Genomic DNA, 57,671 nt, shown 5'->3' on the forward strand with positions numbered 1-57,671 from the left:
CCTGGTCGACGGCCGGCAAATCGCTCCAGGTGACCATCGCCGGGCACGAGGACGGTGACGGCGGCACCGCCACCGGGGTGCCGGACACCGTCGCGGGCGGCGACGCCTCGGCTGCCTTCAGCTGGGTCCTCGCCGGCCGCGAGAAGTACCCCGACGACATCCGGGCGAACTACCGTGCCAAGACCGGCACCCTCGTCCTGGAGGTCGGCGTCGGCCCCCGCCCGCAGCACCCGCAGACCATCACCCTGACCCGCGCCTGAACCCCGCGCCCGAACCCCTCCGCCGTGCGCCGTACCGGGCGGCGGGTGCTAGAAATCCCTGGTGGACGAGCACCCCCCGCCGGACGGACCCCCCGCGCCCCCGACCCTGCGCGCCTTCGTCGCGCTGGCCCCGCCCGACGAGGCCAAGGACGAACTCGCCCGCGCCCTGCGGCCCGCGTACGCCGCCCACCCCCGGCTGCGCTGGAACCGGATCGAGGACTGGCACATCACGCTGGCCTTCCTCGGCGAAGTGCCCGCCACCGCCGTCCCGCCGCTGCACGCGGCGCTGGCCGACCGGGCCGCCGGACAGCCCGCCCTGCGGCTGGGCCTGCAGGGCGGCGGGCACTTCGACGGGCGGCTGCTGTGGAGCGGCGTCGGCGGCGACCTGGACGGCCTGCACCGGCTCGCCGCCGAGGTCCGCGCCCTGGTCCGGGCCCTGGGCCTCGACTACCGCGACCGCCCGCTGCACCCCCACCTCACCCTGGCCCGGGCCCGCCGCGACGACCCCACCGGCGTCCCCGCCGGCGCCGCCGCCCTGACCGCCTTCACCGGCCGCCCCTGGTGGACCCCCCGCCTCCACCTGGTCGGCAGCAGCGCCCTCCGGGGCCCCGAACCACTGCGCTACCGCGACCTCGCCTCCTGGCCGCTGGCCGTCCCGCCGATTTCCGGATGACGGGCGGTCCCGCCCCGCGCCGGATCGTCCGTACCGCCGGTCAGGGGATCTGGCGGTAGATCTCGCCGCGGTGGCCCACCGCCAGGACCCAGACGATCAGCCGGCCGTTCTCGACGGTGTAGACCACCCGGTGGTCGCCGATCCTGAGGCGCCATCGGGCCGCGTGCCCCTGGAGCGCCTTGATGTCGAACGCCGCCGTGTCGCCGGTGTCCAACGCCCGCTGCAGTTCGGCGAGTCGGCGCAGGATGCGCAGGGCGTCGGAGCGCTCGATCTTCAGCAGGTCCCGCTGTGCGCGCGGAGTGAAGCGCGTGACGTGGCCCATCGCGGTCAGCCGTCCCGGCCCTGGAGGAGGGCCGCCATCTCCTCCAGGGAGACGGACCCGTGCAGGCCCTCCGCCTCCGACTCGTCGGCCAGCGCGTTCAGCCACTCCTCCTCGGCGGCCTCCGCTATCCGGCGGAGCCGCTGGTACTCCTCGATGTCGATCACCACGGCCTCCTGCCTGCCGCGTCGGGTGATGATCGTCGGGGTCTCCTCGCGGCGCGCCCGGTCGATGACGTCGGCGAGGTGGCTGCGGACCTCGGCCATGGACTCGATCACCGGCTCACTCATGCAACGAATGTAACAGATGTACATCTCACTGTCGGCCCCGCCCGGCGGGTCGCGGGCGCGAACGTTTCAGCGGGCCGGGGGCCCGGAGCTGGGCGGATCGGGGCGGGGTGGGGTCCGGCGGGGCGGAGGATTGACATGATCGGGGCCCGTTTCCACCATGGGAGCGCTCCCATACCTCCACCCGCACCCCCATCCGGGAGGAACCACCCCATGCTGTTCCGCAGCAGACCAGCCGGCCCCCGACGTCGCCGCCCGCTCGCCGCGACGGCCTCGGCCGCCCTCGCCCTGGCGGCAGCCGCACTGCCGCTCGCCGCCCCCACCGCCTCCGCCGCGGACCCGGCGCCCGCCGGCGACACCACGGTGACGGTCAACCCGGCCGCGGGCCTGGGCACCGTCGGCGCCGCCGCACTCGGCGCCAACACCGCCATCTGGGACTCGCACATGAACGACCCCGAGGTGGTGTCGCTGTACCAGCAGGCCGGGATCGGCGCGCTGCGCTACCCCGGCGGCTCGTACTCGGACATCTACCACTGGGTCGACAACACCGCGCCGGGCGGCTACGTCGCCCCGGGCACCGACTTCGACGCCTTCATGGGCACCGCGAAGGCGTCCGGCGCGCAGCCGATCCTGATCGCCAACTACGGCTCCGGCACCGCCCAGGAGGCCGCCGACTGGGTCCGGTACGCCAACGTCACCAAGGGCTACGGGGCGAAGTACTGGGAGATCGGCAACGAGATCTACGGCAACGGCGTCTACGGCAGCGGCTGGGAGAACGACACCCACGCCGACAAGTCGCCCGACCAGTACGCCCGGGAGGTCAAGGCGTACGCGGCGGCGATGAAGGCGGTCGACCCGACCGTCAAGATCGGCGCGGTGCTCACCATGCCCGGCAACTGGCCGGACGGCATCGTGGCCGCCGGGGACAGCGGCGACTGGAACCACACCGTGCTGGCCGCCGTCGCCCACGACGTGGACTTCGTCAGCGTCCACTGGTACCCGAACGCGGGCGGCGGCGCCCAGGCGCTGTCCGCCGTGCGCCAACTGCCGGGCGAGCTGCGCGAGGTGCGCAACCTGCTGGACCGGTACGCGGGCGCCGACTCGGCGAACATCGGCATCGCGATGACCGAGGTCAACTCCGAGTCCGGCAACGGCGCGCTGACCAGCCGCCCGAACGGCCTGTTCGCGGCCGAGGCGATGATCACCGCGCTGGAGAACGGCGTCTTCAACGTCGACTGGTGGGACACCCACAACGGCGTCGGCCCGATCACCACCGTGGGCGGCGAGACCGACTACGGCGACATGGGCATGCTGTCCAGCGGCGCCTGCAACGGCGACGTCTGCGAGCCGGCCGTGAACACCCCGTTCGCGCCGTACTACGGCATCAAGGCGCTGGGCGCGCTCAGCGACCCGGGCGACACCATGCTGGCCTCCGGCTCCTCCTCCGCCGAGGTCACCTCGCACGCGGTGCTGCGCGCCAACGGCGACCTCAGCGTCCTGCTGCTGAACGGGAGTTCCAGCACGGCGCACACCGTGTCGCTGAGCTACCCCGGCTTCACCGCCGCCGCCTCGGCCCCCGCCGTCCAGCGCTGGGCGCCCGGCGACACCGGGCTGGTCGACGCGGCCGGCACCGCCACCGCCACCTCGGCGACCCTGGCCCCGTCCTCGATCACCGTGCTGACCCTGCACCCGAAGGCCGGCACCGGCCAGGCCGCCGCCACCGTCGGCGCCCCCGGCACGCCGCGCACCACCTCGGTGGGCGCGAACACCGTCACGCTGAACTGGCCCGCCGCGACCGGCACGGTGGACCGCTACGAGGTGTACGAGCAGCTCGGCACCACCGTGCAGCTGCTCGGCTCCTCCACCGGCACCTCCGCCACCCTCTACAACCTGCCGGCCGGCTCCCGGCACACCGTCAACGTGCTGGCCCGCGACCAGGCCGGGCACCTCTCCCGCCCGTCCGTCCCGCTGACCTTCACCACCGGCACCCCCGGCGACAGCACCTGCACCGTCTCGTACCAGGTGACGGCGGGCTGGGGCAACGGCTTCGTGGCCGGCGTGGTGGTGAACAACCTCGGCCCGGCCGACCTCGACGGCTGGACCCTGGACTTCGACTGGCCCTCCGCCGGGCAGTCCGTCGGCTCGTGGTGGAACGCGAACATCGACTCCACCGGCCAGCACGTCCGGGTCACCAACGGCCAGTACAACGGCCACTTGGCGCCCAACGGCGGCACCTCGGCGGACTTCGGCTTCGTCGGCAACAACAACGGCGCCAACCCGTCCCCCACGGTCTTCCGGCTGAACGGGACGGTCTGCCGCACCGTGAGCTGACCGCGAGCCGACCGGCACCGACCGGCACCGACCGGGCGCGGGGTCCGGCGAGGAGGACGTCCCCCTCCTCGCCGGGCCCCGCGCCCGCACGTCCGGGAGCTCCCGGGTCGGCGGGACCGGGCCCGGACGGGCTGCTCCGGATCGGCGACCGGATCGGCAACGGCGGGGCGGGCGACGGCCCCGGCGGGCGCGGGGCTCAGAGCTCCGGGCTCAGGGCTCCGGGCTCCGGGGTCCAGGCGGCGACGAGGGCGAGCAGGCCGGGGAAGCGCGCGTTCAGGTCCTCGACCCGGACCTGGCTGCGGCGTTCGAGGCCGTACTGCCGCTGACGGGTGACGCCGGCCTCGCGCAGCGCCTTGAAGTGGTGGGTGAGCGAGGACTTGGGCCGGTCCAGGCCGAACCACTGGCAGGAGTGGTCGAACTCCTCCGACTCCAGCAGGAGCCTGCGGACGATGGTCAGCCGCAGCGGGGAGCTGAGCGCGCCCAGCACCTCCTCCAGCCGCAACTCCCCGACGGGCGGCTCGGGGAGCGGCTCGGGCAGGCCGGGCGGCTCCGGGAGGACCTTGAAGGCTGCGGACACGGGCGGCTCCTCGTCTTCTCGCGTTCCGGCGTCCCGTTCAGTACGACTCCAATCGTACTGCATGCTAAGTTCGACTTGACTCGTACTGACGGGAACCGACAGGCAGATCAGGGGGAACTCCCATGTCCGGAACCGGAATCAGCCCCGCGAGCAGCACCGCGGGCAGGGCTGCGAACAGGACCGTGAGCAGGCCCGCGAGCAGCAGCGCGGACGGGGGCGGGGGCGGGGGCGGGGGCGACGCCCCGTTGCGGTGGGTGTGGCTGGCCGCCTGGCCGATCACCGCCGTCTTCGTGCTGTCCAACGCGGCGACGCCGCTGTACGTGCTGTGGCAGCGCGACATCGGCTTCTCCAGGGGCACCCTGACCGTGGTGTTCGCCTGCTACATCGTCGGACTGGTCGGCTCGCTGCTGGTCTCCGGCGTGCTCTCCGACCGGATCGGCCGCAAGCCGGTGCTGCTCCCGGCGCTGGGGCTGGCGCTCGCCGCCTGCCTGGTGTTCGGGACGGCCGGCAGCGTGGCCGCGCTGATCGCGGCGCGGCTGTTCACCGGCGTCGCGGTCGGCGCGGTGGTCTCGGCCGGGATGGCGGCGGTCACCGACGTGGCCGGGCCGGGACGCCGGCGGACGGCCGCCCTGCTGGCCTCCTGCGCGATGGTCTTCGGCGCCGGGCTCGGCCCGCTGCTGGCCGGGGTGCTCTCCGAACTGGCCCCGGGCCCGACGTCCACCGTGTTCGCCGTCGAGGCCGTGCTGCTGGCCCTGGCCGTGCTGGCGGTGCTGCGGATGCCGCTGCCGCGCCCCGGGAGCGGCCGGACCGACCGGAACGACCGGAACGACCGGACGGGCCACGGCGGCGAGCGCGGCGAGCGCGGCGGCTGGATCCGGGTGCCGGGCGTCCCGCGCGGTCGCGGGCGTCAACTCGCCCTGGGCGTCGCGGTGTTCGCCCCCGGCATCACCGCCACCTCGTTCGTGCTCTCGCTCGGCCCGTCCCTGCTGTCCGGCCTGCTCGGCACCACCAGCCGGATCGTGGCGGGCTCGATGGCCTTCGCGATGTTCCTCACCGCCACCGGCGTGCAGTTCGCCGTCCAGCGGCTGCGCCGCCGCACCGTCCTGGCGGTCGGCGCGGCGGGCACCGCGCTGGGCATGCTCGCCCTGGCGGCGGCCGTGCACGCGGGTTCGGCCGGCGCGCTGCTCGCCGCCGCGCTGCTGGCCGGTGCGGGCCAGGGCCTCGGCCAGCTCGGCGGCCTGTCCCTGCTCAACTCCACCGTCCCGCCCCGCCGCCTGGCCGAGGCCAACGCCGCCCTCAACGTGGGCGGTTACCTCCCGGCCGGCCTGCTCCCGGTCTCGGCCGGCTACCTCAGCGACGCGGCCGGCCTGACCGCGGGCACCACGGCCTTCGCCGCCGCCCTCGCCGCCCTCGCCGTCCTCGGCGGCCTCCTGGTGCTGACCGCTCCGCGCCGCACCACCGACCCCGATTCATCGGATGCCTGATGGGAGATCTCCGCACAAATCCCAAGGATTCCGTTACCCGATCCCGCAAGTCGGAAAATACATCGGATGACTCCTTGTCTGGGGTGGCGGCGGCGGCCTAGTCTCGTCCCGCGCCCGACCGTGGTCCCGGGCACCGCTCCGGTCGCAGTCACGGTCACGGTCGCAGTCACGGCCGCAGCCACGGCCACGGTCACCGCCACCATCACAGTCACGGCCCCAGGAGGAACCCATGAAGCTGCTGCGCGTCGGTGCGCCCGGCGAGGAAACGCCCGCGGTGCTTGCCGAGGACGGGAGCGTGCGCTCGCTGACCGGGCTGACCGGGGACGTCGACGGGGCGTTCCTGGCCGGCGGCGGGGTCGAGCGGGTGCGGGCGGCGCTGGCGGCGGGGGAACTGCCGGTGCTGGACGCCGAGGGGGTGCGGGTCGGGGCGCCGGTGGCGCGGCCGGGGAAGGTGGTCTGCGTCGGCCTCAACTACCGCGACCACGCGGCGGAGACCGGCGCGGCGATCCCGACCCGTCCGGTGGTGTTCATGAAGGACCCGGCCACCGTGGTGGGCCCGTACGACGAGGTGCTGATCCCGCGCGGTTCGGTGAAGACCGACTGGGAGGTGGAGCTGGCCGTGGTGATCGGGCGGCGGGCCCGCTACCTGGAGTCGCCCGAGCAGGCGGCGGCCTGCGTGGCCGGGTACGCGGTCAGCAACGACGTCTCGGAGCGGGAGTTCCAGCTGGAGTTCTCCGCGCAGTGGGACCTCGGCAAGTCCTGCGAGACCTTCAACCCGCTGGGCCCCTGGCTGGTGACGCCGGACGAGGTCGGCGACCCGCAGGCGCTCGGCATGCGGCTGTCGGTCAACGGGGAGGCGCGGCAGGACGGCGACACCAAGGAGATGGTCTTCGACGTCGCGTACCTGGTCTGGTACCTGAGCCAGTACATGGTGCTCAACCCGGGCGACGTGATCAACACCGGCACCCCGGCCGGGGTCGCGCTCGGCCGGAGCGACCAGCCGTACCTGCGGGCGGGCGACGTGGTCGAGCTGTCCGTGGACGGCCTGGGCACCCAGCGCCAGACCTTCGTCGACGCGTGAGCGGCCGCGTGGACGAGCGCGCGAGCGGCCGCGTGGACGAGCACGTGGACGAGCGCGTGAGCGCCGCCGGGGCGCGGATCACCGCGCTCGACACCCACGACGTGCGCTTCCCGACCTCGCGCGAGCTGGACGGCTCGGACGCGATGAACCCGGACCCGGACTACTCGGCCGCGTACCTGGTGCTGCGCACCGACGCCGGGGACGGGCTGGAGGGGCACGGGTTCGTCTTCACCATCGGCCGCGGCAACGAGGTGCAGGTGGCGGCGCTCGACGCGCTGCGCGAGCACGTGGTCGGCCGGCCGGTCGCCGAGCTGTGCGCCGACCCGGGCGCGCTCTCCCGGGCGCTGGTCGGTGACAGCCAACTGCGCTGGTTGGGGCCGGAGAAGGGCGTGATGCACATGGCGATCGGCGCCGTGCTGAACGCGGTCTGGGACTTGGCGGCCAAGCGCGCGGGCCTGCCGCTGTGGCGGCTGCTGGCCGAGGCCGAGCCCGAGTGGCTGGTCGCCCAGGTCGACTTCCGCTACCTGACCGACGCGCTCACCCCCGAGCGGGCGCTGGAGCTGCTGCGCCGGGGCCGCGCGGGCGCCGCCGAGCGCACCGCCGCGCTGCTGCGCAGCGGGTACCCGGCGTACACCACTTCGCCGGGCTGGCTCGGCTACGACGACGCGAAGCTGACCCGGCTGGCGCGGCAGGCCGTCGCGGACGGCTTCACCCAGATCAAGCTGAAGGTCGGCGCCGACCTCGCCGACGACGTCCGCCGGCTGCGCACGGCCCGGGCGGCCGTCGGCCCGGACGTGCGGATCGCGATCGACGCCAACCAGCGCTGGGACGTGGCCGAGGCCGTCGAGTGGACCAACGCGCTGGCCGGGTTCGACCCGTACTGGATCGAGGAGCCCACCAGCCCGGACGACGTGCTCGGCCACGCCGCGGTGCGCCGGGCGGTCGCGCCGGTGAAGGTCGCCACCGGCGAGCACGTGCAGAACCGGATCGTGTTCAAGCAGCTGCTCCAGGCCGGGGCGGTCGACGTGCTGCAGCTGGACGCGGTCCGGGTCGGCGGCGTCAACGAGAACCTGGCGATCCTGCTGCTGGCCGCCGAGTTCGGCGTCCCGGTCTGCCCGCACGCGGGCGGCGTCGGCCTGTGCGAACTCGTCCGGCACCTCTCGATGTTCGACTACGTCGCGCTGTCGGGAACGGTCGAGGACCGCTCGATCGAGTACGTCGACCACCTGCACCAGCACTTCACCGACCCGGTGGTGATCACGGACGGCCGCTACGCGGCGCCCACCGCGCCCGGCTTCTCCGCCGCGATGCACCGGTCCTCGATCGACACCTACCGCTACCCCCACGGCACCTACTGGGCGAAGGAGTTGGGCACGTGAACGACCTCCAGGGCCTGCGCGCGGTCGTCACCGGCGGCGCCTCCGGCATCGGACTGGCCACCGCCCGGCTGCTCGCCGAACGCGGCGCCGAGGTCGCCGTCCTCGACCTCGACCCCGGCGAACTCCCGCCCCCGCTCAGGGGGTTCACCGCCGACGTGGCCGACGACGACTCGGTGCGGACGGCCGTCGCGGCGGCCGCCGAGGCGCTCGGCGGGATCGACCTGCTGGTCAACAACGCCGGGATCGGCGCGGCCGGCACGGTCGCCGACAACGACGACGCGCAGTGGCACCGGGTGCTGGACGTCAACGTGCTCGGCGTGGTCCGCACCACCCGCGCCGCCCTCCCCCACCTGCGCCGCTCCGCGCTGTCCCGTCCGGGAGCGACCGCGGCGATCGTCAACACCTGCTCGATCGCCGCCACCGCCGGGCTGCCGCAGCGCGCCCTGTACTCGGCCAGCAAGGGCGCGGTGCTCTCCCTCACCCTCGCCATGGCCGCCGACCACGTCCGCGAGGGCATCCGGGTCAACTGCGTCAACCCCGGCACGGTGGACACCCCCTGGGTCGGCCGCCTGCTGGACGCCGCCGACGACCCGGCCGCCGAGCGCGCCGCGCTCAGCGCCCGCCAGCCCACCGGGCGCCTGGTCTCCGCCGAGGAGGTGGCCGCCGCCATCGCCCACCTGGCCTCCCCGGCCGCCGCCTCCACCACCGGCACCGCGCTCGCCGTCGACGGCGGCATGCACGGCCTGCGGCTGCGCCCGGTGCCCGCGCCGTGACCCGCCTGCTCGGCCGCTCCCGGGTCCCGGTCAGCGCGCTGTCGTTCGGCGCGGCGGGCATCGGCAACCTGTACACCGCCGTGCCCGACGCGCAGGCCGAGGCGACCGTCCACGCCGCCTTCGCCGACGGCTACCGCCACTTCGACACCGCGCCGCACTACGGCCTCGGCCTGTCCGAACGCCGCCTCGGCGCCGCGCTGCGCCGGTACCCGCGCGACGCCTACACCCTCGCCACCAAGGTCGGCCGCCTGCTCGTCCCGGACGAACGCCCGGGCGGCGACGGCGAGTTCGCCGTTCCCGCAACTCACCGCCGGGTCTGGGACTTCACCGCCGACGGGGTCCGCCGCTCGCTCGAAGCCAGCCTGGAGCGGCTGGGCACCGACCGGATCGACCTCGTCCACCTGCACGACCCCGACGACCACGCCGACCAGGCCCTCGACCAGGCGTACCCGGCGCTGGAACGGCTGCGCGCCGAGGGCGTGATCGGCGCCATCGGCATCGGCATGAACCAGACCGCCGTGCCCGCCCGGTTCGTCCGCGACACCGACCTCGACGCCGTCCTGCTGGCCGGGCGCCACACCCTGCTCGACCAGAGCGGGCTGGACGAACTGCTGCCGCTGGCCCGCGCGCGCGGCGTCTCGGTGATCAACGCGGGCGTCTTCAACTCCGGCCTGCTGGCCGACCCGAAGCCCGGCGCCCCCTACGACTACGCCGCCGCCCCGCCCGCACTCCTCGCCCGCGCCCTCGCCCTCCAGGAGGTCTGCGCCCGCCACGGCGTGCCGCTGCGCGCCGCCGCCCTGCGGTTCGCGGCCGCGCACCCGGCCGTGGCCACCGTGCTGGTCGGCGTGCGCAGCCCCGAACAGGCCCGCGACGCCGCGGAGATGCTGCGCCGCCCCGTCCCCGCCGCGCTGTGGGCGGAGCTCACCGAGCGCGGACTGCTGCCCGCGACCGCGCCGCCCCTGGGCGATCCGGACCCGGGCGCGCCGCCCCCCGGCGCTCCGGCCCCGGGCGCGTCGGCCCCCGCGCCGCCTGCGGGCGCCTGACTATCCTGAGAGATCCGATCACCCCGAGGAGCTGCGGACCCGTGCCAGTCACCGACGAGGCCATCGTGCGGATCAAGGAGATGATCCTCGGCGGCGAACTCGCCCCCGGTGCCAAGCTGCCCAAGGAGGCCGACCTGGCCGAGCGCCTGGGCCTGTCCCGCAACTCGCTGCGCGAGGCGGTCAAGGCGCTGTCGCTGATCCGGGTGCTGGACGTCCGCCAGGGCGACGGCACCTACGTCACCAGCCTGGAGCCCGAACTCCTGCTGGACACCCTCGCGTTCGTGGTCGACTTCCACCGCGACGACACCGTCCTGCACTTCCTCCAGGTGCGCCGGATCCTCGAACCCGAGGCCACCGCACTGGCCGCCCGGGCGATGACCGAGCAGCAGGTGGGCGCGCTCGGCGAGCTGCTCGCCGCGCTGCCCGACGACGCCTCGCTGGACGAACTCCTGGCCAACGACCTGGAGTTCCACCGGCTGATCGCCGCCGGCTCCGGCAATCCCGTGCTGGTCTCGCTGCTGGACGGGATCTCCGCGCCCACCACCCGGGCCCGGATCTGGCGCGGCCTGACCGAGGAGGGCGCCGCCGCCCGCACCCGCGAGCAGCACCGGGCGATCCACTCCGCGCTCGCCCACCGGGACGCCGACCTGGCCCGGGCGCTGGCCCTGGCGCACGTCTGCGGGGTCGAGCAGTGGCTGCGCGACACCCTGGGCGACGCGGGCGCCGCGCTCGCCCCGCCGTCCTCCGGCGCCCGACAGCACTGACCGGCACGGCAGTTGACGCCCACCCCGACCGGGAGTCCACCATGAGCCCCGCACTCCCCTCCCCCGGCGGCCCGCCCCGGATCGACGCCCACCACCACCTGTGGGACCCGGCCGCCCGCGCCCACGACTGGCTGGAGGAACCCGGACTCGCCCCGCTGCGAAGGGCGTTCACCCTCGACGAGCTGGGCCCGCAGGCCCGGGCGGCCGGGATGGCCGGGACGGTGCTGGTGCAGACCGTCACCGAGGCCGGCGAGACGCCCGAACTGCTGGCCGCCGCCGCGGCCGACCCGCTGGTGCGGGGCGTGGTCGGCTGGGTGGACCTGACCTCCCCGGGCGTGGCCGACGCGCTCGCCGCCCTGCGCGAACTCCCGGGCGGCGAAAGGCTGGTGGGCGTCCGCCACCAGGTGCAGCTGGAGCCCGACCCGGAGTGGCTGCTGCGGCCGGACGTGCTGCGCGGGCTGGCGGCGGTCGCCGACGCGGGCCTCGCCCACGACCTGGTGGTCCGGCCGCACCAGCTGCCCGCCGCCACCGGGGCCGCCGACCGGCTGCCGCAGCTCACCTTCGTCCTGGACCACCTGGGCAAGCCGCCGATCGCCGGCGGCGACCTGGAGCCGTGGGCTGGGGCGCTGCGCGCCTTCGCGGCCCGGCCCAACACCTGCGGCAAGCTCTCCGGCCTGGTCACCGAGGCGGACCCGGGCGGCTGGACGGTCGCGGACCTGCGGCCGTGCGCGGAGACCGCCCTGGAGTGCTTCGGCCCGGAGCGGCTGCTGTTCGGCTCGGACTGGCCGGTGTGCCTGCTGGCCGCCGACTACGCCGAGGTGGTGGCGGCGGCCGAGGAGCTCACCGGGCAGCTGTCCGGCCCCGAGCGCGGCGCCGTGTTCGGCGGCACCGCGGCCCGGGTCTACCGGCTCCGACCGGCGCTCGCCGGCGGCTCCCTCACGCCCCCGGCAGGCGGTCGAGCAGTGCGGTGAGGTCGGTGTCCGGCGCCAGGGTGCCGAAGGCCAGGCCGCGGTCGCCGGCCAGCCGGGAGCCGCAGAAGGCGTCGGCGACGGCGGCGGGGGCGTGCCGGACCAGCAGGGCGCCCTGGAGCACCAGCGCGGCGCGTTCGATCACCCGGCGGGCGCGCAGCTGGGCGTCCTCGGTGGGGCGCAGCTCGGCGCGCAGGTCGCGCCAGGCGGCGTCGAGCCGGGTGTCGGCGCCCGCGGCGAGGTCGATCTCGGCGGCGAAGGCGTCCAGGGCCTCGGGTTCGCGGGCCAGGGCGCGCTGCAGGTCGAGGGCGGTGACGTTGCCGGAGCCCTCCCAGATGCTGTTGAGCGGGGCTTCCCGGTAGAGCCGGGGCAGGCCGGAGGCTTCGTCGTAGCCGTTGCCGCCGAGGCACTCCAGGGCTTCGGCGACGGCGGCGGGCTGGCGCTTGCAGACCCAGTACTTGGCGACGGCGGTGGCGATCCGCAGGAAGGCGCGTTCGGCGCCGTCGCCGTGCCGGGCGCGGTCGGCGGCGCCGGCCAGTCGCAGGGCGAGGGTGGTGGCGGCCTCGGATTCGAGCGACAGGTCGGCGAGGACGTTGCGCATCAGCGGCTGGTCGATCAGCAGGGCGCCGAAGGCGGTGCGGTGCCGGGCGTGGTGGGCGGCCTGGGCGAGGGCGGCGCGGGTGCCCGCGGCGGAGCCGAGGACGCAGTCGAGCCGGGTCATGGTGACCATCTCGATGATGGTGCGCACGCCCTTGCCCTCGGCGCCGACCAGCCAGGCCACCGTGTCGTCGAACTCGGGTTCGCTGCTGGCGTTGGCGCGGTTGCCGAGCTTGTCCTTGAGGCGCTGGATCCGGAAGGTGTTGCGTTCGCCGTCGGGCAGCACCCGGGGCACCAGGAAGCAGGACAGGCCGCCGGGCGCCTGGGCGAGGACCAGGAACAGGTCGTTCATCGGCGCGCTGGTGAACCACTTGTGGCCGCGCAGCCGCCAGCTGCCGTCGGGCTGTTCGGCGGCGGTGGTGGTGTTGGCGCGGACGTCGCTGCCGCCCTGCTTCTCGGTCATCCCCATGCCGGCCAGCAGGCCGCGCTTGCCGGCGGGGGCGCGCAGCCCGGGGTCGTAGGCGCGGCTGGTGAGCAGCGGTTCGTAGGCGGCGGCGAGTTCGGGGGCGTGGCGCAGCGCGGGGACGACGGCGTAGGTCATGGAGACCGGGCAGAGGTGGCCGGGTTCCAGGGTGGTGGCGACCATGAAGCCGGCGGCGCGGGCGACGTGGGCGCCGGGGCGGGGGTCGGCCCAGGCGGCGCCGGCCAGGCCCGCGCCGACCGAGAGGTCCATCAGCCGGTGGTAGGCGGGGTGGAAGTCGACCTCGTCGATCCGGTTGCCGTAGCGGTCGTGGGTGCGCAGTTCGGGTTCGTGCCGGTTGGCCTGGTCGGCCCAGCGCTGGGCCTGTTCGCTGCCGGCGAGCCGGCCGAGGCGGTGCAGTTCCTCGCGGTGCCAGTCGGCGCCCTCGCGGGCGAGGCCCTCCAGCAGGACGGTGTCCTGGGCGACGTCGTGGCCGGTCAGCGGGGGCGCCTGGTTGGTGACCCGGTGGGTGGCGGCGGTGGGGTGGGTGGCGGGCACGGTGGCCTCCGGGAGGGGGTGGGGGTGGGGTTCAGCTGCGGGGGGCGCCAGCGCAGCGCAGGGCCAGCGCGGTGAGGTCGGCGAGCAGGGCGTCGAGGTCCTCGCCCCCGGGCCCGCCGAGCGGGTCGACCAGGATCTCGCCGATCGCGCCGGTGAGCGCGGCGGCGGTGATCTCGGCGTTCTGGGCGGGCAGCGCGCCGGCGGCGACGCCCTCGCGGACGACTTCGGCGAACAGGGCGCGGTAGCGGCGGCGGTGGGCGAGCCGTTCGGCGCCGACGGCGGGTTCGGCGGGGGCGGCGAGCAGGGCGTGGGCGAGGCCGCGGTTCTCCAGGGCGCGGCGGGCGAACACCTGGACGCCGCGGGCGAGCCGGTCGACCGGGTCGCCGGGGCCGTGCAGGACTTCGCCGAGCACCTCGACCTCGTGTCCGGCGGCGCGCCGGAACACCTCGACGGCGAGGGCCGCCTTGGACGGGAAGTGCTGGTAGACCGAGCCGGCGGCGATCCCGGCGGCGTCGGCGACGGCGGTCACCGACGCCTGTGACCAGCCCACTTCGGCGACGACCTCGGTGGCGCGGGCCACCAGGAGGTCCTTCGCGGTGCTGAGCCGGCGGATTTCGGCCGGGGTCTTGCGGTAGGCCATGGAAGAAGTGAACCATCATTCATAGCTTCCCGCCAAGGCCCCCCGGGGACACCCGGTGGCCTCGCCCCCGCGGGTCCGGCACGTCAGGAGAACGTGATGCACCTCAGTGCCCTGTTGGACAGCGTGGTTCGCTCGGCCGGTGACCAGGAGGCCGTCGTCTACCGCGAACAGCGCTGGACGTACGGCGAGTTCGGCGCGGCCGCCCGGCGCGCCGCGACCGTGCTGCGGGCGGCCGGGGTGCGTCCCGGCGACCGGGTCGCGGTGATGACGTACAACACCCCGGCCTTCCTGTTCGCCGCGTTCGGGGCCTGGTACGCGGGCGCGGTGCTGGTGCCGGTCAACCACAAGCTGCAGACCGCCGAGGTGGCCCGCCAACTCGCGCACTGCGGGGCCCGGTCGGCCGTGGTCGACGCCGAGGTCGGCGAGCGCGCCACCGCCGCGGAGGCGGACGTCCGCTGGCTGGTCAGCTACCCCGACGCGGCCCCGGAGCAGCGCCCCGCCGACTCCTTCGAGTCCCTGGTCGCCGCCGCCGAACCCTGGTACGGCGAGCCCGGACCGGACACCGACGTCTCCCAGGTCCTCTACACCTCGGGCACCTCCGGCACCCCCAAGGGCTGCGTGCACACCCACCGCGGCATCGCCCTGGCCGCCACCTACACCGCCGCCACCGTCCCGCTGCACCGCGACGAGCGCTTCCTGATCTGCATGCCGATCTGGCACGCCTCCCCGCTCAACAACTGGACGCTGGGCACCCTGCTGCTCGGCGGCACCGTCGTGCTCCAGCGCGAGTACGAGCCGCGCGGCCTGCTGGAGACCGTCCAGCGCGAGCGCGTCACCGCCCTGTTCGGCGCCCCGATCGCACTGATCGCGCCGGTGCAGGGCGTCCCGGACTTCGCCTCGTACGACCTGTCCTCGGTGCGCGCCTGGATCTACGGGGCCGGGCCGCTGGACGCCGGCACGGTGCGCCGGCTGATGGCCGCGTACGGCTCCGAGCAGTTCCACCAGGTGTACGGGATGAGCGAGATGGGCCCGGTCGGGGCCTCGCTGTCGCCCGCCGAGCAGGTGGCCAAGGCCGGGGCGATCGGCCGCGGCGGCATGCCGGGCGTGGACCTGCGGGTGGTGCGCCCCGACGGCGGCGACGCCGGGGCCGGGGAGAGCGGCGAGATCTGGCTGCGCTCGGACACCCGGATGGTCGGCTACCTGGACGACCCGGCCGCCACCGCCGAGGTGTTCGCGGGCGACTGGTACCGCACCGGCGACCTCGGCCGCCTCGACGCGGACGGGTTCGTCACCGTGGTCGACCGGATCAAGGACGTGATCGTCACCGGCGGCGAGAACGTCGCCTCCCAGGAGGTCGAGGGCGCCCTGCGCGGCCACCCCGACGTGCTGGACGTCGCCGTGGTGGGCCGGCCGCACCCGCACTGGGGCGAGACCGTGGTCGCCGTCGTGGTCGCCCGCCCGGGCTCCGCGCTCGACACCGCCGGGGTGCGGGCCTGGCTGGAGCCCCGGATCGCCCGCTACAAGATCCCGCGCGAGGTGGTGCTGCGCGACGGACTGCCGCGCACCCCGTCCGGGAAGGTCACCAAGCACGTGCTGCGCGCCGAACTGGCCGGGCCCGCCTGAACCGAAGGCTCCGCCCCGGACGCTGCGAGCGTCCGGGGCGGAGCCGTGTCCGGTCGTGCGGGTTACGGCACCCGGCCGGAGGGGCGGGTGCCGCCGGTCAGTCGGACCACTTGCCGGCCGGGCCGAGCACCCGGAAGTCCGTGTCCACCCGGTTGGCCCGGGCCCAGTCGTGCATCGTGTCGCACAGCCGGGTCCGGCCTCGCCGGGACAGGCCGAGGCTGACCTGCACGGGGATCGACCGGCCGTCGGCGCGGTAGACCTCCAGACCCGGACGCAGGAACTCCGGCGGGCCGGAGGAGATCCCGCCGCGCCCGATCTTCCGGACGTCCTCGGGGCGGAGCGTGTACCGGGTGACCGAGTTGGTGACCACCAACTCCTCGGCCCGGAACTCCACCGAGGTCCGGAACTCCGACCAGAGCGACTGCGCCAGCACCAGGACCGCCGCCGCCGCCACGGTGACCCGGACCGGCGGGGACAGGTCCGGGTTGGCCGGGCCGATCCAGACGAACACGTTGAGCCCCGGCAGCGGCCGGCCGAGCAACGCGCGCAGCAGCGCCCGGTGCGGCGGCCGGCGCAGCCGCAGGGTCGGGGGGCCGCCGCCCCGCGGCCGCCAACCGGCGGTCGCGGGACGGCGGGTACGACGGGTGCTCAACTGTTGCACCAGCTCGCGGTGCCGCAGTAGACGCCGAGGGTGCCGCCGAAGAGGGCGCCTCCCATCATCTTGTTCGCCGTGCGCTCGACCGCCTTCTCGGCGTTCGTCCAGTACCGCACGCCGTAGCTGTCCACTCGCATCACCGATTTGATTCCCGCCTGAAGCGGCTTGGCCAACAACTTCCCCGCCCCGAGTCCGGCCACGTCGATCACCACGCCTGCCACTCCGGCAGTACAACCGGCCGTACTCCTCTGCTTCCCGAAACAGGCGTTGGCCGCTGACGCCGCGTCGATGGCGGTCACGGCAATACCGAGCCCGAGGACCACCTCGTTCAACGTACCGGCCGTGGCGACGACCAGCAGCGGCGAGGCCGCGCCGAAGGTGAGCACGGTGGCCGTGAGCGCGAGTCCCAGGCTGATCAGGCCGATGGCGGTGCTGTGCTCGTCGATGAAATCGCCGACGGCCGACAGCCCCTTGCCGAGTCCGTCACCGACGGCCGACAGCCCCTTGCCGGCCTGGCACCACAGGTCCCATCCGCAGCCGTGCTTCTTCTTGGCCTCGGCGTCCTTGGCGGCCTGTGCCGCCATCGCCTCCTCTCGGACCCGGGTCATGTTGGTGATGACGCTGTGCCCGTCCGTGGTGACCGGGCCCATCTGGGCCATGGTCTGCTGGTAGCAGCTGGAGTTGACGCAGTGCGCCGCCTCGGAGTTCAGGTTGGCCTGCTTGCTCTGCAGGTCCTTGACCTGCTGGCTGAGCTGTTGGTAGCAGTTGTAGGTGGCACAGGCCATCGGGTTGTCGTACTGGTAGGTGTCGCCCCGCCCGGTGGAACAGGGCGCGCTGCCGTACTGGCCGCAGATCGAGGCCAGGCCGTCGGGGTCGCTCTTCGTGGTGGGGTTGCTCGACGCGTAGCCGTACCCGCCCATCTGGTTCGGGTCGTCCGCCTCGAAGAGCGGGTCGACGCTGATGAACCGCCCGATGGTCGGGTCGTACTGCCGGGCCCCGAGCAGGTCGAGTCCGGTGGTCGGGTCGGCCGGCTGGCCCAGGTAGCCGCGGTTGTCGGCCCAGCTGCCGGGCTGGGCGCCGCGGAGGTTGCCGTACGGGTCGTAGGCCCGGCGGGTGGTGCTCAGGGTGGCGCTGTCGACCTGGAGCTGCGCCGTGTGCTGCGGGTTGGTCGGCAGGTAGGTGACCGCTCCGGTGCTGGAGCGGACGATCCGGGTGCCGTCCGGGTTGCTGTAGGAGCGCAGCGCCGTGACGTTGCCGCCGGTCAGGGTCAGCTGCTCGGCGCCGCCGAACAGGTAGAGGGTGACGGTGCCCGGGTTGCGCTGGAGCAGCAGGTCGCCGTTGGCGTCGTACAGGTACGTGGAGGTCTGGGCGTTGCTGCTGCCCTGCTTGACCTCCACCGATCGGACCCGGCCCTCGGCGTCGTACCCGTAGGTCTGGGTCGAGGGACTGGCGCCCGTGACGGTGCGCTTGGTGGTGTGGCCGGCCGGGTCGTACTGCGCGCTGAGCGTGCTGGTGGCGCCGGACTTGCCGGTGGTGACGGTCGAGACGGCGTTGGGCTGCTTGCCGTCGGTCGGGTAGGCCAGGGTCTGGGTGGTGTCGTTGGCGGTGTTGCCCGTCAGGTCGTGCTGGACCTGCTGGGTGCGGTCGCCGAGCAGGTTGTAGCCGTAGTCCTGCCAGTACGGGTTCGGGCCGCCGACGGTGCCGGTGCCGGGCGCGGTGCTGGTGCACCCGGCCAGCTGGCCGGCGGTCGGAGTGGTGATGCCCGCGGTGTCGGTCCAGGCGGTGGTCAGCCGGTCCATGCCGTCGTAGCGGAAGCACTGGGTGTCGGTGACCTGGCTGGTCCCGAAGACGGACTGCCGTTCGCTGACGGTGGTGATGTTGCCGGCCTGGTCGTAGCCGTACGTGGTGTCCGAGGCCGGGCTGTCGGGCGCGGTCTCCAGCGAGACCCGGTTGGTGGCCAGTCGGCCGGTGGCCTCGTCGTAGGTCTGCGCGGTGCGGAACTGCTTGCCCGCGTCGCCGTAGGTGGACTGCACGACCTGGCCCAGCGGGCTGTAGTTGGCGATGTCCAGGTAGTGGGTGAACCGTCCGGAGCCCGAACTGACCAGCCCGCCCTGCAGGTTGTAACCGTAGCCGACCGACTCGGCGGCCAGGCCGCCGTCCGCGCCGAAGTTGCTGTGCGCGAGCAGGCCGGTGACGGCCGTGTAGTCCGCCCCCAGGGTGTAGCTGCCGGCCAGCTTGCCCTCGGCGGTGGGGATCGTGACGGTGGTCCCGGTCGGCTGGTAGGAGGTGGTGTAGCCGGTGATCGCGGTGGTGTAGGCGTTGCCGCCGTCGTACCGGGTGGCCGAGGTCAGGTAGCCCTTGACGAGGGTGTCGTAGCTCCACGAGGCCAGCAGCTTGCTGCTGTCGGTGGTGCTGCCGCCGTCGTACTCACCGGTCTTGCGGCCGAGCTGGTCGTAGCTGTACGAGAGCACCTGGCCGCGGCCGTCGGTGCTGGTCGCGGTGCGGCCCAGCAGGTCGTAGCCGGTGGTCGAGGTGCCGGAGTCCGGGTCGGTCTGCGAGGTCTTCCGGCCCCGCAGGTCGTACGTGTAGGACCAGGTGTTGCCCTGGGTGTCCTTGACCGAGGTGAGCCGGCCCGCCGGGTCGTAGCCGTAGCTGGTCGTCACGTCGCCGATGCCGTCGCCGCCGTGCGTCACCTTGGCGGTGGTCCGGCCGGACGCGTCGGTGCGGGTCGAGGTCGGAGCGGCACCGGCCGGCGGCGTGGTGTCGGTCCGGTCGGCCCCGGGGTACGCGGTGGTGGTCCGCCAGAGCTGGTGGGCCTTGCTGTAGGAGGTGCTGCTGACCGGGCGTCCGGTGCCGTCGTAGGCGGTGACGGTCTCCGCCGGGAGGGTGTTCTCCGTCTCCACGAACAGGGTGCTGCCGGGTGCGGTGGTCGGGTCGGCGTAGGTGGGCACCGTGATGCTCGCCCAGCCGTGGCTGTCGTACCGGGTGGAGGTGACCAGTCGGCCGGCCGAGTTGTCGGCGGTGGTGGTCTGGGCCTGGCGCTGGTTCAGGAAGCCGTCGTAGATGGCCACCTCGACGCCGTAGCTGCCGTCCTCGCGCAGGGTCTGGGTGGTGACGCTGGGCGGGTTCGGGGTGTCGGCGCCCTTGACCGAGTAGCTGAACAGGCGGTCGGCGCTCTGGGTGGCCTTCGAACGGCCGGGGAACCAGACCGCGGTGCGGCGGCCCAGGGCGTCGTAGGTCAGCGCGGTGCTGCGACCGTTCTGGTCGGCCACGCCGGTGGGCAGGCTGCGGCCGGGGGCCAGGGTGCTGGTGGTGGCCCAGCCCAGCGGGTTGGTGTTGGTCACCGTGGTCGGCTGGGTGCCGGTGGACGGGCTGTAGCCGGTGCTGGTGGCCGCACCCGCGGCGTCCAGCACCTTGGTGACCCGGCCGTACTGGTCGTAGCTGGTGGCGCTGTCGGTCTGGAAGACCGCGGCGCCCGCCGCGTCGTAGGACGTGACGGACTGCTTGGCGGTGATGTTGCCGGTGCTGCCCAGCTGCCCCAGGGCGGGGAGGCCGGTCAGGGTGCCGTCACCGTCGTAGTAGGTCCGGTCGTCGCTGACCGTGGTGCTCGCGGAGGCGGGCGTGCCGCAGGGGCCCGCGATGCTGATCGCCTCGCTCTGGTAGGCGAGCATCATCGGGTTGGACGCCGGCGGGGTGGCGTAGCTGCTGGTGGTGCAGACCTCCTGGGAGGGCACGCTCAGGTCGCCCTTGTTGTCCGACTCGACGAGTCGGCCGAGGCTGTCGTAGCGGGCGTCGATCCGGGTGGTGCGCCAGGTCGTGCCGTCCGCGAGCAGCTCCTGCTTGCGCTCGGAGGCGTTCTGGATCCGGCGGGCCGTCAGGTCCGGCAGGGTGGAGAGCTTCGCGGGCGCCGGGGTCTTGGAGGTCCAGGCGGTCTGCGGGCTGCTGGCCACCGTCGTGTAGGTCGGCGCGGCGGTCAGCTTCTTGGCGATGACGGTGCCGCCGGCCCGGTCGTAGGTGTCGGTCTCCTGGGCGGTGCCGGCCAGCCAGTTGCTGTCGGTGGTGGCCTCGCCGAGGCTGTTGGTCAGGCTGACGGAGCGCTTGGTCCCGTCGGCCTTGTAGTCGCCGTCCATGCCCTGGAGGTAGTGGGTCACGGTCTGGGTGACCGGGTCCGGGGCGCTGCCGGTCGTGGTGGTGATGGTGCGGTAGCCGCGGTACTGGTCCCAGGTGCGGTACTGGTCGTTCACCGCCTCGGAGTCGTTGCGGTGCCAGGCCGCGCCGCCGGAGTAGGTGTACGTGGTGATCCGGGCGGGCGAGTTGGCCTTGGTCGCGTCGCTGTCCGAGATCTGGGCCACCAGCGCCTTGTGGAACCAGTCGCTGATCGGCTCGACGGCGCCCGGGATGCTCCAACTGACGTTGTAGCAGGCCATGGTGTCGGAGTCCGGGGAGGCCGGCATGTGGTTGTTCACCCGCGAGCACTCGGGCTCGCGGTAGGTGACGGCGATCGACTCGCCGCTCTCGGTCCGCACGCCGGAGATCCGCGGGTGGTAGAGCGGCGGGGCGGCCGGGGTGAGGCCGTCGACCCGGTTGTCCATCTCGATGCCGGTGAAGGTGGTCGGGTCCAGCGTGACGGCGCCGGAGCCGCCCGCCGAGGTGTCCAGGCCGGTGTGCTGGATCTGCGAGAGCCACATCACCGACTGGAGCGCGCCCGCCTGCTGCGGGTCCTCGGTCTTGCCGGTGACCGGGTCGACGGTGCCGCCGGCGTCCGAGAACAGCTGGGTCAGCGCCCAGGAGTCGACGTCCTGCCAGCCGCCGGCGGCCCGCACCTTGGTGGTGACGCTCTTCAGCCGGTAGGTGGACCAGAAGGACGGGCTGCTGGCCCGGCAGACGTTGCTGCCGCTGCCGGTGGTGGCCATCGTGCTGGTGCAGTTGAGGTCGTACGGGGTGTCCGGCCAGTTCGGCGCGGTGGTCGCGTTGAGGTTGGCGTACTGGCAGGTGGTGTCCGAGACGGTGCAGCGCTGGGCGGTGTCGAAGACCACCTCGGCCGCCGGTTCGCGGCCGGCCTTGGCGTCGGCCAGCTGGTAGCCGTAGGAGATCCGGGTCAGGTAGCCGCCGCGGGTGTAGGCGGTCATCTTGCCGCCGGCGCCGTTGGACTGGCCGTTGCCCGCGTTGTACCAGTTGGCCTCGTTCGCCCAGTCGTAGCGCTGCAGGTTGCCGTGCGGGTCGACGACGAAGTCGAGGTTGAACCGCCAGCCGGGCTGCGCCGCGCACTGCGACGCCTTGCCCGCGCTCGCGCTGTAGCAGGGGTCGCCCGCCTTGGGCATGTAGACCGGCTCGCCCCAGGCGCTGTTGGTCGCGGCGTCGGAGGTGGTGCCGGGCGCGTGGTTGAGGCCCAGGTAGTACTGGGTGCCGTCGGTGGTGGTGACCTTGAAGTACTCGCCGTCCCACAGGCCGTTCGAGGCGCCGGTCAACCGCTCGATCCTGGTGCCGTCGTCGCTCTGCAGGTGGTAGGCGCCGCTGCTGTCGCGGATCAGCTGCCCGTTGTGCGAGCCGAGCGCGAGCGTGGCGTTCCAGCCCGACCAGCACATGTCGCCGGAGCCCTCGATGCCCGCGTTGGCGCAGGACTTGTAGGACCGCTCGATGTAGCCGGGGCTGTAGCTCCAGCCGTCGCCGATCCAGGACGCCTGCGAGTTGCGGGCCGAGGTCTCGCCGTCCACCGACTGCGAGTCGTAGGACAGCGCCACCGACGGCGCGCTGCCGCCCAGCGAAGCGGGCGCCTGGATCGGGTAGTTGTAGGTGAACGAGCCGGAGGCCGAGGAGGACCAGGCGCCGGAGGCCGACAGCGGGGTCGCCCCGTAGTCGCCCTGCGAACCGCTGGCGCCCGCGACCGCGGCCACCGCCGTGGTGGCGGCCCCGCCGCTGACGGCCGTCAGCTGGGTGCTCAGCGCCTGGACGGCGGTGCCGCCGGTCCGGGTGCTGAGCGCCTGGACGGCGGTGCCGTCCGACGCGGTGTCAGCCGCCTTGACGGCGGCGCCGTCCGACGGGGCGTCACCCGCCACGGCGACGGTCGCGGTCAGCTGCCGGGTGACCGGGTCGTTGGTGGTCGGCAGCGGGGTCTGGGTGCGGCACCGCGCCAGTTCGGGCGTGGTCAGCGCGCAGGCCGGCAGCTGCACCAGGTGCAGCCGGGAGGCCCAACCGCCGCCGTACGCCTGGGCGATGGCCCCGTAGTCGACCGAGACGGCGACCTTGCCCTCGGCCGGGTCGCCGTCCGCCCGGGTCAGCCCGACCAGCAGGCCGTCCACGTTGGCCGCCCGGGCCTTGGCGCGGTCGGTGGTCTCCACCCGCACCGCGCCGGGGGTCTTCCCCTCCGCGGGGGCCAGCTTCACCGGCAGGCCGACCGCCGAACGCGCGCCGTTGCCACCGCCGTTGCCGTTGTCGAGGTGCACCGTGGCGCTGGCCGCGGCGGGCCAGTTCGGGGTGGCGGGCTGGTGCTGCTCGACCGCCCGGCTGCCCTTCGGCTCCGGGGCCGGGGTGGCCGCCGCGGCGGCCGAGGCGTCACGTCCGGTGACCTCCGGGACGGCCGGCAGCGGGTCGGCCTCCCAGAGCTTCCCGTCGTAGCGGTAGGGGCCGACGACGGTGGCGCCGGCCTGGGGGGCCATGAGGGACATTGCGGCGACGACCGTCGTGAGGACGCTCATTCCGCGATAGCCGAGTCGGCCAAACGCCCGTATCGGGCGATTCATCCGATCTGACATGGAGTTCGCTCTCCGTGGTTCTGATGGGGGGGCATTGCGTGGTATTGCCAGGCCACACAGCACTTTGCAAGCGCTTGACCGGCGGCGGCACGCTATTGCCGGGAGGGGCGGACCGCAATATCCTTCGCTGCCGACCCATCGGGGGGAGACGGAAAGGATTGTGACGGTCTGTCACTCCTTCGCCTTCCATAAGGGCATCGAGTGCGCGAATCGGACACAAGAGGGTTCGATACGCACTACTTGGGTGACACCCTCCCGTTCGGGCGGAAACGATATTTGACCAAAGCTTTGATTTTCTAGGGGAACGTAGTGCACGCAGGTATGGGGAGACCGCCGCGCGGGCGGTCCGGGCGCCGGGCCGTGGCGCTGCTGGCGCTGGCCGGCGCGGTGCTGGCCGGGGCGACGGGGCAGGCGGTGGCCGACGACCGGCCGTTCGCGGTGGCGCCGGGCAACAGCACGCCGCCGGCCGCCGGGCAGCAGGGCGGCGCGCCGGACGGTCCGGTGCAGGTGGCCCGGGCGAAGGCGCGGCAGAGCGGGAAGCCGGTGGTGGTGGAGGGGTTGACCACCGAGACCAGCCAGACGGTGGCCAATCCGGACGGGACGCTGACCCGGACCGAGAACGTCCGGCCGGTGCGGGTGAAGAAGGGCGGTGACTGGGCCGCGGTCGACGCCTCGCTGGCGAGGAACGGCGACGGCACCTGGTCGCCGAAGGCCGTCCCCTCGGGCGTGGCGCTCTCGGGCGGCGGCAGCGGTCCGCTGGCGACGTTCACCGACGCCAAGGGCCGGAGCCTGTCGCTGACGCTGCCGTTCGCGCTGCCCGCGCCGGTGGTCTCGGGCGCCGGTGCCTCCTACCGCGGCGTGCTGCCGGGCGTGGACCTGGAGGTGACGGTCACCGAGGAGGGCGCCTTCCACGAGGTGCTGGTGGTCCACGACGCGAAGGCCGCGGCCAATCCGGCGCTGCGCACGCTCAAGCTGGCCACCGGCGGCAAGGGGCTGACGACCCGTACGGACGCGGACGGCGCGATGACCGCCGCCGCGGCCGACGGCACGGCGGTGTTCACCTCCCCCACCCCGGTGATGTGGGACTCGTCCACCACCGGCACCGCTGACGCCGCCGCGGACGGCGCGGACGGCGAGAAGACCGACGGCAAGTCCCGGGGCAAGGCGGCGGACGCGGCGCCGCAGGGCATCACGGTGGACGCGGCCGACGCCGAGAAGTCCACCGCCAAGGGCCCGGGCCACCGGGCGCACGTGTCGGCGATCAAGGTGGCCGCCGGCAGCGACAGCCTGACCCTGAGCCCGGACGCCGCGCAGCTGGACAGCCCGGACACGGTGTGGCCGGTGTACATCGACCCGTACGTGAACCCGGCGACCGGGAAGACCAACCACTACGTGCAGGTCAAGGAGGGCTGTCCCTCCGAACCGACCTACGACAAGGCGCAGGAGAACGGCGAGGGCATCGGCTACCAGCAGTACAGCTCGTCCTGCTTCGGCCTGTACCGCTCGTTCTACGAGTTCGACACCGACTACCTGAATTCGAGCATGGTGGTCTCCAAGTCCACCATCTCGCTGGTCTCGACCCACGGCGCGGACGCCAACTGCAAGGCCACCTGGCCCGCGACCCTGAAGCTCACCGGCGGGATCAACGGGAACACGCTGTGGCCCGGCCCGGGCGTGGTCTCCACGATCGGCACCACCCAGGTGGCGAGCGCCAACGTCAACGCCGGCTGCGGCAACAAGGGCGCCTCCTTCGACGTGACCTCGACGATCAGGCAGTACATCGACTACCCGAACCTGACGTTCGGCCTGTACGGCAACGAGTCCAAGACCTCGACCAACTACGGGTTCATGCGCTTCGCCGTCAACCCGACGCTGACCACCGTGTTCGACATCGCGCCGAAGGCCCCGACCAACGTGGGCACCACCCCGGCCTCGCAGAACCCGGCCTCGGCGGCCTGCGGTTCGGGCAGCCCCGGCTGGATCGGGCTGACCACGATGAACGGCAACGCCTCGAACATCACCCTGGACGCCACCCTCAGCACCGACATGGCCGGCGTCAACCTCCAGGCGCACTACCACGTCTGGGACAACATGGTGAACAACGGCTCCGGCAGCCCGGCCGACGCCACCTGGCCGGTCAGCCCCGGCTGGGTCGCCAGCGGCACCACCGTGCACACCCCGATCGGCGGGGCGGTCTCCGACGGCCACACCTACGGCTGGAACGTCTGGACCGAGGACGGCACCCTGGGCGGCCCGAGCTCGCCGTACTGCTACTTCAACGTCGACCTCAGCGCCCCCAACCAGGCGGCCGTCGCCCCGTCGGCGGACTTCCCACCGCTGGGCAGCGGCACCACCTCGGCCAAGCACGCCGGTGACAGCGCCTCCGTCACCGTCACCGCCACCGACCCGGTGCCCACCGGCTGCAACCTCAACGGCTGCATCAACTCCGGCGTCCAGGGCTTCCAGTACTCGCTGGACGCGAACATCCCCGCCACCGCGCCCGTCCACCAGGCGAGCGTCACCAACGGCGTCGCCAGCCTGAGCGTCCCGATCACCGTGCCCAGCAACCAGTGGGGCACCCACACCCTGTACGTCCGCGCCGTCGACAACGCGGGCAACACCCAGCCCGCCGCCACCACCTACAGCTTCTACGCCCCGTGGAACCCGACCGCCAAGGTCACCGCGGGCGACCTGGACGGCGACGGCACGCCCGACCTGCTGGCCACCGCCACCGACGGCAACCTGACGCTGATCGGCGGCAACACCGACCCCAGCACCACCCCGGTCACCGTCTCCACCCCGGCGCAGAGCCCGGACGGCAGCGGCTGGGACAAGTACCTGGTCGCCCACCGCGGCAGCATCGTCCAGCAGGACAAGGACGACCTGTTCGCCTACCAGAAGCAGACCCACAACCTGTACGCGTACAAGAACGACGCGACCGCGACCCCGCCCGGCACCGCCGGGCACTTCACCCTGACCCAGAACGTCCAGGGGCCGCTGCGCCGCCCGGGCTGCGTCGCCACGACGGCGGGCGACTGCTCCGGCTACAACGCGGCGGACTGGTCCTCGGTGACCCAGATGGTGGCCGCCGGGCCGCTGTCCATCGGCGCCTACAACGCGGCCCACCCCACCCAGAAGGTCGGGCCGGCCGCCGACCTGATCACCGTCGAGAACGGCAAGCTCTGGTACTACATCTCCGGAGCCGACCCGAGCAGCTACTTCGACAGCGCCTACCAGATCGGCACCGGCGACTGGAACATCCTCACCGTGGTCGGCGTCGGCAACGTGGGCGCCGTCACGGCCGGGACCGGCAGCGGGGCGACCTCCGTCGGCGGCACCCCGACCCTGTGGGTCCGCAACGACATCACCGGCGCGATCAGCAGCTTCCGGCTGACCTTCGACACCAACGGCCTGCCCACCGCCACCATCGGCGCCCCGACCCGGGCCGCGCTGGTCTCCGGCGTCCTGGGCACCGACGGCAAGAACATGTGCCTGGACATCGACCACTCCAACACCGCGGACGGCACCAAGGCCCAGATGTGGACCTGCAACGGGTCCGACGCCCAGAGCTTCACCCTGGGCCGGGACAACACCGTGCACGCCCTCGGCAAGTGCCTCGACGCGAACCAGAGCGGCACCACCAACAACACCGCCATCCAGCTCTGGACCTGCAACAACAGCCCCGCCCAGAAGTGGGTGCCCGGCCCCTCGGGCACACTGGTCAACCCCAACTCCGGGCGCTGCCTGGCCGATCCGGCGGCCTTCAACACCACCGGCACCCAGCTGATCCTCTGGGACTGCCTGGCCGGCAACGCCGAGCAGAACTGGGCCGCCACCACCGCGAACTCCGCCCTCCCGGCCGCCCAGCCGGTCCTGCCGCTGGGCGTCGGCAGCAAGGCGTACCCGACCCTGTCCACCCCGGGTGACGTGGACGGCGACGGCAACCCCGAGATCTACGCCCTCTCCACCGAGAACAGCATCCTGCGCGTCCCCGGCGCCAGCCCGTTCACCGGCCCGCTCGTCGACGAGTGGAAGCTGGACGGGACCACCGACAGCGTCCGCGGCAACAACCTGACCCTCACCGGCGGCGCCACCAGCGCCACCGACAGCGTCCTGGGCCAGGTGCTCTCGCTCAACGGCACCACGGCCTACGCCTCCAGCGCGACCACCGGCGTGGACACCAGCCAGAGCTTCACCGTCTCCGCCTGGGTCAACCTGCCGACCCTGCCGACCCAGAACGCCACCGTCGTCTCCCAGGACGGCACCCAGAACTCCGGCTTCTACCTGCAGTACAACGTCACCCTGAACAAGTGGTGCCTGAACACGATGGCCACCGACACCGCGACCTCCACCGGCAGCCCCTACAGCCCCTGCGCCAGCGCGAACGTCGCACCCAACACCTGGGTCCACCTGACCGGCAGCTACGACGCCGCCGCCAAGAGCACCAAGCTCTACGTCAACGGCACCCTCTCCGCCTCCACCACCGGACTGGTGAACTGGTCCGCCGGCGGCAAGGTCGTCATCGGCGCCGGGCTCTACCACGGCTACCGCACCGACTACTTCCCCGGCCTGGTCAGCGACGTCCAGCTCCGCACCGGCGCGCTGGCCGACACCGCCCAGTTCGGCCCCGCGGGCACCCTGGGCTACTTCCAGGCCCGACCCACCGACCGGTGGAAGCTGGCCGACACCAAGGACGCCGTCCGGACCAACGACCTGACCCTGAACGGCGGCGCCGCCCTCGGCACCGACGGCGCCCGCACCGTCCTGAACGGCAACGGCACCGACGGCTACGCCAGCAGCGCCACCAGCAGCCTCGACAGCAGCAAGAGCCTCACCGTCTCCGCCTGGGTCAAGCTCACCAACCTCGGCGCCAACTCCACCTTCGTCTCCCAGTCCGGCACCCAGGCCAACGGCCTCCAGCTGTACTACTCGGCCTACTACCACGCCTTCGGCTTCGGCAAGGCGCTCGCCGACGACACCTCCGGCAACTTCAGCGCCGTCTACGGCCCCACCACCGGAGCCGCCGCACCCACCGCCGGCACCTGGTACCACCTCACCGGCGTCTTCGACGCCACCACCAACCAACTCGCCCTCTACGTCAACGGCACCCAGACCGCCACCGCCGCCTACACCGGCACCGCCTGGAACGCCACCGGCGCCCTCCAGATCGGCCGCCGCCTCTACCAGGGCGGCTACGGCGAGTACCTGGCCGGCTCGGTCAGCGACGTCCAGACCTACAGCACCGCGCTGTCCGCCATCGGCGTCTCCCAGCTGCCCAACGGGATCCTGGCCCCCGCCCCGGTCCAGCTGAGCTGACCCGCGGCCCGAACCGAACCGGCCCGGTTCCCGCGGTGGTCACCGCGGGAACCGGGCCGGTTCCGTCCCGCCGCCCGGCTCAGCCGACGGCGGCCTCGGCCAGCGCCCGCTGCCGGTACTCCCGGGGCGGGAGGCCGTGGGCGGCCTTGAAGGCGCGGGTGAACTCGGAGGCGCCGATCATGCCGTAGCGGGCCGCGACGGCGTGGATCGGCACGGCGCGCAGGGCCGGATCGGCGAGGTCGCGCCCGGCCCGCTCCAGCCGCTGCCGCCGGATGAAGGCCGCGACCGTCTCGCCCTGCGCGTACTCGGTGAACAGCCGGTGCAGGTAGCTGAGCGAGATGTGGTGGGCCGCCGCGACCACCGGCGGCGCCAGCCGGGGGTCGTGCAGGTTGCGCCGGACGAACGCCCGGACGCTCTCGACCAGCGCCCGGTGCCTGGCCTCCTGCGGCTGCGCGTCCTCCGCGTCGAGTTCGCGCAGCAGCCAGGCCCCGATCAGGTCGACCATCACCCCGCCGAGCCGGGCCGCCTCGGCGGGCTGCAGCCCGTCGGCCTGCCGGCCCAGGCCGACGACGAACTCCTGGAGCAGCGCACCGGTGCCCGAGCGCCCCGACAGCTTCCGCACCATCAGCTCGCGGAGCCGGTGCGCGGGCACCGGCAGCAGCGCCGAGGGCAGGTCGATGGCCAGGCCCTCCACTCCGCGCCGGTCCGGCGGCGTGTCCGGGGAGCCGAGGGTGCGCGTGTCGTACGGGTAGGAGCTGTGCGCGAGGAAGAAGTCACCGACCCCGACCAGTTCGGCCCGCTCCCCGGCGGAGGTCGCGGCCAGGGCGTACCCCTGGGTCAGGACCGTCAGGTGGAGCAGTTCGGCGTCCTCGCGCTTGATCATGCGCTCGGTCCGCCGGACCCGGATCGACGGGAAGGAGGTCTGGGTGAGCGCGACCGGCCCCAGGTCGAACTGCCGCATCCGCGCGGTGAAGGTGTCGACGTGGTCGCTGCTCATCTCCGCGGCCCGGTGCTGCCCCATCGCCTCCCGCCAGCGCTCGAAGCACTCCGGCCCCGAGGGCTCCTCGTCCTCGAACCCGTCCATCCGCTCCATCCGCTCCATCCGTACCGCCTCCTGGCCGACCTCTCCCGACCCGTGCTCCCGCCGCGGACGGCAGGACTCTGCCACAGTCCGTCCGATCCTCCCAGTCGACGGGTCCGCCCCCGGCCGGGGGGGGCATGGGGTTCGTCAGCCCCGGTCGTCGTCGTACCCGCTGGTGCCCTCGTCCAGCAGCGGGCCGTCGGCGGGCTGCGGGTGCTTGAGGTGGGCGGGGGCCAGCGCGCGCAGGCCGTGGTAGCCGAGCAGGGTGATCAGGGTACCCAGCGCGATGCCGCCGAGCTCGAAGTCGTCGGTGAACTCCAGCGTCACGTTGCCGATGCCGACGATCACGCCGGCCGCGACCGGCACCAGGTTCAGCGGGTTGGCCAGGTCCACCTTGTTGTGGATCCAGATCTGCGCGCCGAGCAGGCCGATCATGCCGTACAGGACGACGGTGATGCCGCCGAGCACGCCGCCCGGGATCGCCGCGACCACCGCGCCGAACTTCGGGCACAGGCCGAACAGGATCGCGAAGGCGGCCGCGCACCAGTAGGCCGCCGTCGAGTACACCCGGGTCGCGGCCATCACGCCGATGTTCTCCGCGTACGTGGTGGTGGCCGGGCCGCCCACCGCCGTGGACAGCACCGTCGCCGCGCCGTCCGCCATGATCGCGGTCCCCATCCGGTCGTCCAGCGGGTCACCCGTCATCTCGGAGACCGCCTTCACGTGCCCCGCGTTCTCCGCGATCAGCGCCACCACCACCGGCAGCGCCACCAGCACCGCCGAGGCCGAGAAGCTGGGGGCGTGCAGCGAGGGCAGGCCGATCCACTCCGCCTTGCCGACGCCCGACAGGTCCAGCCGCCAGTGCTCGGTGGACGCGCCGCCGCCCAGCGGGGAGTCGATCTTCCCGAAGACCCGGTCGAACAGCCAGGAGACGGCATAGCCGAACAGCAGCCCCAGGAAGATCGCGATCCGGGACCAGAACCCGCGCAGCACCACCAGGGCCAGGGCCGTGAACGCCATCACCAGCAGCGCCGTCCACTGGTCCTGCGGCCAGTACGTGCCCGCCGCGACCGGCGCCAGGTTGAAGCCGATCAGCATCACCACCGCGCCGGTGACCACCGGCGGCAGCACCGCGTGGATCACCTTCGCCCCGAACCCCTGCACCACCGCCCCGCAGGCCGCCAGCACCGCGCCCACCACCAGCAGCGCGCCGGTCAGCGTCGCCGCGTCCCCGCCCTGGGTCTTGATCACCGCGGCCACGCCGACGAACGACAGGCTGGAGCCCAGGTAGGACGGGATCCGCCCCTGCGTCACCAGCAGGAAGAACACCGTGGCCACGCCCGACACCATCACCGCGAGGTTCGGGTCCAGCCCCATCAGGACGGGCGCCACGAACGTCGCCCCGAACATCGCCACCACGTGCTGCGCCCCGAGCCCGACCGTCCGCCCCCAGGACAGCCGCTCGTCCGGACGCACCACCGCCCCGGGCCGCGGCGCCCGCCCGTCCCCGTGCAGCTTCCACCCGAACCCGACCTTCATCCCGCGTCCCATCTCTCCGACCGGCCAGAACACACGTCGGGTCATGATCCCCCACCCCCGTCGCGGGGCCGCGGCAGGCCGGGCGTGTCAGCCTCCGGACCGGGGAGCGCGCCCCGGGAACGCGCCCCGGCCGGGCACTCGCAGGCATCTCACAGGATTTCCGCAGGAAATTCGCAGCACGGGGACTTGACGGAGGGCCGACCACGGGCACTCCGGGCGGTCGGATTTCCGGGTAACGGGTTCACCACCACCGGGAAAAGGGCGGTCTTGAATATCCGCGCCGAACGATCGTGGACGATTCACCGGCGCCGGATTTCCCTTCGCCCCCGTGCCGCATTGTCCGGCTGTCAGTGAACGTCCGGGCCCGGAGCATCGAAATGCCCCGGGCCCGGACGTTCACTGACAGCCGCGGTCAGCCCGCGGCGGCGAGGCCGTACGCCCAGAGGCTGTTGACCCGGCTGCGCTCGGTGCTGTTCGGGTACGGGTTGGTGCAGGAGGTGCCGGGGCCGCCGCCGGACATCAGCTCGCTGCACGGGCCGGTGTAGTGGTCGGGCAGGCCGAGCACGTGGCCGGTCTCGTGCGCGATCACCCTCAGTGAGCTGTACTGCCGGTTCTGCGCGTAGTCGAGGAAGATGTAGCCGCGCCCGTGGCCGTCGGTGGAGGCGTAGGAGCCGCGCGAGTCGTTGCCCTCGTAGTAGCGGAAGTCGGCGTTGGTGCCGGAGCGCAGCTGGACGTTGCCGACCGAGGAGTTCCAGATCTGCGCGCTCTGCGCGATGACGGTGCGGAAGGACGGGGCCTGGCTGGCGTCGTAGGTGACGGCGACGGTCAGCAGGTACGGGTTGGCGGCCTGCTTGGCCCGGGCCGACTTCATCACGGCCTCGTAGAACGCCTTGTTGCCGGCGTCCTGGGCGGAGTTCGCGGCGAGGCCCGCGGACGGGGTGTAGCCCTGAACGGCCCCGGCGGGGGCGGTGGGGGCGGCGGCCGTGGCGGGCACGGCGGCGGCGCCGGCCGCGAGGACCAGTCCGAGGGCGGCGGCGAGCACGGTCATGGAGCGGTTCATGGGGGACTCCATTCGCGGGTCCCGGCGGCCGTGGGGAGGCCGGCCGGGACGCGGTGACGGGTGGTTGCACCGAGCTTGGGGCAGTGGGAGCGGGGCGCGGAGATGGCAACCGGCGATAGCCCGGTCCAATGCCCTTGCACCGCAAGCGGTTTGACGAAGCGAGGGCATCTCTTGACATGCTCTTGGCAGGCGAGGGGCGGCTGGCTATGCTCCCGTGATGGAGCTCGACGTCCGACACCTCCGGGTGCTGTGCGCGATCGCGGACACCGGCAGCGTCCGGAAGGCCGCCCGTCGGCTCGGCATGACCCAGCCCTCGCTGACCACCCAACTGCACCGCATCGAACGGACCGTCGGCGGACGGCTGTTCACCCGCGAACGGACCGGCAGCCGCCCCACCGCGCTCGGCCACTCGGTGCTCTCGCGCGCCCGACCCGTGATCACCGAGATGGACGCCCTGGTCGCCGCCGCCCGCGCCGAGGCAGCCGGACCCGGCCGCCGCCGCCTGCGGATCGGCAGCGTCGGCAGCCGCGCGGTCCCCGCCTGGCTGCGCCGCATCCACGACCGGCTCCCGGAGACCGACACCACCATCCACATCGACATCTCGGCGATCGCCCTGCTCCACCTGGTCGCCGCCGAACAGCTCGACACCGCCTTCGTGCACGAGAGCGAGGGCTTCCCGCTGCACCTGCCGGCCGGCACCGAGCAGCGGGTACTGGTCACCCGCGAACCACAGTTCGTCGCCCTCGCCGAGACCCACCCCGCCGCCGGCCGGCCGGTCGTCACCCTCGCCGACCTCGCCCACGACACCTGGATGGTCGACCCCACCGCCGACCACGAGTACGCCGCCCTGCGCCGGGCCTTCGCCGGGGCCGGCCTCGACCCGCGCGTCGTCCAGGTCCGGGACAACGCCACCGCCGCCGAACTCGTCGCCGCCGGCGAAGCCGTCCGCCCCTGCCAGCCCACCTCGCCGCCCGGCCCCGGCACCGTGCTGCGCCCCGTCCACGGCGACCCGCTCGCCGTCCGCCTCCTCCTCACCTGGCGCCCCGACACCGTCGACCCGCCGACCCTCGACGGCCTCTGGTCCGACCTGCGCCACGCCTACCTCGGCCTGGCCGCCGCCAACCCCGCCTACCGGGCCTGGCTCCACCGCCTGGGCCGCCCCCTGCACACCCTCCTCGCCCCGACGGGACCGCCGCCCTGAACCGCGCCCCGCATGCGGGGGCGCCGACACGGGGAGACTCCCACCCGGCGGCCGACCGGGAGCGGGCCCGGGGCCCGCGGCGGAACGGAGTTGACGCACCGTGGAACGACGCCTGTCGGTGGCGACGCACTGGGGGAGTTTCGTCGCGGTGGTCGAATCCGGCCGCCTGCTGCGGATCGAGCCGCGCGGTGACGACCCGGCGCCGTCGCCGATCGGCCCCGGCATGGTGCGGGCCGCCGAGGACGGCGCCCGGGTGCTGCGCCCCGCGGTGCGCAAGGGCTGGCTGGACGGGCTGCCGCGGGTCGGCGAGCGGGCCCGGGGCTCGGACGGCTTCGTCGAGGTGAGCTGGGAGGACGCGCTCACCCTGGTGAGCGACGAACTGCGCCGGGTCCGGGCCCGGCACGGGGACGGCGCGGTGTTCGGCGGGTCGTACGGCTGGGCGAGCGCGGGCGCGCTGCACCACGCGCAGGGGCAGTTGCAGCGCTTCCTGGCGCTGGGCGGGGGCTACACCGACTCCCGCAACACGTACAGCACGGCGGCGCTGGAGGTCGTGCTGCCGCACGTGATCGGCGGGCACCCGTGGAGCTACCAGTCCCGGATGCCGCTGTGGGACGAGATCGCCGAGCACGGCGAACTCGTGGTGGCGTTCGGCGGGTTGGCGCTGAAGAACAGCCAGATCAACCCCGGCGGGCTGGCCCGGCACCGGACCGGGGAGCTGCAGCGCCGGTGCCGCGAGGCCGGGGTGCGGTTCGTGAACGTCAGCCCGATCCGCCGGGACACCGCCGACTTCCTCGACGCCGAGTGGCTGCCGATCGTCCCGAACACCGACACCGCCGCGATGCTCGGCATCGCGCACACCATGCTGGTCAACGGCTGGCACGACGAGGACTTCCTGCGGCGGTGCTGCACCGGGTTCGACCGCTTCGCCGGCTACCTGCTCGGCGAGGCCGACGGCGTGCCCAAGGACGCCGCCTGGGCCGCCCGGATCACCGGCCTCGACCGCGACACGATCACCGGCCTGGCCCGCCGGCTGACCGAGCGGCGCTCCCTCGTCATGGTCAACTACGCGGTGCAGCGGGCGGACCACGGCGAACAGCCGATCTGGATGTCGGTGGTGCTGGCCGCCATGGCGGGCTCGATGGGCCGGCCGGGCGGCGGCTGGGGCGCGGGCTACGCGACGATGGACGCGACCGGCGTCGCCCCGGGCCGTCCCCCGGTGGCGTCGTTCCCCGGGGTGCCCAACCCCGTCCCGGACTTCATCCCGGTGGCGCGGATCGCCGACGCCCTGCTGCACCCGGGCCGGACGATCGACTACGACGGGCGGCGCCTGACCCTGCCCGAGCTCCGGCTGGTCTACTGGTGCGGGGGCAACCCGTTCCACCACCACCAGGACCTGCACCGGCTGGCCCGGGCCTGGCAGACCCCCGACACGGTGGTGGTGCACGAGGCGTGGTGGAACACCACGGCCAAGTTCGCGGACATCGTGCTGCCCGTCGCCACCGGCCTGGAGCGCGACGACTTCACCGCCGGGTTCTGCGACCCGCACCTCACCGCGATGCCGAAGGTCCGCGAGCCGGCCGGCGAGTCCCGCACCGACCACCGGATCTTCGCCGACCTGGCCGCCCGGCTCGGCTACGGACGGGAGTTCACCGAGTCGCGCTCCGAGTCCGAGTGGGTCCGGCACCTGTACGAGCGGACCCGGGCCGCGCTCGGCGACGAGGCCGCGCTGCCGGACTTCGACGAGTTCTGGCGCCGCTCCACGGCCGAACTCCCCGCGCTGACCGGGCCGTTCCCCGGCAGCTTCGCGGCGCTCCGCGCCGATCCGGAGCGCTTCCCGCTGGCGACGCCCTCGGGCCGGATCGAGGTCTTCTCCGCCGAGGTCGACTCCTTCGGCTACGACGACTGCGCCGGGCACCCGACCTGGTACGAACCGGCCGAGTGGCTCGGTGGCGACCTGGCCGGGCGCTACCCGCTGCACCTGGTCTCGAACCAGCCCGCCTCCCGGCTGCACAGCCAGTACGACAACGGCGGCCGCAGCCTCGACTCGAAGGTCCGCGGCCGCGAGCCGGTGACGCTGAACCCGTCGGACGCCGCGGCGCGCGGCATCGAGGACGGCGCGGTCGTCCGCCTCCACAACGACCGGGGCAGCTGCCTGGCCGGCGCGGTCCTCTCGGACGAGGTCAGGCCGGGCGTCGTGCAGCTGTCCACCGGAGCCTGGTGGGACCCGGTGCGACCGGGGCGGGGCGGGTCCCTGGACCGGCACGGGAACCCCAACTCGCTGACCGCGGACCGGCCGTGCTCGCGCCTGTCCCAGGGCCCGAGCGCGCTCAGCGCGCTGGTCGAGGTCGAACTCCATGACGAGCCGCTGCCCGATGTGCTCGCCTTCGTCCCGCCTCCGATCGAACACTGAACCGGGGGACGGAACCGCTCCGGCCCGCCCGCTTGCCGCTGCGTGAGCGGGTGGGTACGGTGCGCAACCGTGACAGCACTTCGAGAGCGCAAGTACGGCCAGTGGTTCAGGGGCGCCGACGTCGACGGCGACGGGTTCATCACCCGGCGGGACGTCCGGATGATGAGCGAGCGCTACGTCGCGGCCCGCGGCATCGCACCGGACTCCGACGAGGCCCGCCCGCTCCTCGGCCGGATGGACGGGTTCTGGGCCGACGTGATCGCCCCGATGGACCGGAACGGCGACGGGAAGGTCGACCTGCGGGAGATGGTCGAGGGGTTCCGGCAGGCCCTCACCGACCCCGCCCGGTACCCGGAGCAGATCGGGCCGGTGGCCGACTGCTTCTTCGACCTCGTCGACCTCGACGGGAACGGCAGGATCGACCGGGCCGAGTTCCAGTTGATGTTCGACGCGGTGGCCGCCGTCCCCGGCGGGGACTGCGCCGAGGTGTTCGCGGCCCTGGACCTGGACGGCTCCGGCGGCCTGGACCGCGACGAGTTCCACCGGGCCGTCCTGGAGTTCTTCTACGGCGACGACCCCGCCGCCGCCGCCAACCACCTGTTCGGCCGGCTCGCCGACTGACCGGCCCGGGGCCCGCCGGAGCGGGCATTGGGGCGCCTGACGACCAGGACGGCCAGGACGCTCAGGACGGCAGGCGGCCCTGCAGCGCGCTGGTCAACGCGGCGATGCAGTCGGCGAGTTGGCGGTCGCTCAGCCGGGCCGGATCGCCGCCGCAGTCGGCGCCGGCGGCCGGGCCGGTGGGCTGCGGGGCGGCGGTGCCGGTGGGCTGCGGGGCGGGCGTCGCGGTGGGTTCGGGTTGCGGCCGGCCGCCCGGCGGGGCGATCGGGCCCTGGAGGGAGACCAGGTTGGGGGTGACCGTGGCGTCGCCGGAGAGGTCGATGTAGTCCTGGGTCTGGCCGTTGAAGTCGACGAAGCCGCGCCACCTGTCGTGCCCGAACGGGATGATCTCCTGGAGCGCGCCGTTCTCGCCCGCGCTGATGGTGATCGAGGTCTGCTGGGCCATGTAGGAGACCATCCGGCTGGCCAGCACGTCGAGGTTGACCGAGGGGGCGTCGTCGGCGCGGACGTACACGTGCAGGTCGTTGAGGCCGTCGCCGACCCGGTCGGCCTGCAGGACGGCGAAGGCGACCACCAGTTGGGAGGAGCTCTCCCTGGGCACCAGCGGCGTCACGTAGTACAGGTGGCCGTCGGCCTTGGAGCGGAGCAGGAACTCGCCGGGGTTGGCCGCGTTGGCGGCGGCCGAGGTGTGGTCGTAGCCGAAGTTCCGGTCGTCCTTGGCGCCGCGGCCGCCGAGCCACCGCACCTCGTGGATCTGGGAGCGGACCACCGAGGCCGGGTAGACCGCGCCGGGCAGGTCGCCGGGGGAGGCGGTGGGGCGGTGGTCGAGGTCGGGGCGGCCGTCGGCGGAGCCCTTGAGCACCAGGACGCCGGCCGGGGCGAGCACGGTGCGCTGCTTCCAGGCGGTCTGCCTGGCCACCGAGATGACGACGACGGGCCGCGCGGTGCGGACGTCCGGGCCGTCGCAGTAGCCCCAGACGTCCTGGTCGCTGTAGACCAGGTCGGGGAAGCGCTCGGCGAGCAGGTTGCGCAGGCTGACCGCGCCGGTGCCGCCGAACGCCCGGTCGAAGGCGTGGTCGCCGCGGAAGGCGCAGGACTCCACCGAGTTGGAGCCGCCGTTCCAGACCGCGACGCCCTCCATCGGCTGCTCGCCGGAGCCGTCCAGCACGGCCGTCCACACCCCGCTGCCGTTCGCGCCCGCGCCGGGCAGGTAGTGCAGGCTGTGGCCGAGCAGCCGGACGCCGGAGGTCAGGCCCGCGCTGTCGGTGAGCGCCTTGGTGGCGGCCGCGTAGGAGGCGGTGCGGGCCTCGAAGTCGAAGTCCGGCATCGGGGCGGTCTTGACGCAGGCCGGGACGTCGGAGCCGCCGACCAGGTCACAGCGGGTGCCGTCGCCGGGGCGGCCGTGCTCGGTGACCGGCAGCACCGAGCGCGGGGTGGCCGCCCCGCCCGCCGGGACGTCCAGCACGGTGGCGCGGGCGTAGTAGCGGCCCGCGTCCTTGTCGTCGTCCCACAGGCCGGTGCCGGCCCGCACCAGCGAGCCGAGCACGGCCAGCACCACGACGGCCGTCGCCGCCCGGGCGCGCCAGTCGCGGTGGCCCGCGCCGGACTCCTCGACCACGTACCGGACCGCGAACATGCTGCCCGCGAAGCCGACCGCCAGCCAGAACCAGAACAGCGGGGCGGCGTCCAGCGGGCCGCCGTGCGGGAAGAACTGGCGGCCGATCAGCAGCGCGTAACTCTGGTCCTGCTGGCCGAAGCCGCCGAACACGACGTGCTTGACCAGCCAGGTGAGCACCGCGAGCAGCGGCATCCAGAGCCACCAGGCGGCCAGCCCCAGCAGTGCGTCGCGCAGTGCCCCGCGGACCCGTGTGCGTGCCATCCCCGTCCCCCTCCCCCGGCCCGCCCCGCACGGCGGACCCCCTGGTCCGTCCTTCCCGCCGGGCCCGTCCGGCACGCTTCCGAACGGACGGGCGTACCGGGCGGGCCCGGCGGGAAGGCACGTCGACCGCGTCGACCAGAGCATGGCATGACGGTCCGTCAGGCGGCCCCGGCGGCCTCCCGCAGGGTGCGGGAGAGGGTGCCGCGCAGGGCGGCGAACTCGGGGGTGCCGCGCAGGGCGGCGGGGTCGGTGGCGGCGTCGCGGGGCAGGTCGACGGGCAGGTCGGCGACCACCCGGCCCGGGTCGGCGGCCATCACCAGGACCCGGGAGCCGAGCAGCACCGCCTCGTCCACCGAGTGCGTGACGAACAGCACGGCGGTGCCGGTGCGGGCGGTGAGGGTGCGCAGTTCCTCCTGGAGGCGCTCGCGGGTGAGCGCGTCCAGCGCGGCGAACGGTTCGTCGAGCAGCAGCAGTCGGGGCCGCCCGGCCAGCGCCCGGGCGATGGCGACGCGCTGCTGCTGGCCGCCGGAGAGTTCCCAGGTGCGCCGCCCGGCGTAGCCGGACAGGCCGACCAGTTCGAGCAACTCGGCGGTGCGGGCGGCCCGTTCGGCGCGGGGCAGGCCGTGGCGGGCGAGCGCGAAGGCCAGGTTGCCGCCGACGGTGCGCCACGGGAACAGCCGGGGCTGCTGGAACACCAGCCCGGTGCCGTGTCCGGGCCGGGGCGGGGCGCCGTGCACCGACGCCGTCCCCCCGGCGGCCGGTTCGAAGCCGGCGACCACCCGCAGCAGGGTGGTCTTGCCGCAGCCGGACGGGCCGACCAGGACGGTGAACTCGCCCTCCCCGATGGTCAGCGAGACGTCCGAGACGGCGGTCACCGCCTGCCCGGCGCGCCGCCCGCGCGCCTGGTAGCGGACCGTGACCCCGGTCAACTCGACGGCGGCGGGCGGTGCTTCGAGGGTCTCAGCCGGTGACACGCTCTCAGCCGGTGCCGCGCCCTCAGCCCGTGACACGGGCCAACTCCTCGACGGCCAGCGACTTGGCGAACACCGAGGCGTCCGGCACCGCGTCGATCTTCTGCTGGCCCTTCAGGAACTCCGCGGCGTCGTGCAGGTTGTCGGCGAGCTTGCCGGGCGCGCCGGGCTTGCCGAGGTAGTCGGGGCCGGCCTGTTCGGCGGCGGTGAGCAGGACCAGCTGCTTGAGCTGGGCGAGCGCGTCGGCGGGGCTGAGGTTGAGCTCCTTGGCGATCGAGGCGGCGGCCTGCTCCGGGTCGCTCTTGGCGAGCGTGACGGCCTGGTCCTCGGCCTTCAGCCAGGCGGTGACGATCTCGGGGTGGGCCTGGGCGAAGGCGTTCGTGACCACGCCGAGGTCGGCGGTGCGCTTGCCCTGCTCGGCGAGCTGCCGGCTGGTGACCAGCACCTTGCCGTCCTTCTCCAGCTCGGTGAGGGTGGGCGTCCAGGTGTAGGCGGCGTCGATGTCGCCGCGCTTCCAGGCCGCCAGCGCGTCCTGCGGCTGGAGGTCGATGACGTTGACCTTCGCCGGGTCGACGCCGGCCGCCTGGAGGGCGGCGAGCAGCGAGTAGTGCGAGGTGGAGCCGAACGGGGTGGCGACCTTCTTGCCGACCAGCTGCTCGACCGAGTCGATGCCGCCGCGGGCGACCAGCGCCTCGTTCTCGCCGATCAGGTCGTGCACCCAGAGCACCTTGTACGGGATGTTCAGCGGTGCGGACAGGCCCTTGGTGACGGGGCTGGAGCCGGCCAGGCCGAAGTCGACCGAGCCCGCCAGCACGGCGGTGTTGACGTCGCCGCCGGAGTCGAACTTCACCCACTTGACGTCGGCGTCGGGCAGCGCCTGCTCCAGCAGCCGCCTGTCCTTCACCACCAGGTCGGCGTTGGGTATCTCCTGGTAGGCGATCCGGACGGTGGTTCTGCCCTTGCCGTCGGAGCTGCCGGATCCGGAACTGGAGCAGGCGGTGGCGGCGGCGGTCAGCAGGACGGCGGCGGCAGCGGTGGCGACGGCGCGCCGGAGGGTGCGACGGTTCACGGTGAACTCCTGTGGTTTCTAGATGTGTTGATGGTGCGTCAGGATCGTCCGCGCCAGGGCACGGCGATCCGTTCGACGGCCTTCAGCAGACCGTCCAGGACGATGCCGGACAGGCCGATGGTGATGATCCCGGCGAGCACGACGGCGGTCTGGTTGTAGCGCTGGGCGTCGCGGATCATGCCGCCGATGCCGGGCACGCCGTTGATGGTCTCGGCGGCCACCACCGAGGTGTAGGCGACGCCGACGGCGATCCGCACGCCGGTGAGGATCTCCGGCAGCGCGGCGGGCAGCACCACCCCGCCGAGCAGCGACCAGCGGCCCGCGCCGAGCGCCCGGGCGGCCTCCAGCAGATCGCCCGGGACGCCGCGGACGGCGGCCGCGGTGGCGGCGGCGACCGGCGGCAGCGCGGCGATCAGCAGCAGCCAGACCTTGGGCGACTCGTCGATGCCGAACCAGATCACCAGCAGGCTCAGGTAGGCCAGCGGCGGCAGGGTGCGCAGGAAGGTGACGGCGGGCTCCAGCACCACGGCGACCGGGCGCAGGGTGCCGATCGCCAGGCCGATCACGGTGCCGAACAGGACGGCCCAGCCGGTGCCCTGGGCGATCCGGCGCAGGCTGGCGGCGAGGTGCTCGCCGAGCAGGTGTCCGCTGTAGCCGCGGACGCCGTCGTGCACCGTGGAGGCCAGCACCAGCTGGTGCCACACTTCACCCGGTGAGGGCACCAACGCCCGCGGCCAGACCTGGAGTTGCACGACGATCTGCCAGCCGGCCAGCAGCGCGGCGAGCGCCAGCAGGCGCAGCGCCGTCCAGCGCAGCGCCTCGGCGAAGCGCTTGCGCGGCGCGCCGCCGGCCACCGTCGTCACCGCCGCCGTCACCGCCGCCGTCACCGCGCTCATGCCGCGCCCTGCCCGGCGCCGAGCCCCGCGCCCTGCGCCACGCCCCGCTCGGCCTCCCGCTCGGCCTCCCCCTGGGCGTCCTGCTGGGCGACGAGCGCGCGCACCCGGGGGACGACCTCCTCGCCGACCCGGTAGGCCTCCTCCAGGTGCGGGTAGCCGGAGAGGATGAACTCCTCGACGCCCAGGGCCCGGTACTCGGCGAGCCGGGCGGCGACCTCGTCGTGCGAGCCGACCAGCGCGGTGCCGGCGCCCTCCCGGACCAAACCGATCCCGGCCCACAGGTTGGGGGCGACCAGCAGGTCGCGGGCGGTGGCGGTGCCGCCGCCGTGCAGGGCGGTCATCCGGGCCTGGCCGGTGGAGTCCATCGCGGCGAACCGGGCCTGGCTGGCGCGGACGGCCTCCGGGTCGATGCCGGCCAGGATCCGGTCGGCCTCGGCCCACGCCTGCTCGGCGGTGTCCCGGCTGATCACGTGCAGCCGCAGCCCGTAGCGCAGGGTGCGGCCCTGTTCGGCGGCGATCGCGCGCAGCCGGGTGATCCGCTCGCCGATCGCGGACGGCGGTTCGCCCCAGAGGAGTTGGACGTCGGCGCGGCGGGCGGCGACCCGTTCGGCGGCGGGCGAGGCGCCGCCGAAGTACAGCGGGACGGGGTGCTGGACGGCGGGGTCGACGAGTTGGGCGCCGTCGAGGTGCAGGTGTTCGCCCTGCCGGTCGACGCGCTCGCCCGCCAGCAGGTCGCGCAGCGCGGCCATCACCTCGTCGGTGCGGGCGTAGCGCTCGTCGTGGGCCAAGTGGTCGCCGTAGGCGCGCTGTTCGGCCGGGTCGCCGCCGGTGACCACGTTCAGCCGGAGCCGGCCGCCGGCGAACCGGCGGAAGGCGTCGGCCTGTTGGGCGAGCAGGGTGGGGCTGGCGAAGCCGGACCGGAAGGCCACCAGGAAGCCGATCCGGCTGGTGTGCTGGGTGAGCGCGGTGGCCAGGATCCACGGGTCGACGCAGCCGAGGCCGACCGGGGCGAGCAGCGCGGTGAACCCGGCCTGTTCGGCGGCCCGGGCGACCTGCGCCAGGTAGCCGACGTCGGCGGGGCGGCGGGTGGCGGCGCCGGTGCGGCCCTGCACGGCGGTGACGCCGCCGGGGTCGCGGCCGTCGCCGCCGGTGGGCAGGAACCAGTGGAACACGGGGGTGCTGGCAGGCACGGGGGTCCTCTTCTCCGGGGGTGGCCGGGGCAGCGGGAGGGGGGCGGCCGCTCCGCCGCGCGCCGGTCCGGGGTACGGACGGGGTACGGACGGTGCGGGGGCGGGCGCGGCGGCGGGGACGTACCGGCGGTACCGCGGGCGGACGTACGGGCGTGCGGACGCGGGGGCACGGGGCCTACGGGTGGAGCCGGGGGTCGCGGACGCTCAGGCGCGGCGACAGGCAGCGGAACACACCCGGAGGAGGTCGATGTGACCCCGGGTGGTCAGGAAGACGCGCTGCGACATGGGCCGGAAGTTACCACGTCCGGGCCGGTCGGGGTCAGGGACGGTCCGCATCGTGGTCACGGTGTCCACCTGGTGTCCGGTGCGCCGCCCCGGGCACCGTCACGCACATTTCGGCGCAGGTCCGGTGACGTTCGGTCAGATCTTCGGTGAACTGCGCCCCTCGTAGGCGGACATTTCGCTCAACCACTTGACCGCGTCCTGTACGTCGCTATCGTCTCCCTCAGTATCCGGTCTAGACCTATGGCCGTCTCCCGACCTGTCGTACCGGTCGTACGCAGGAGCACCGCTCGTGTCCGCCCCACCGCGCCACGGCGGCCTCCGACGTACCCCGACGGCCCGGGCGGACCTGAACCCCCACATCAGGAAGGCACCCCACATGCAGACCAAGAGAAAGGTGACCGCCGTCGTCGGCGCGCTGGTCGCCCCGCTGCTCGGCATGACCATGACCGCGGGCAGCGCCAGCGCCCACGGCTGGATCACCAACCCGCCGAGCCGCCAGGACCAGTGCGCCAACAACGTGGTCAGCTGCGGCCAGATCAAGTACGAGCCGCAGAGCGTCGAGGGCCCGAAGGGCCTCACCAGCTGCTCCGCCGGCCACGCCGAGTACGCCGAGCTGGACAACGACAACCTGGGCTGGAAGGTCACCAACGTGTCCTCCGTCCAGACCTTCACCTGGCACTTCACCGCCCGGCACTCCACCGCGAACTGGCAGTACTACATCGGCAACCAGCTGATCGCCACGTTCCCGGGCAACAACGCCCAGCCGCCGGCCGACCTCAGCCAGACCGTGAACTTCGGCAGCTTCACCGGCCGCCAGAAGGTCCTCGCGGTGTGGAACGTCTCGGACACCGCGAACGCGTTCTACTCCTGCATCGACGTCAACATCGGCGGCACCGGCGGGACCACGGGCGGCACCACCGGCGGTACGACCGGCGGGACCACCGGTGGCACCACGGGCGGGACCACCGGCGGCACGACCGGTGGCACCACCGGCGGTGGCACCGGCACCTGCACCGCTGCCGCCTGGAACTCGACCGCGGCCTACAACAGCGGCACCACCGTCTCCTACGGCGGCCACAACTGGCGCTCCAAGTGGTGGACCCAGGGCGAGCAGCCCGGCACCACCGGCCAGTGGGGCGTCTGGGACGACCTCGGCGCCTGCTGACGGACCCACCGGGCACCCGCGACCCGGCTGACCGGCCGACGGCCCCCTGTGGGGGAGGGCCCTCCGGTCCGGCCACCGGACCGCAACGCGCCCCCGACCGCTGCCACCGGCCCCACCCGGCGGCAGCGGTCGGGGGCTTCCGCGTTCCCTGCTCCCCGTGCGCCGGCGGAACCGCTCCGGACGGCCCGACCCGCATGATCCACTTCCGCTCCGGAGGGGGTAGCCTGCACCGGCGACCCCGCCGTCCGCCGCACCCCAGGAGCCACCGTGACGCCGCCCACCGCCCCCGCCCGGACCACCGTCCGCCCGGCCCGCCCCGAGGACTTCGCCCAGTGGCGCGCCCTGTACCGGGGCTACGCCGAGTTCTACCGGGTCGACCAGACCGAGGAAGCCGCCGCCCTGACCTGGTCCTGGATCCAGGACCCGGCCCACGAGGTGGACGCCCTGGTCGCCGAGGCCCCCGACGGCCGCCTGGTCGGCCTCGCCCACTACCGCCCGTTCGCCCGCCCGCTCTCCGCGTCCACCGGCTGCTACCTGGACGACCTCTTCGTCGCCCCCGACGCCCGCGGCTCCGGCGCGGCGGACGCCCTGCTCGCCCGGCTGCGCGAGACCGCGGCCGAACGCGGCTGGAGCGTGGTCCGCTGGATCACCGCCGACGACAACCACCGGGCCCGCACCAAGTACGACCGCTTCGCCACCCGCACCATGTGGGTCACCTACGACATGGCCCCGCAGGACGCCTAGCGGCGCCGCGGCCGTGACGGCGGGTCGGGCGGGGGCGGGTCAGGCGGTGACGGGGTCGGGGGCGGGCACGGCACCGATCAGGGCGCTGCCGTTGACGACGACGGTCAGGGTGCCGTTGTGGCCGGGGCCGAAGTGCTCGGTCGTCAGGCCGCAGGCGCGCCGGGAGGTGTCGCCCCGGAAGGCCGGAAGGCCGGAAGGCCGGAAGGCCCGAAGGCCCGAAGGCCCGAAGGCCCGAAGGCCCGAAGGCCCGAAGGCCCGGAGGCCGGAAGGCCCGGAGGCCGGAAGGCCGGAAGACCGGAAGGCCCGAAGGCGCCGGGAGCGCCCCGGCGGCTGGTGGGGCTGCACCACCGGCCCCGGGGATCCGCGCCCCTCACCCTCCGCGCGGCAGCGCGTCCAGGAGGGCCCGGGCCGGGCCGTCCAGGGCCGGGGTGAAGAGCGCCTCCCGCCGGTGCACCAGCCGGGGGGTGCGCACCGGCAGGGCCACCGTCCCGGCCGGCGCCCCGGTGCCGGCGGCGAGGGTGTGCGGGAGCACCGCGAGGCCGTGGCCCGTCGCGCACAGGGTGAGCAGTGCGGTCGCGTCCTGGCCCTCGTAGCCGGCGGCGGCCGGGAAGGCGCCGCCGGTCAGGGCGCGCAGGTCGGCCAGCGGGGCGGCGATGCCGGAGGCGTCGAGCCAGGACGCGTCGGCGAGCCGGTCGAGGTCGACGGCCGTCCGGCGGCGCAGCGGGTGGCCCGCCGGGCAGAGCACCGCGCACGGCTGCTCCCCCAGTCCGGCCTGCCGGACGGGTCCGAGGTCGCCCAGGGCCAGCGGTCCGCCGGGGGCGGTGTAGCCGTCGGTGACGCCGATCGCGCAGCGTCCGGCGGCGACCTCGACGGCCACCGCCCGCCGGGGCAGCACCCGGACCCGGATCCGTAGCCGCGGTTCCGCCTCCCGCACCCGGGCGAGGGCCCGCGCGACCGTGGCGTCCAGCCCCAACGGGGAGGTCGCGAGCAGCAGTTCGGGCCGCTCGGGGCCGGAGAGCCGCCGGACGTCGGCCCGGGCGGCGTCCATCCGCTCCAGCAGCAGCCGGGCGTGCTCGATCATCCGCTCCCCGGCCTCGGTCGGCCCGACCGGTCGCCGGTGCAGCAGCGGCGCGCCCAACTCGCCCTCCAGCGCGGCGATCTGCTGCGACACCGCGGACTGGGTGTAGCCGAGTTCCAGGGCGGCCGCGGAGAACGAGCCGAGCCGGGCGACGGTGACGAGCGTCCTGAGCAGGTGCGAATCCACGCCCCCCAGTGTGCGGCCCCCGCCGGACGGGCCGATCAGCGGCGCTGATCGGCCAGCAGGAACGCGCGTTGGACCGCCCGGGCGGGCGCGGCCAGGATGGCTGGACATGGAGACCACGGAGAGCACCGCCCACCGCGTCCAGAGCACCGCCCCCACCGCCCGGATCGCCCTGGTCGGCGACCGTTCCCCGCACGTCCCGGCGCACCGGCAGGGGCCGCGGATGCTGGCCGCGCTGCCGGACGCGGGCGGGCCGGCCGTCGAACCGTACTGGGTGGGGACGGCGGAGGTGGACCCGGCGGAGCTGGCGGAGTTCGACGGGATCTGGCTGGTGCCGGGCAGCCCGTACCGCAGCGAGGCGGGGGCGGTGGCGGCGGCCCGGACGGCCCGGGAGCGGGGGGTGCCGTTCCTGGGGACGTGCGGCGGCTTCCAGCACGCGGTACTGGAGTTCGCCCGGCACGCGTGCGGCATCGCCGGGGCGGCGCACGCCGAACAGCAGCCCGGAGCCGGGGAGTTGGTGATCGTGCCGCTGTCCTGCTCGCTGTACCGGCAGGAGGGCGGGATCCGGCTCTCCCCGGGTTCGGCCGCGCACCGGCTGCTGGGCGCGGAGCGGGCCACCGCCCGTTACAACTGCGGTTACACGCTCGCCCCCGGCTACCTGGAGGCGCTGCGGGCGCACGGGATGCGGTTCACCGGGCACGACCCGGACGGTGCCGTCCGGGTCGCCGAACTGCCGTCCCACCCCTTCTGGTTGGCGACGCTGTTCCAGCCGGAGCTGTCCCCGGAGCACGAGGGCCCGCACCCGTTCGTCCGCGCCTTCGCCGAGGCGGCGGCCCGGGCGGCGACGGCCCGCGGGTCGCGGCCTCCCCGCTGACGCCGCGGGTGAACCAGGACCAAAGCCACTTGATCCGGGTCTCCGGACCGTGGTCGCCGCCCCCGCGACCGGAGCAGGATCGGTTGTATGTTCCAAGCATCCGACAGGGGGACGGGCGACGACCAGCGCCCCTCCGCCCCTGACCCCGGGGCCCTGCTCGCCGGGGCCCGTCTGCTGGTCGCGGACCGGGACGCCGCCGCCGCGGCGGCCACCGCCGAGGTCCTGCGCACCCACGGCGCCGCGCACGTGCGCACCGCCGCCTCGCCGCGCGAGTTCCGCGCCGCCGGGCAGGCCGGCCGGGGCTGGGACCTGGCGGTGTGCGACAGCGCCCTCGCCGGGGACGGGCTGACCGAGTTCCTGGAGGACTGGCACGCGCACCACCCGGCCGCCCCGGTGATCGTCACCGAGGACCGGCCGGACGCCGCCCGCGCCGTCGCCGCGCTGCGCGGCCGGGCCGCCGACCTGGTCGCCCGGCACGACCCGGACGCCCTGGTGAGTTCCGCCGCGCACGCCCTCGCCCGCCCGCGGCAGGTGCCGCGGGCGGCCACCGCCGCCGCGGGCCCGGAGCGGGTCGGCATGCTGGTGGTCGGTGCCCACCCCGACGACGTGGAGATCGCCGTGGGCGGCACCCTGCACCGCCGGGCCGACGACGGCTGGGACATCACGGTGCTGACCCTCTCCCCCGGCGCGAACGGCGGCGACCCGGAGCAGCGGCGCCGCGAGGCGCACCGGGCGGCCGAGTCGATGGGCGCCCGGCTGGTGCTGGAGGACCTGCCGGACGGGTCGATCAGCGACGACAGCGCGACGGTGCGGGTGATCGAGCGCACGGTCGCCGAGGCCGCGCCGGACCTCGTGCTGGTGCACTCCGACCACGACACCCACCAGGACCACCGGGCGGTGCACCGGGCCACCCGGGTGGCCTGCCGCCAGGTGCCCCGGGTGTTCTGCTACCAGTCGCCGTCCGCGACCGTCGACTACCGGCCCAACCGCTTCGTGCCGCTGCGCGAGCAGGACGTCGAGGCCAAGCTCGCCTCGATCCGCGCGCACGGCTCGCAGTCGTCCAGCCGCTGGTACCTGGAGGAGGACCTGCTGCGCTCGACGGCCCGCTACTGGGGCCGCTACTCCCGTTCCCGCTACGCCGAACCGCTGGAGGTGCTCCGCGATGCCGCTCCCTTCCACGCCCACTGAGACCACCCCGCCGCCCGCGCCCGACCCCTCCCCCGACCTGGCGGCCGCCCTGGGCCGCCCGCCGCGGGTGCTGGTGACGGGCGCGGGCGGCCCGTCCGGCGTCGGCTTCCTGCGCGCGCTGGCGGGCGCGGTCGAGCCGTACGCGGCGGACATCGACCCGAACGGCGCGGGCCTGTACCTGGTGCCGCGCGCCCGCCGGATGCTGCTGCCGCCCGGCGCCCACCCGGGCTTCGCGGACGCGCTGCTGCGGCTGTGCCGGCGGCACGCGATCGACGTGCTGGTGCCCACCGTGGACGCCGAACTCCTGCCGCTGGCAGGCAGGTCGGCGGATTTCGCGGCGGCCGGGGTGCGGGTCCTGGTGCCGCCCGCCGAGGCGGTCGCCGACTGCCTGGACAAGTGGCGCCTCGCCCGGGCCTGCGCGGGCGCGGTGCGCCTGCCCGAGACCCGGACGCTCGGCCCGGCCGGCGGCGCGGACTTCCCCGGCGGCTTCCCGGCGATCGCCAAGCCGCGCACCGGCTCCGGCTCCCGGGGCGTGCGGATCGTGGAAGGACCGGCCGCCCTGGCCCGGCTCCCCCGGGACCACTCCTACCTGCTGCAGGAACTGCTGCCCGGCACCGAGTACTCGGTGGACGTGCTGACCGACGGCACCGGCCGGGTGGTCGCCGCGGTGCCGCGCTCCCGGGACAAGACCGACTCGGGCATCGTGGTCGCCGGACGGGTGCTGGCCGCCCCCGCGCTGTCCCGGCTGGCCGAGGAGACCGTCCGCACCCTCGGGCTGCGCGGCGTGCTGAACGTCCAGGTCCGCGAGGACCGCCACGGCGAGCCCGCCCTGCTGGAGGTCAACCCCCGCCCGCCGGGCGGCCTCTCGCTGAGCCGGGCCGCGGGCGTCGACCTGGCCCGCTGGGCGGTGGCCGGACTGCTGGGCGCCGAACTGCCGGAACGGATCGCGCACCGCGAGGTGGCCGTGGTCCGGCACTGGCAGGACGTCGTGCTGCGCCCGGACGAACTCGGCGACCTCGCGGACGACACGGAGGCCGTCGGCACGGGAGCCGGGGCCGCGGAGGCCGCCGGCACGGAGACCTTCGCCGAAGAGGCCGTGGCGGCATGACGGAGCGTCGATTCCCGCCGATCACCGCCGACCTGCACACCCACACCGACTTCTCCGACGGCCGCGACCCGCTGGAGCGGGTGGTGGTGGCCGCCGGGGCGGCCGGGCTGCGCACCCTGGTGGTCGCCGACCACGTCCGCGCCGACTCCGACCACCTGCCCGCGTACACGGCCGCCGTCCGGGCCGTCCGGACCTCCCCGGCCGTCCGGACCTCCCCGGCCTCCCCGACCGGCGGGCCGCTGCGGGTGGTGTGCGGGGTGGAGGCGAAGATCCTGGACACCGGCGGGCGGATCGACCTGCCCGCCGACCTGACCGGCGTCGAGCACGTCGCGCTGGCCGACCACCGGTTCCCGCTGCCGGACGGCCCGGCCCACCCGGAGCAGGTCCGCGAACGGCTCGCCGCGGGCGCGCTCACCCCGGCCCGGGCCCGCCGCCTGCTGCTGGCCGCCACCACCCGGGCCGTCACCCGGCTGCCCGCCGGGCGCACCGCGCACCTGGCGCACCTGTTCAGCGTGCTGCCCAAGTGCGGCCTGGCCGAGGCCGACCTCGACCCGGCCGAACTCGCCCCGCTGGCCCGGGCCTGCCGGGCCCGCGGCGTGGCCGTCGAGCTCAACGAGAAGTGGCACTGCCCGTCCCCGCGCACCGCCGCCGCCCTCGCCGCCGCCGGGGTCCGGCTGGCCGCGGGCAGCGACGCGCACCGCGCCGAGGACGTCGGCGCCTTCGCCTGGGTGACCGGCGCACTGGCCGAAGCCCGCTCCGCCGCCCGGCGCGACACCCGCCGCGGCGTCCTCGCGGAGCCCCGGCGATGAACTGGTTCCTGGACGCACTGGCCGTCCTCGTGGTGTTCCTCGGCGCGCTGCCGCTGCTGGTGGCCGTGCTGCAGTTCCTGCTGATCGGCCTCCAGCGCTTCCGCCGCCTGTACCGGGACCGCGGCGAGCCGTACCTGCCGCGCACCGCCGTGCTCGTCCCGGCCTGGAACGAGGCCGCCGTGCTGCCCGGCTCCGTCGAGGGCCTGCTCGCCCTGGAGTACCCGCCCGACCGGCTGCGGATCCACGTGGTCGACGACGCCTCCACCGATGAGACCCCGGCCGTGCTGGCCGAGTTGATCCGCCGCCACCCGGGGCAGGTGGTGCACCTGCGCCGCGAGCACGGCGGCCAGGGCAAGGCGCACACCCTCAACCACGGGCTGGCCCGCGTCCTCGCCGACGACTGGGCCGAGGCCGTCCTGATCATGGACGCGGACGTGGTGTTCGACCGGGACGCGCTCTGGCGGATGACCCGGCACCTGGCCGATCCGCGGGTCGGCGCGGTCACCGCGTACATCAAGGAGGGCAGCGGCAGGCGGGGCAACTACCTTACCAGGTACATCGGTTACGAGTACATCACCGCGCAGGCCGCCGCCCGCCGGGCGCAGAACGTGCTCGGCGCGGTCGCCTGCCTGGCCGGCGGGGCGCAGCTGCACAGCCGGGCCAACCTGGAGGACCTCGGCGGGCGGATCGACACCGACACCCTCGCCGAGGACACCGTCACCACCTTCGAGACCCAACTCGCGGGCCGCCGCGTGGTGTTCGACGGCTACGCGACCGTGCTGGCCGAGGAGCCCGGCGACCTGGCGGGCCTGTGGAAGCAGCGGCTGCGCTGGGCCCGCGGCAACCTCCAGGTCACCCGCCGCTACCGGCACGTGTGGTTCCGCGGCCGCGCAGCGCAGGGCGAACACCGGCTCGGCTCCTGGCTGTTCGGGCTGATCTGGTTCACCCTGCTGCTCACCCCGGCGCTGCTGACGCTCTGCTCGGGCGCCCTGCTGCTGCTCTTCCTCACCGACGCGGGGGGCCTGGCCTGGACGCTGTTCCACTGGCTGTGGGTCACCAACCTGGTCTGCTACCTGCTGCTCACCCTGATGTCCGCACTGGTCGACCCGCGCACCTTCCGCCGCTGCTGGCGCGAGGCACTGATCTACCCGGGCCTGGTCGCCACCGCGATCCTGCTGGTCACCGCCCTGCCCGGGCTGTTCCTGCCGCTGCTGGCGGGAGCCGGGCCGCTCACCGGCCACCTGCTCATGCTGCTGGTGTACGCCTGGCTGGCGCTGTGCATGCCGATCGCCTGGCTGGCCAAGGAGCTCACCGGCACCCGGCTGCGGTGGCTCGCCCCGCCGCTGCTGCACCTGGCGGGCTACGGCTCGCTGCTCGCCGCCTGCCTGGTCGCCGCCGCGTTCCACGAACTGCGGCACGCCGAACTCGCCTGGGACAAGACCGAGAAGACCGGGAAGGTGGCGATCGGATCATGACCCCCGAGCAGCCCGGGACCGACCCCGGGACCGGCACCCCGACCAGCACCGGGACCGGCACCCCGACCGGCAGCACCGACGCCGCCGTGGTCGCCGCGGCCCTCGCCGCCGCCACAGCCGCCCCCGCGCCCGTCGCCACCACGGCCGACACCACCGACACCGCCGACACCGCCGAGCCGGTGCGGCGGCGGGCCGCCGAGCTGACTCCGGTGGACCGCCGCCACGACCGGCGGCTGCTGTGGGGCGAACTGGCCGTCCTGCTGCTGATCGCGCTGGCCCTGCTCGCCCTGATGGCGGTGGGCGGCCTGCCCCGGCCGTTCTGACCCCGCCCGGCGGACCGCCCTCCGCTCAGCCCCGCAGCCGGGCCAGCAGCGTGCTCCACCACCCGCGCCGCTGCGGCGGCACCACCGGCGGTGCGGGCGGCAGCGGCGGCCTGACCGCCGACCGCGGACCGGGAACGGTCGCCCCCGGAGCGGCCGGAGCGGCCGGAGCGGCGGACGGCGTCGACGCCAGCGCCCCCGCACCCCCGACCGTCCCCGTCCCGGCCCCCGCGGCCGCGCCCGCGGCCCCGGCCGCCTGCTGCGGGTACAGCTCGGAGCGCGGGGTGAACCGGGCCGGCAGCTCGGTCAGGTGGCGCGACATCCAGTTGCCCCGCCACACCAACTCGCTCTCCTCGACCGAGAGTTGCAGGTCGGGGAGCCGGGTCAGCAGGATGTCGATGCCGGATTCGGCGATCGCCCGGCCGATCTCCTGCCCGGGGCACTCGTGCGGGCCGCTGCCGAACGCCAGGTGCGAGCGGTTGCCGAACAGCGGGGTGTCCAGGTCGGGCCGGACCACCGGGTCGGCGTTGCCCGCCGCGACGCCGAGCAGCAGCATGTCCCCGGCCTTGATCGCGCGTCCGCCGAGTTCGGTGTCGCCGGTCGCCCAGCGGCCCGGCACCAGCATGAACGGCGGTGAGTCCCACAGGACTTGGTCGAGGGCGTCGGGCAGGGTCATCTGGCCGCCGGACAGGTGGGCGCGGAACCGGCTGTCGGTGAGGACCATCTTCAGCGTCTCGGAGATCAGGTTGCTGGTGGTCTCGTTGGCGGCGAGCAGCACCGAGCGCAGGTGCTCCAGCACCTCCTCCTCGTTCAGCCCGGACTCGTGCTCGATCAGCCAGGTCACCAGGTCCTGCCCGGGGTCGCTGCGCTTGCGCTCCACGGTGCGGCGCAGCGACTCGACCACGTACTCGTTGCTGGCGACGGCCGTCTCGGTGCCCTTGACCAGGTCGCGGGCGGCCTCGACCAGTCGCGGGCCGTACTCCTCGGGCATGCCGAGGAGTTGGGTCATCACCAGCATCGGCAGGTGCTCGGCGAACTGGGAGACCAGGTCGACCCGGCCGCTGTCGCCGAACCCGGCGATCAGCTGGTCGGAGAAGCGGGTGACGAAGCGCCGCATGCCGCGCCGGTCGAAGCGGTTCAGGCCGTCGGTGACGGCGGTGCGCAGCCGCCGGTGCTCCTCGCCGTCGACGAAGGAGCAGGTCGGCTGCCAGGCGATCACCGGCAGCACCGGCGAGTCGGGGGCGACCCGGCCCTGGCGGAACTCGGTCCAGCGCCGCGAGTCGCGGGAGAACCGGGACGGGGTGCGCATCGCGGTCAGGTTGGCCGAGTAGCCGAGCACCAGCCAGGCCGGCAGGTCGCCGTGCAGCAGTACGGGGGCCACCTCGCCGTGCTCGGCGCGCAGCTTCTCGTAGAAACCGGCCGGGTCGGCCTCGGCCTCCGGCCCGAACAGCCGCAGCAGTTCACCGCCCCCCGGCCCGCCGCCGGCGCGGTGGGCGGGACAGCCGGGCGGCGGGACGAGCCCGCCCTGGTACGCGTGCTCTTCGTACGTCACGGGGCAACTCCGGTGCGAAAAGGATGAATGGGTGGACCGCCGGCCGCAGACCGACCGACTGCCCGGCCGACCGACTGCCCGGCCGGGCGTCAGCCGACCGGCTGGGCGGCCGCGGCCGTCCCCGCGGGCCGGGCGGCGAGGTCGTACAGGTAGCGCATCAGGGCCATCAGCACGTCCCGGCTGGACTCCCGGGAGCGGGCGTCGCACTGGACGATCGGCACGTGGTGCGGCAGGTCGAGCGCGGCGCGCAGTTCGTCGACGGGGTAGCCGGGCGACTCGGGGAAGCCGTTGATCGCGACCACGAACGGGACGCCGCGGTCCTCCAGCCGGCCCAGCACGTCGAAGGAGACCTCCAGGCGGCGGGTGTCGACCAGCACGACCGCACCGAGCGCGCCCTCGAACAGGCCGTTCCAGAGGAACCAGAAGCGCTCCTGGCCGGGCGTGCCGAAGACGTACAGCACCAGTTCGTCGCTGATGGTGATCCGGCCGAAGTCCATCGCGACGGTGGTGGAGCTCTTGCGCTCCACCCCGGCCAGGTCGTCGATGCCGACGCCGGCCTCGGTCATGGTCTCCTCGGTGGTCAGCGGGCGGATCTCGCTGACCGCGCCGACCAGGGTGGTCTTGCCGACCCCGAAGCCGCCGACGATGACGACCTTGACGGCGGTGGCCACGGTCGCCGGGAGCAGCTCGGCCTCGCGCGGCCCGCGCGGCTCAGAGCCGTTGAAGTCCATGGATCACTGCCTCCAGCAGGGAAAGGTCGGGAAGGGCGGCCGGCGGGACGGGGGCGCGGACCTCGATCCGGCGTTCGGCGAGCAGGTCCGCGAGCAGGACGGTGACCAGGCTGTTCGGCAGCCGCAGGTACGCGGAGATCTCGGCGACCGACAGCGGGGAGGAGCAGATCCGCAGGATCGCGGCGTGCTCGGGCTGCATGGTGGGTTCGGGCCGGGCGCGGGCGACGACCAGCGTGACCAGGTCGAACCCGGCGGTGGCGGACTTGCGGTCGCGCCCCCCGCTGATCACGTACAGCCGCTCCGGGTTGGCGTCCGCCCAGTCCTGGTTGCTCATCCCCGCACCTCGGTGTGGCCGGCGGCCGGTCGGCCCGTCGGCGGTGTTCCGGCGGGGCCGGTCGGCCCGACCCTCCCGGTCGTTCCGGTCGGCCCCGTGGCCGCTGTCGCCACGGCCGCCGCTGTCGTCGCTGCTACCGCCGCTGTTCTTGCTGCGGCCGCCGCTGTTGCTGCCGCCGCGGGCCGGGCGCCCGCGGCCGGTGACGCGGCCCGGCGGCCGGTCCGTCCGGCGGCGGTGCGGATCACGCGATCTGCTCGCTGCCGCGGACGGGGGTGGTCAGGTGCTCGCCGATCCGGGCGACCAGGTCGCGCATCCGCTGGCCGACCAGCCCGGCGTCCACGCCCTCGTCGGCGAGGACCGCCAGGTAGGCCCGGGAGCCGGCCGCCATCAGGTAGAAGAACCCGCCGCCGACCTCGATCACCACCAGCCGCATCCGCCCGTCGCCGCCCGGGAACTCGTGGCCGACCGCGTTGGCCAGGCTCTGCAGTCCGGCGCAGGCGGCGGCCAGCCGGTCCGCGGTGTCGGGGTCGGTGCCGTGCTGGGCCAGCCGCAGGCCGTCGGCCGACAGGACGATGACGTGCCGGATGCACGGGACGGTCTCCGCGAGGTCCCTGAGCATCCAGTCCATGTTGGTCCGTTGCTGAATCACTTGTCGCCTTTCCCTGCTGATTCGTCACTGGCGTGGCCGGGGCCGCCGGGTCCGGCGGGCGGCGCGGTGCCGTTGACGCCGTTGGTGAAGGCGGCCAGCCACAGGCCGGGTTGGACCGGCTCGGGGGCGGGTGTCTGCGGCACCGGGGCGGTCTGCGCCACCGGGGCCGGGAGCGGGCTCTGCGCCGGGGCCGGGGGCGGGCTCTGCGCCGGGGCCGGCTGCGGGGCGCGGGGGGCGGCCCCGCCGAAGCGGGACGGGGCGGCGTGCCGGCGCCGCTGGGGCAGGCCGTTCGCGGCGCGCTCCAGGACCACCGGGACCTCGTCCTGGTCCGGGACGGCGGCGAGGCCGAACCCGGCGGACGGCGCCGCGACCGGCGCGGGCGCGGGGTTGGGCACGGCGCGCGGGAAGGCCGCGGTGGCCGCGAAGCCCCCGGCGGGGGTGTGGGTCGCGGCGGCGGGGCGGGGGCGCGGCGGGGTGTCCGCGTACTCGGCGCCGACCGCCGCCGGGTACGCCTCGCTGTCGGGCTGCCCGGGGTGGGAGGGGAAGGCCAGCGGGGTGGTGGTGGCGATCCGGCCGATGCCGTGCGCGCGGCTGGGCGCGGGCGCGGTGGTGATGTAGACGTCCGGCACGATCAGCACGGCGCGCACGCCGCCGTACGCGGACGGGCGCAGCGAGACCTGGAAGCCGTACGCGCGGGCGAGCCGGCCGACCACGGCCAGGCCGAGCCGGGGGGCCTCGCCGAGGCCGTTCAGGTCGATGCCGGACTCGGCCTCGGCGAGCATCCGCTCGGCCCGGGCCCGGCCCTCCTCGCCGAGGCTGAGGCCGCCGTCCTCGATCTCGATCGCGATGCCGGTCTGCACCTCGACGGCGGTGAGGTGGACGCTGGTCTGCGGCGGCGAGTAGCGGGTGGCGTTGTCGAGGAGTTCGGCGAGCGCGTGGATCAGCGGTTCGACGGCCGGGCCGACCACGGCGACCTCGGAGACCGGGTGCAGTTCGACCCGGCGGAAGTCGAGGATCCGGGACATGCCGCCGCGCAGCACGCTGTACAGCGGGACGGGGTTGTTCCACTGGCGGCCGGGGCGGGCGCCGCCGAGCACGGCGATGGAGTCGGCGAGGCGGCCGATCAGGGCGTTGCCGTGGTCGATCACCAGCAGGTCGTCGAAGACCGCGGGGTCGTCGCCGTGCCTGTCCTCCATCTTGCGCAGGTCGATGGCCTGCCGGTGGACGATGGCCTGCACCCGGCGGGCGATGTTGACGAAGGCGCGCTGCGCGGACTCGCGCATCGCCTCCTCGTTGTCGACGGCGTCCAGGACGGCGCGCAGCACGGCGTGCCGGAAGTCGTGGAACTCGTCGCCGGCGTCGTGGACGTGCTGCTGCTCGTAGGAGCGGAGCACGTCGGTGATGAACTCGCCGCCCTGCATCCGGGCGACGGCCTGCGGGAGGTCGTTCTTGGCGAGTTCGAGCATGCCGGCCTGCTGCCGGGCCAGCCGGTGGCGGTGCTCGGCGTCCTGCCGGGCGGCCTCCTCGCGGGCCCACTCCAGTGCGCGGCCCCGGCGCACCGCCTCGAAGCCCGCCACCGCCACGGCCGCGGCGCCCACCAGGCCGCACCAGATGGTCCCCGAGGTCGCCGCGCCCGGGGCCGCGGCGGCGGCGAGCCCGACGGCCGCGCCGATCACCACCGCGGGCAGCAGGCCGACGAGCACGGCCGCGGGTAGCCGCCCTCCTGCAGACGATCCGTCTGGTGACGATCCGGCTCGAAGCATCAGCATCCTCATACGCTCGGGGGGACGGGTGGCGGGCGGGGCCGGGCGGTGCGGCGGGGCCCGGGGCGCGAAGCAGCATAGCCGGTGCACGATCGCTCTGACGGTCCGTCAGAGTTCTTGTCCCCCAGGAGAGTTGCCCTGCTCGGGGGCGCCGTGCGGGGCCCGGCGGAACGGATCCACCGGCTCGCGCCCGACTCATAGGCTTGTCTCACCACGCGCCCCCGCAGTAGTCCCGCGCGTCGGATTCACCCGGAAGAGCGGCAGTCCCGGCAAACTTCCGACCGTTCCCGACCGATGGTGCTAGGCCGACGTTCTCCCACCCCGCCTTCACGGACCCTCCGCACACCCGTGGGCCCCGACACACCCCCGACTCACCCCCGGTTCACCCCGCCGGGTAGGGACCGCGGTGGACCCGCCCGCCCACGCCGCCCGGAGGCCCGCCCCGATGCCCACCGACCCGTCCGACCCGTCCGCCGTGCCCGGCCGCCGCACCCTGCTGCGCACCGGCCTCGCCACCGGCGCCGCGGCCGCCACCGGCCTGGCCTCCCCCGCCCCGGCCGCCGCCGCCCCTTCCCCGACCGCCACCCCGGCCGACCGGGTGATCACCCTGACCGGCGAACTGCCCACCGGCGCGCCCGACTTCGTCTACCTCCCGGTGGAGGTCCCGCGCGGGGTGCGGGAGATAGCGGTCTCCTACGGCTACGACCGGCCCGCCGTCCCGGCCGGCACCCCGGGCAACTCCTGCGACATCGGCATCTTCGACCAGCGCGGCACCGACCTCGGCGGCCGGGGCTTCCGCGGCTGGTCCGGCGGCTTCCGCAGCTCCTTCAGCATCTCCGCGACCGCCGCCACCCCCGGCTACCTGCCCGGCCCGGTCGACCCCGGCACCTGGCACGTGGTGCTCGGCCCCTACCAGGTCGCCCCGCAGGGCCTGACCTACTCGGTGCAGGTCACCCTCC

Annotated in this window: 45 protein-coding genes (2 of these 45 running past the window's edge); 24 read left to right on the forward strand and 21 right to left on the reverse strand. The window is 74.5% G+C overall.

Annotated features, from left to right (window positions below; translation table 11 throughout):
* Together ABD345_RS10080 and thpR are read left to right on the forward strand one after the other, a co-directional pair.
* On the forward strand, positions 1–260 hold the 3' end of the coding sequence (locus tag ABD345_RS10080) for a hypothetical protein (protein WP_344551611.1). 289 nt of this gene lie to the left of the window's left edge; 260 of the gene's 549 nt are visible here — the last part of the coding sequence; its start codon lies beyond the left edge, outside the window; the stop codon is at positions 258–260.
* A gap of 61 nt (positions 261–321) precedes the next feature.
* Complete coding sequence (gene thpR, locus ABD345_RS10085) at positions 322–933, forward strand: RNA 2',3'-cyclic phosphodiesterase (protein WP_344551612.1); 612 nt, start codon at positions 322–324, stop codon at positions 931–933.
* Between the two features lie 40 nt (positions 934–973).
* On the opposite strand, the gene ABD345_RS10090 is transcribed toward thpR, so the two are convergent.
* Together ABD345_RS10090 and ABD345_RS10095 are read right to left on the reverse strand one after the other, a co-directional pair.
* Complete coding sequence (locus tag ABD345_RS10090; RefSeq protein WP_344551613.1) at positions 974–1,255, reverse strand: type II toxin-antitoxin system RelE family toxin; 282 nt, start codon at positions 1,253–1,255, stop codon at positions 974–976.
* A 5-nt stretch (positions 1,256–1,260) separates the two neighbouring features.
* On the reverse strand, positions 1,261–1,542 hold the full coding sequence (locus ABD345_RS10095) for a type II toxin-antitoxin system Phd/YefM family antitoxin (RefSeq protein ID WP_344551614.1): 282 nt from the start codon (positions 1,540–1,542) through the stop codon (positions 1,261–1,263).
* A gap of 210 nt (positions 1,543–1,752) precedes the next feature.
* Between ABD345_RS10095 and ABD345_RS10100 the strand changes: the two genes are divergently transcribed.
* Positions 1,753–3,870, forward strand: coding sequence for a cellulose binding domain-containing protein (locus ABD345_RS10100; protein WP_344551615.1), 2,118 nt, complete (start codon positions 1,753–1,755; stop codon positions 3,868–3,870).
* A gap of 196 nt (positions 3,871–4,066) precedes the next feature.
* Here the strand turns inward: ABD345_RS10100 and ABD345_RS10105 are convergent, their stop codons facing one another.
* On the reverse strand, positions 4,067–4,447 hold the full coding sequence (locus tag ABD345_RS10105; RefSeq protein ID WP_344551616.1) for an ArsR/SmtB family transcription factor: 381 nt from the start codon (positions 4,445–4,447) through the stop codon (positions 4,067–4,069).
* A 122-nt stretch (positions 4,448–4,569) separates the two neighbouring features.
* Here ABD345_RS10105 and ABD345_RS10110 point away from each other — a divergent pair, with 122 nt between their 5' ends.
* The 7 genes from ABD345_RS10110 (at position 4,570) to ABD345_RS10140 (ending at position 11,942) form a co-directional block, all read left to right on the forward strand.
* Positions 4,570–5,931 (forward strand): MFS transporter, encoded by a 1,362-nt coding sequence (locus ABD345_RS10110; RefSeq protein WP_425556793.1) that lies wholly within the window; start codon positions 4,570–4,572, stop codon positions 5,929–5,931.
* Positions 5,932–6,160: 229 nt separating this feature from the next.
* Positions 6,161–7,012, forward strand: a complete 852-nt coding sequence (locus ABD345_RS10115) for a fumarylacetoacetate hydrolase family protein (RefSeq protein ID WP_344551618.1) — start codon at positions 6,161–6,163, stop codon at positions 7,010–7,012.
* Positions 7,013–7,068: 56 nt separating this feature from the next.
* Positions 7,069–8,391 (forward strand): L-fuconate dehydratase, encoded by a 1,323-nt coding sequence (locus ABD345_RS10120; protein WP_344551664.1) that lies wholly within the window; start codon positions 7,069–7,071, stop codon positions 8,389–8,391.
* Entirely contained in the window at positions 8,388–9,164 is a 777-nt protein-coding gene (locus tag ABD345_RS10125) for an SDR family NAD(P)-dependent oxidoreductase (RefSeq protein ID WP_344551619.1), read from the forward strand. Before ABD345_RS10120 ends, ABD345_RS10125 begins: the two co-directional genes overlap by 4 nt.
* Positions 9,161–10,207, forward strand: a complete 1,047-nt coding sequence (locus tag ABD345_RS10130; RefSeq protein ID WP_344551620.1) for an aldo/keto reductase — start codon at positions 9,161–9,163, stop codon at positions 10,205–10,207. Before ABD345_RS10125 ends, ABD345_RS10130 begins: the two co-directional genes overlap by 4 nt.
* Before the next feature lie 41 nt (positions 10,208–10,248).
* Positions 10,249–10,971, forward strand: a complete 723-nt coding sequence (locus tag ABD345_RS10135; protein WP_344551621.1) for a FadR/GntR family transcriptional regulator — start codon at positions 10,249–10,251, stop codon at positions 10,969–10,971.
* A 41-nt stretch (positions 10,972–11,012) separates the two neighbouring features.
* Complete coding sequence (locus ABD345_RS10140) at positions 11,013–11,942, forward strand: amidohydrolase family protein (protein ID WP_344551622.1); 930 nt, start codon at positions 11,013–11,015, stop codon at positions 11,940–11,942.
* On the opposite strand, the gene ABD345_RS10145 is transcribed toward ABD345_RS10140, so the two are convergent.
* Positions 11,908–13,554: an acyl-CoA dehydrogenase family protein gene (locus ABD345_RS10145; protein WP_344551623.1), complete on the reverse strand. Its 1,647-nt coding sequence runs from the start codon at positions 13,552–13,554 to the stop codon at positions 11,908–11,910. The genes ABD345_RS10140 and ABD345_RS10145 overlap by 35 nt on opposite strands.
* 31 nt (positions 13,555–13,585) lie before the next feature.
* Entirely contained in the window at positions 13,586–14,194 is a 609-nt protein-coding gene (locus tag ABD345_RS10150) for a TetR/AcrR family transcriptional regulator (RefSeq protein WP_344551624.1), read from the reverse strand.
* 96 nt (positions 14,195–14,290) lie between these two features.
* Here ABD345_RS10150 and ABD345_RS10155 point away from each other — a divergent pair, with 96 nt between their 5' ends.
* Positions 14,291–15,817 carry a class I adenylate-forming enzyme family protein gene (locus tag ABD345_RS10155; protein WP_344551625.1) on the forward strand — a complete coding sequence of 509 codons (1,527 nt, stop codon included), beginning with the start codon at positions 14,291–14,293 and terminating at the stop codon, positions 15,815–15,817.
* A gap of 97 nt (positions 15,818–15,914) precedes the next feature.
* Here the strand turns inward: ABD345_RS10155 and ABD345_RS10160 are convergent, their stop codons facing one another.
* Together ABD345_RS10160 and ABD345_RS10165 are read right to left on the reverse strand one after the other, a co-directional pair.
* Positions 15,915–16,469: a hypothetical protein gene (locus ABD345_RS10160; protein WP_344551626.1), complete on the reverse strand. Its 555-nt coding sequence runs from the start codon at positions 16,467–16,469 to the stop codon at positions 15,915–15,917.
* Entirely contained in the window at positions 16,466–23,128 is a 6,663-nt protein-coding gene (locus ABD345_RS10165; protein ID WP_344551627.1) for an RHS repeat domain-containing protein, read from the reverse strand. The genes ABD345_RS10160 and ABD345_RS10165 overlap by 4 nt, the downstream gene beginning before the upstream one ends.
* A 456-nt stretch (positions 23,129–23,584) precedes the next feature.
* On the opposite strand from ABD345_RS10165, the gene ABD345_RS10170 reads away from it, so the two are divergent.
* Positions 23,585–28,540 carry a LamG-like jellyroll fold domain-containing protein gene (locus ABD345_RS10170; RefSeq protein ID WP_344551628.1) on the forward strand — a complete coding sequence of 1,652 codons (4,956 nt, stop codon included), beginning with the start codon at positions 23,585–23,587 and terminating at the stop codon, positions 28,538–28,540.
* Between the two features lie 79 nt (positions 28,541–28,619).
* Here ABD345_RS10170 and ABD345_RS10175 read toward each other — a convergent pair whose 3' ends face one another.
* The 3 genes from ABD345_RS10175 to snpA form a co-directional block, all read right to left on the reverse strand.
* Entirely contained in the window at positions 28,620–29,633 is a 1,014-nt protein-coding gene (locus tag ABD345_RS10175) for a helix-turn-helix domain-containing protein (RefSeq protein WP_425556794.1), read from the reverse strand.
* A gap of 135 nt (positions 29,634–29,768) precedes the next feature.
* Complete coding sequence (locus tag ABD345_RS10180; protein ID WP_344551665.1) at positions 29,769–31,160, reverse strand: uracil-xanthine permease family protein; 1,392 nt, start codon at positions 31,158–31,160, stop codon at positions 29,769–29,771.
* A 412-nt stretch (positions 31,161–31,572) separates the two neighbouring features.
* A complete protein-coding gene (snpA, locus tag ABD345_RS10185; protein WP_344551630.1) occupies positions 31,573–32,220 on the reverse strand; it encodes a snapalysin in 648 nt (215 codons plus the stop codon).
* Between the two features lie 217 nt (positions 32,221–32,437).
* Between snpA and ABD345_RS10190 the strand changes: the two genes are divergently transcribed.
* From ABD345_RS10190 to ABD345_RS10200, 3 genes are all read left to right on the forward strand, one after another.
* On the forward strand, positions 32,438–33,421 hold the full coding sequence (locus ABD345_RS10190; RefSeq protein ID WP_344551631.1) for a LysR family transcriptional regulator: 984 nt from the start codon (positions 32,438–32,440) through the stop codon (positions 33,419–33,421).
* 100 nt (positions 33,422–33,521) lie between these two features.
* Positions 33,522–35,831, forward strand: a complete 2,310-nt coding sequence (locus ABD345_RS10195; RefSeq protein WP_344551632.1) for a molybdopterin-dependent oxidoreductase — start codon at positions 33,522–33,524, stop codon at positions 35,829–35,831.
* Between the two features lie 69 nt (positions 35,832–35,900).
* Complete coding sequence (locus ABD345_RS10200; RefSeq protein WP_344551633.1) at positions 35,901–36,452, forward strand: EF-hand domain-containing protein; 552 nt, start codon at positions 35,901–35,903, stop codon at positions 36,450–36,452.
* 61 nt (positions 36,453–36,513) lie between these two features.
* Here the strand turns inward: ABD345_RS10200 and ABD345_RS10205 are convergent, their stop codons facing one another.
* From ABD345_RS10205 to ABD345_RS10225, 5 genes are all read right to left on the reverse strand, one after another.
* Positions 36,514–38,328, reverse strand: coding sequence for a hypothetical protein (locus tag ABD345_RS10205; protein ID WP_344551634.1), 1,815 nt, complete (start codon positions 38,326–38,328; stop codon positions 36,514–36,516).
* Positions 38,329–38,486: 158 nt separating this feature from the next.
* Positions 38,487–39,302, reverse strand: a complete 816-nt coding sequence (locus ABD345_RS10210) for an ABC transporter ATP-binding protein (protein ID WP_380272332.1) — start codon at positions 39,300–39,302, stop codon at positions 38,487–38,489.
* Positions 39,303–39,324: 22 nt separating this feature from the next.
* The gene (locus ABD345_RS10215) at positions 39,325–40,368 is read right to left on the reverse strand and encodes a taurine ABC transporter substrate-binding protein (protein ID WP_344551635.1); all 1,044 of its coding nucleotides are present in this window, start codon (positions 40,366–40,368) and stop codon (positions 39,325–39,327) included.
* A 38-nt stretch (positions 40,369–40,406) separates the two neighbouring features.
* Positions 40,407–41,264 (reverse strand): ABC transporter permease, encoded by an 858-nt coding sequence (locus ABD345_RS10220; protein ID WP_344551636.1) that lies wholly within the window; start codon positions 41,262–41,264, stop codon positions 40,407–40,409.
* A complete protein-coding gene (locus tag ABD345_RS10225; protein WP_344551637.1) occupies positions 41,261–42,454 on the reverse strand; it encodes an LLM class flavin-dependent oxidoreductase in 1,194 nt (397 codons plus the stop codon). Before ABD345_RS10225 ends, ABD345_RS10220 begins: the two co-directional genes overlap by 4 nt.
* Before the next feature lie 661 nt (positions 42,455–43,115).
* On the opposite strand from ABD345_RS10225, the gene ABD345_RS10230 reads away from it, so the two are divergent.
* Positions 43,116–43,904, forward strand: coding sequence for a lytic polysaccharide monooxygenase (locus ABD345_RS10230; protein WP_344551638.1), 789 nt, complete (start codon positions 43,116–43,118; stop codon positions 43,902–43,904).
* Between the two features lie 267 nt (positions 43,905–44,171).
* Positions 44,172–44,648 (forward strand): GNAT family N-acetyltransferase, encoded by a 477-nt coding sequence (locus ABD345_RS10235; protein ID WP_344551639.1) that lies wholly within the window; start codon positions 44,172–44,174, stop codon positions 44,646–44,648.
* Between the two features lie 370 nt (positions 44,649–45,018).
* Here the strand turns inward: ABD345_RS10235 and ABD345_RS10240 are convergent, their stop codons facing one another.
* Positions 45,019–45,912 carry a LysR family transcriptional regulator gene (locus tag ABD345_RS10240; RefSeq protein WP_344551640.1) on the reverse strand — a complete coding sequence of 298 codons (894 nt, stop codon included), beginning with the start codon at positions 45,910–45,912 and terminating at the stop codon, positions 45,019–45,021.
* Between the two features lie 106 nt (positions 45,913–46,018).
* Here ABD345_RS10240 and ABD345_RS10245 point away from each other — a divergent pair, with 106 nt between their 5' ends.
* The 6 genes from ABD345_RS10245 (at position 46,019) to ABD345_RS10270 (ending at position 51,686) form a co-directional block, all read left to right on the forward strand.
* On the forward strand, positions 46,019–46,783 hold the full coding sequence (locus ABD345_RS10245) for a CTP synthase C-terminal region-related (seleno)protein (protein ID WP_344551641.1): 765 nt from the start codon (positions 46,019–46,021) through the stop codon (positions 46,781–46,783).
* Between the two features lie 87 nt (positions 46,784–46,870).
* Positions 46,871–47,971, forward strand: a complete 1,101-nt coding sequence (locus ABD345_RS10250) for a PIG-L family deacetylase (RefSeq protein WP_344551642.1) — start codon at positions 46,871–46,873, stop codon at positions 47,969–47,971.
* A complete protein-coding gene (locus tag ABD345_RS10255) occupies positions 47,946–49,079 on the forward strand; it encodes an ATP-grasp domain-containing protein (protein WP_344551643.1) in 1,134 nt (377 codons plus the stop codon). Before ABD345_RS10250 ends, ABD345_RS10255 begins: the two co-directional genes overlap by 26 nt.
* On the forward strand, positions 49,076–49,888 hold the full coding sequence (locus tag ABD345_RS10260; protein WP_344551644.1) for a PHP domain-containing protein: 813 nt from the start codon (positions 49,076–49,078) through the stop codon (positions 49,886–49,888). The genes ABD345_RS10255 and ABD345_RS10260 overlap by 4 nt, the downstream gene beginning before the upstream one ends.
* Positions 49,885–51,363, forward strand: a complete 1,479-nt coding sequence (locus ABD345_RS10265; protein WP_344551645.1) for a glycosyltransferase family 2 protein — start codon at positions 49,885–49,887, stop codon at positions 51,361–51,363. Before ABD345_RS10260 ends, ABD345_RS10265 begins: the two co-directional genes overlap by 4 nt.
* Positions 51,360–51,686 (forward strand): hypothetical protein, encoded by a 327-nt coding sequence (locus ABD345_RS10270; RefSeq protein ID WP_344551646.1) that lies wholly within the window; start codon positions 51,360–51,362, stop codon positions 51,684–51,686. Before ABD345_RS10265 ends, ABD345_RS10270 begins: the two co-directional genes overlap by 4 nt.
* A 25-nt stretch (positions 51,687–51,711) precedes the next feature.
* Here ABD345_RS10270 and ABD345_RS10275 read toward each other — a convergent pair whose 3' ends face one another.
* From ABD345_RS10275 to ABD345_RS10295, 5 genes are all read right to left on the reverse strand, one after another.
* On the reverse strand, positions 51,712–53,235 hold the full coding sequence (locus ABD345_RS10275; protein WP_344551647.1) for a cytochrome P450: 1,524 nt from the start codon (positions 53,233–53,235) through the stop codon (positions 51,712–51,714).
* Positions 53,236–53,324: 89 nt separating this feature from the next.
* On the reverse strand, positions 53,325–53,966 hold the full coding sequence (locus ABD345_RS10280) for a GTP-binding protein (RefSeq protein WP_344551648.1): 642 nt from the start codon (positions 53,964–53,966) through the stop codon (positions 53,325–53,327).
* Entirely contained in the window at positions 53,947–54,300 is a 354-nt protein-coding gene (locus tag ABD345_RS10285; RefSeq protein WP_033256906.1) for a DUF742 domain-containing protein, read from the reverse strand. The genes ABD345_RS10280 and ABD345_RS10285 overlap by 20 nt, the downstream gene beginning before the upstream one ends.
* A gap of 241 nt (positions 54,301–54,541) precedes the next feature.
* Entirely contained in the window at positions 54,542–54,949 is a 408-nt protein-coding gene (locus ABD345_RS10290) for a roadblock/LC7 domain-containing protein (RefSeq protein ID WP_344551649.1), read from the reverse strand.
* A complete protein-coding gene (locus tag ABD345_RS10295) occupies positions 54,946–56,718 on the reverse strand; it encodes a sensor histidine kinase (protein ID WP_380272344.1) in 1,773 nt (590 codons plus the stop codon). Before ABD345_RS10295 ends, ABD345_RS10290 begins: the two co-directional genes overlap by 4 nt.
* Positions 56,719–57,157: 439 nt before the next feature.
* Here ABD345_RS10295 and ABD345_RS10300 point away from each other — a divergent pair, with 439 nt between their 5' ends.
* Positions 57,158–57,671, forward strand: the start of a protein-coding gene (locus ABD345_RS10300) for a CehA/McbA family metallohydrolase (RefSeq protein WP_344551650.1). It continues 1,061 nt past the right edge of the window; the window shows 514 of its 1,575 coding nt (coding positions 1–514); its start codon is at positions 57,158–57,160; the stop codon falls past the right edge of the window.

The sequence above is a fragment of the Kitasatospora saccharophila genome, from assembly GCF_039529925.1.
Taxonomy (GTDB): domain Bacteria; phylum Actinomycetota; class Actinomycetes; order Streptomycetales; family Streptomycetaceae; genus Kitasatospora; species Kitasatospora saccharophila.

Bases quoted from the DNA above. Each gene is read 5' to 3' on its own strand.
- ABD345_RS10090 (WP_344551613.1), bottom strand. From the start codon at position 1,255: ATGGGCCACGTCACGCGCTTCACTCCGCGCGCACAGCGGGACCTGCTG.
- ABD345_RS10095 (WP_344551614.1), bottom strand. From the start codon at position 1,542: ATGAGTGAGCCGGTGATCGAGTCCATGGCCGAGGTCCGCAGCCACCTC.
- ABD345_RS10100 (WP_344551615.1), top strand. From the start codon at position 1,753: ATGCTGTTCCGCAGCAGACCAGCCGGCCCCCGACGTCGCCGCCCGCTC.
- ABD345_RS10110 (WP_425556793.1), top strand. From the start codon at position 4,570: ATGTCCGGAACCGGAATCAGCCCCGCGAGCAGCACCGCGGGCAGGGCT.
- ABD345_RS10115 (WP_344551618.1), top strand. From the start codon at position 6,161: ATGAAGCTGCTGCGCGTCGGTGCGCCCGGCGAGGAAACGCCCGCGGTG.
- ABD345_RS10140 (WP_344551622.1), top strand. From the start codon at position 11,013: ATGAGCCCCGCACTCCCCTCCCCCGGCGGCCCGCCCCGGATCGACGCC.
- ABD345_RS10150 (WP_344551624.1), bottom strand. From the start codon at position 14,194: ATGGCCTACCGCAAGACCCCGGCCGAAATCCGCCGGCTCAGCACCGCG.
- ABD345_RS10155 (WP_344551625.1), top strand. From the start codon at position 14,291: ATGCACCTCAGTGCCCTGTTGGACAGCGTGGTTCGCTCGGCCGGTGAC.
- ABD345_RS10165 (WP_344551627.1), bottom strand. From the start codon at position 23,128: ATGGCCCCCCAGGCCGGCGCCACCGTCGTCGGCCCCTACCGCTACGAC.
- ABD345_RS10175 (WP_425556794.1), bottom strand. From the start codon at position 29,633: ATGGAGCGGATGGACGGGTTCGAGGACGAGGAGCCCTCGGGGCCGGAG.
- ABD345_RS10180 (WP_344551665.1), bottom strand. From the start codon at position 31,160: ATGAAGGTCGGGTTCGGGTGGAAGCTGCACGGGGACGGGCGGGCGCCG.
- snpA (WP_344551630.1), bottom strand. From the start codon at position 32,220: ATGAACCGCTCCATGACCGTGCTCGCCGCCGCCCTCGGACTGGTCCTC.
- ABD345_RS10190 (WP_344551631.1), top strand. From the start codon at position 32,438: ATGGAGCTCGACGTCCGACACCTCCGGGTGCTGTGCGCGATCGCGGAC.
- ABD345_RS10205 (WP_344551634.1), bottom strand. From the start codon at position 38,328: ATGGCACGCACACGGGTCCGCGGGGCACTGCGCGACGCACTGCTGGGG.
- ABD345_RS10220 (WP_344551636.1), bottom strand. From the start codon at position 41,264: ATGAGCGCGGTGACGGCGGCGGTGACGGCGGCGGTGACGACGGTGGCC.
- ABD345_RS10230 (WP_344551638.1), top strand. From the start codon at position 43,116: ATGCAGACCAAGAGAAAGGTGACCGCCGTCGTCGGCGCGCTGGTCGCC.
- ABD345_RS10245 (WP_344551641.1), top strand. From the start codon at position 46,019: ATGGAGACCACGGAGAGCACCGCCCACCGCGTCCAGAGCACCGCCCCC.
- ABD345_RS10250 (WP_344551642.1), top strand. From the start codon at position 46,871: ATGTTCCAAGCATCCGACAGGGGGACGGGCGACGACCAGCGCCCCTCC.
- ABD345_RS10255 (WP_344551643.1), top strand. From the start codon at position 47,946: ATGCCGCTCCCTTCCACGCCCACTGAGACCACCCCGCCGCCCGCGCCC.
- ABD345_RS10260 (WP_344551644.1), top strand. From the start codon at position 49,076: ATGACGGAGCGTCGATTCCCGCCGATCACCGCCGACCTGCACACCCAC.
- ABD345_RS10265 (WP_344551645.1), top strand. From the start codon at position 49,885: ATGAACTGGTTCCTGGACGCACTGGCCGTCCTCGTGGTGTTCCTCGGC.
- ABD345_RS10270 (WP_344551646.1), top strand. From the start codon at position 51,360: ATGACCCCCGAGCAGCCCGGGACCGACCCCGGGACCGGCACCCCGACC.
- ABD345_RS10280 (WP_344551648.1), bottom strand. From the start codon at position 53,966: ATGGACTTCAACGGCTCTGAGCCGCGCGGGCCGCGCGAGGCCGAGCTG.
- ABD345_RS10285 (WP_033256906.1), bottom strand. From the start codon at position 54,300: ATGAGCAACCAGGACTGGGCGGACGCCAACCCGGAGCGGCTGTACGTG.
- ABD345_RS10295 (WP_380272344.1), bottom strand. From the start codon at position 56,718: ATGCTGATGCTTCGAGCCGGATCGTCACCAGACGGATCGTCTGCAGGA.